The 56,118-nt window shown below is 71.2% G+C and carries 52 protein-coding genes and 3 tRNA genes; 25 read left to right on the top strand and 30 right to left on the bottom strand.

All coding sequences use genetic code 11. The features are described 5' to 3' along the window. Positions 1–1,312 (bottom strand): mechanosensitive ion channel family protein (locus ACYC1Z_RS00985; protein WP_461407693.1); only part of this gene is annotated, 1,312 nt, incomplete at its 3' end. A gap of 116 nt (positions 1,313–1,428) precedes the next feature. Next, positions 1,429–1,926, bottom strand: coding sequence for a GNAT family N-acetyltransferase (locus ACYC1Z_RS00990; RefSeq protein WP_461407694.1), 498 nt, complete (start codon positions 1,924–1,926; stop codon positions 1,429–1,431). A 350-nt stretch (positions 1,927–2,276) separates the two neighbouring features. Between ACYC1Z_RS00990 and ACYC1Z_RS00995 the strand changes: the two genes are divergently transcribed. Continuing rightward, the gene (locus tag ACYC1Z_RS00995; RefSeq protein WP_461407695.1) at positions 2,277–3,197 is read left to right on the top strand and encodes a 1-phosphofructokinase family hexose kinase; all 921 of its coding nucleotides are present in this window, start codon (positions 2,277–2,279) and stop codon (positions 3,195–3,197) included. Between the two features lie 118 nt (positions 3,198–3,315). Continuing rightward, a complete protein-coding gene (surE, locus tag ACYC1Z_RS01000; protein ID WP_461407696.1) occupies positions 3,316–4,191 on the top strand; it encodes a 5'/3'-nucleotidase SurE in 876 nt (291 codons plus the stop codon). Positions 4,192–4,264: 73 nt separating this feature from the next. Here the strand turns inward: surE and ACYC1Z_RS01005 are convergent, their stop codons facing one another. Then, complete coding sequence (locus ACYC1Z_RS01005) at positions 4,265–4,645, bottom strand: metallopeptidase family protein (protein WP_461407697.1); 381 nt, start codon at positions 4,643–4,645, stop codon at positions 4,265–4,267. 124 nt (positions 4,646–4,769) lie between these two features. On the opposite strand from ACYC1Z_RS01005, the gene ACYC1Z_RS01010 reads away from it, so the two are divergent. From ACYC1Z_RS01010 to ACYC1Z_RS01020, 3 genes are all read left to right on the top strand, one after another. Beyond that, positions 4,770–4,842 (top strand) — tRNA-Glu (locus ACYC1Z_RS01010). A 49-nt stretch (positions 4,843–4,891) separates the two neighbouring features. Continuing rightward, positions 4,892–4,965: transfer RNA gene (locus tag ACYC1Z_RS01015), tRNA-Asp, on the top strand. A 45-nt stretch (positions 4,966–5,010) separates the two neighbouring features. Then, positions 5,011–5,083 (top strand) — tRNA-Phe (locus ACYC1Z_RS01020). A 374-nt stretch (positions 5,084–5,457) separates the two neighbouring features. Here the strand turns inward: ACYC1Z_RS01020 and ACYC1Z_RS01025 are convergent. From ACYC1Z_RS01025 to ACYC1Z_RS01045, 5 genes are all read right to left on the bottom strand, one after another. Further along, positions 5,458–6,876, bottom strand: a complete 1,419-nt coding sequence (locus ACYC1Z_RS01025) for a hypothetical protein (RefSeq protein ID WP_461407698.1) — start codon at positions 6,874–6,876, stop codon at positions 5,458–5,460. Between the two features lie 658 nt (positions 6,877–7,534). Further along, positions 7,535–7,858: a helix-turn-helix domain-containing protein gene (locus tag ACYC1Z_RS01030; RefSeq protein ID WP_461407699.1), complete on the bottom strand. Its 324-nt coding sequence runs from the start codon at positions 7,856–7,858 to the stop codon at positions 7,535–7,537. 1 nt (position 7,859) lies between these two features. Continuing rightward, positions 7,860–8,969: a tyrosine-type recombinase/integrase gene (locus tag ACYC1Z_RS01035; protein ID WP_461407747.1), complete on the bottom strand. Its 1,110-nt coding sequence runs from the start codon at positions 8,967–8,969 to the stop codon at positions 7,860–7,862. Between the two features lie 216 nt (positions 8,970–9,185). Continuing rightward, complete coding sequence (locus ACYC1Z_RS01040) at positions 9,186–9,737, bottom strand: tyrosine-type recombinase/integrase (RefSeq protein ID WP_461407700.1); 552 nt, start codon at positions 9,735–9,737, stop codon at positions 9,186–9,188. 348 nt (positions 9,738–10,085) lie between these two features. Then, positions 10,086–10,652: a dihydrofolate reductase family protein gene (locus ACYC1Z_RS01045; RefSeq protein ID WP_461407748.1), complete on the bottom strand. Its 567-nt coding sequence runs from the start codon at positions 10,650–10,652 to the stop codon at positions 10,086–10,088. Positions 10,653–10,910: 258 nt separating this feature from the next. Between ACYC1Z_RS01045 and ACYC1Z_RS01050 the strand changes: the two genes are divergently transcribed. From ACYC1Z_RS01050 to ACYC1Z_RS01070, 5 genes are all read left to right on the top strand, one after another. Continuing rightward, positions 10,911–11,138 (top strand): FitA-like ribbon-helix-helix domain-containing protein, encoded by a 228-nt coding sequence (locus ACYC1Z_RS01050; protein ID WP_461407701.1) that lies wholly within the window; start codon positions 10,911–10,913, stop codon positions 11,136–11,138. Continuing rightward, positions 11,135–11,527, top strand: coding sequence for a type II toxin-antitoxin system VapC family toxin (locus ACYC1Z_RS01055; RefSeq protein ID WP_461407702.1), 393 nt, complete (start codon positions 11,135–11,137; stop codon positions 11,525–11,527). Before ACYC1Z_RS01050 ends, ACYC1Z_RS01055 begins: the two co-directional genes overlap by 4 nt. Positions 11,528–11,657: 130 nt before the next feature. Continuing rightward, a complete protein-coding gene (locus tag ACYC1Z_RS01060; RefSeq protein WP_461407703.1) occupies positions 11,658–12,365 on the top strand; it encodes a hypothetical protein in 708 nt (235 codons plus the stop codon). Further along, on the top strand, positions 12,362–14,356 hold the full coding sequence (locus ACYC1Z_RS01065) for a sensor histidine kinase (RefSeq protein ID WP_461407704.1): 1,995 nt from the start codon (positions 12,362–12,364) through the stop codon (positions 14,354–14,356). The genes ACYC1Z_RS01060 and ACYC1Z_RS01065 overlap by 4 nt, the downstream gene beginning before the upstream one ends. Continuing rightward, entirely contained in the window at positions 14,353–14,976 is a 624-nt protein-coding gene (locus ACYC1Z_RS01070) for a response regulator transcription factor (protein ID WP_461407705.1), read from the top strand. Before ACYC1Z_RS01065 ends, ACYC1Z_RS01070 begins: the two co-directional genes overlap by 4 nt. Before the next feature lie 653 nt (positions 14,977–15,629). On the opposite strand, the gene ACYC1Z_RS01075 is transcribed toward ACYC1Z_RS01070, so the two are convergent. Both ACYC1Z_RS01075 and ACYC1Z_RS01080 read right to left on the bottom strand, forming a co-directional pair. Further along, positions 15,630–16,673 (bottom strand): Gfo/Idh/MocA family protein, encoded by a 1,044-nt coding sequence (locus ACYC1Z_RS01075; protein ID WP_461407706.1) that lies wholly within the window; start codon positions 16,671–16,673, stop codon positions 15,630–15,632. After that, complete coding sequence (locus ACYC1Z_RS01080; RefSeq protein WP_461407707.1) at positions 16,670–17,767, bottom strand: Gfo/Idh/MocA family protein; 1,098 nt, start codon at positions 17,765–17,767, stop codon at positions 16,670–16,672. Before ACYC1Z_RS01080 ends, ACYC1Z_RS01075 begins: the two co-directional genes overlap by 4 nt. A 211-nt stretch (positions 17,768–17,978) precedes the next feature. On the opposite strand from ACYC1Z_RS01080, the gene ACYC1Z_RS01085 reads away from it, so the two are divergent. From ACYC1Z_RS01085 to ACYC1Z_RS01115, 7 genes are all read left to right on the top strand, one after another. Continuing rightward, positions 17,979–19,538 carry an ABC transporter substrate-binding protein gene (locus ACYC1Z_RS01085; RefSeq protein ID WP_461407708.1) on the top strand — a complete coding sequence of 520 codons (1,560 nt, stop codon included), beginning with the start codon at positions 17,979–17,981 and terminating at the stop codon, positions 19,536–19,538. Positions 19,539–19,650: 112 nt separating this feature from the next. Next, positions 19,651–20,607: an ABC transporter permease gene (locus tag ACYC1Z_RS01090; protein ID WP_461407709.1), complete on the top strand. Its 957-nt coding sequence runs from the start codon at positions 19,651–19,653 to the stop codon at positions 20,605–20,607. Between the two features lies 1 nt (position 20,608). Next, complete coding sequence (locus ACYC1Z_RS01095; RefSeq protein ID WP_461407710.1) at positions 20,609–22,648, top strand: dipeptide/oligopeptide/nickel ABC transporter permease/ATP-binding protein; 2,040 nt, start codon at positions 20,609–20,611, stop codon at positions 22,646–22,648. Continuing rightward, on the top strand, positions 22,645–23,481 hold the full coding sequence (locus tag ACYC1Z_RS01100) for an ABC transporter ATP-binding protein (protein ID WP_461407711.1): 837 nt from the start codon (positions 22,645–22,647) through the stop codon (positions 23,479–23,481). The genes ACYC1Z_RS01095 and ACYC1Z_RS01100 overlap by 4 nt, the downstream gene beginning before the upstream one ends. Before the next feature lie 23 nt (positions 23,482–23,504). After that, complete coding sequence (locus ACYC1Z_RS01105) at positions 23,505–24,431, top strand: dihydrodipicolinate synthase family protein (RefSeq protein ID WP_461407712.1); 927 nt, start codon at positions 23,505–23,507, stop codon at positions 24,429–24,431. Further along, entirely contained in the window at positions 24,424–25,425 is a 1,002-nt protein-coding gene (locus ACYC1Z_RS01110; RefSeq protein ID WP_461407713.1) for an ROK family protein, read from the top strand. Before ACYC1Z_RS01105 ends, ACYC1Z_RS01110 begins: the two co-directional genes overlap by 8 nt. A gap of 35 nt (positions 25,426–25,460) precedes the next feature. Then, complete coding sequence (locus ACYC1Z_RS01115) at positions 25,461–26,189, top strand: N-acetylmannosamine-6-phosphate 2-epimerase (RefSeq protein ID WP_461407749.1); 729 nt, start codon at positions 25,461–25,463, stop codon at positions 26,187–26,189. A 67-nt stretch (positions 26,190–26,256) separates the two neighbouring features. Here the strand turns inward: ACYC1Z_RS01115 and nagB are convergent, their stop codons facing one another. Further along, the gene (nagB, locus tag ACYC1Z_RS01120) at positions 26,257–27,042 is read right to left on the bottom strand and encodes a glucosamine-6-phosphate deaminase (protein WP_461407714.1); all 786 of its coding nucleotides are present in this window, start codon (positions 27,040–27,042) and stop codon (positions 26,257–26,259) included. 148 nt (positions 27,043–27,190) lie between these two features. On the opposite strand from nagB, the gene ACYC1Z_RS01125 reads away from it, so the two are divergent. The 4 genes from ACYC1Z_RS01125 to ACYC1Z_RS01140 all read left to right on the top strand — a co-directional run bounded on the left by ACYC1Z_RS01125 (position 27,191) and on the right by ACYC1Z_RS01140 (position 30,641). Beyond that, the gene (locus ACYC1Z_RS01125) at positions 27,191–27,943 is read left to right on the top strand and encodes a FadR/GntR family transcriptional regulator (RefSeq protein ID WP_461407715.1); all 753 of its coding nucleotides are present in this window, start codon (positions 27,191–27,193) and stop codon (positions 27,941–27,943) included. Beyond that, on the top strand, positions 27,940–28,872 hold the full coding sequence (locus ACYC1Z_RS01130) for a DUF4862 family protein (RefSeq protein ID WP_461407716.1): 933 nt from the start codon (positions 27,940–27,942) through the stop codon (positions 28,870–28,872). The genes ACYC1Z_RS01125 and ACYC1Z_RS01130 overlap by 4 nt, the downstream gene beginning before the upstream one ends. Further along, entirely contained in the window at positions 28,869–30,095 is a 1,227-nt protein-coding gene (locus ACYC1Z_RS01135; RefSeq protein ID WP_461407717.1) for an N-acetylglucosamine-6-phosphate deacetylase, read from the top strand. Before ACYC1Z_RS01130 ends, ACYC1Z_RS01135 begins: the two co-directional genes overlap by 4 nt. A 174-nt stretch (positions 30,096–30,269) precedes the next feature. Next, positions 30,270–30,641 carry a type II toxin-antitoxin system VapC family toxin gene (locus tag ACYC1Z_RS01140; RefSeq protein WP_461407718.1) on the top strand — a complete coding sequence of 124 codons (372 nt, stop codon included), beginning with the start codon at positions 30,270–30,272 and terminating at the stop codon, positions 30,639–30,641. 129 nt (positions 30,642–30,770) lie between these two features. On the opposite strand, the gene ACYC1Z_RS01145 is transcribed toward ACYC1Z_RS01140, so the two are convergent. The 4 genes from ACYC1Z_RS01145 to map form a co-directional block, all read right to left on the bottom strand. Continuing rightward, positions 30,771–31,238 (bottom strand): carboxymuconolactone decarboxylase family protein, encoded by a 468-nt coding sequence (locus ACYC1Z_RS01145; protein WP_461407719.1) that lies wholly within the window; start codon positions 31,236–31,238, stop codon positions 30,771–30,773. 68 nt (positions 31,239–31,306) lie between these two features. Continuing rightward, on the bottom strand, positions 31,307–31,519 hold the full coding sequence (locus ACYC1Z_RS01150) for a PspC domain-containing protein (protein WP_461407720.1): 213 nt from the start codon (positions 31,517–31,519) through the stop codon (positions 31,307–31,309). Positions 31,520–31,596: 77 nt separating this feature from the next. After that, positions 31,597–32,379 carry a polyphosphate--glucose phosphotransferase gene (ppgK, locus tag ACYC1Z_RS01155; protein ID WP_461407721.1) on the bottom strand — a complete coding sequence of 261 codons (783 nt, stop codon included), beginning with the start codon at positions 32,377–32,379 and terminating at the stop codon, positions 31,597–31,599. A gap of 51 nt (positions 32,380–32,430) precedes the next feature. Beyond that, entirely contained in the window at positions 32,431–33,321 is an 891-nt protein-coding gene (gene map / locus ACYC1Z_RS01160) for a type I methionyl aminopeptidase (RefSeq protein ID WP_461407722.1), read from the bottom strand. A 23-nt stretch (positions 33,322–33,344) separates the two neighbouring features. Here map and ACYC1Z_RS01165 point away from each other — a divergent pair, with 23 nt between their 5' ends. Continuing rightward, on the top strand, positions 33,345–33,533 hold the full coding sequence (locus ACYC1Z_RS01165; protein WP_461407723.1) for a hypothetical protein: 189 nt from the start codon (positions 33,345–33,347) through the stop codon (positions 33,531–33,533). A gap of 31 nt (positions 33,534–33,564) precedes the next feature. Here the strand turns inward: ACYC1Z_RS01165 and panB are convergent, their stop codons facing one another. Beyond that, on the bottom strand, positions 33,565–34,404 hold the full coding sequence (gene panB, locus ACYC1Z_RS01170) for a 3-methyl-2-oxobutanoate hydroxymethyltransferase (protein ID WP_461407724.1): 840 nt from the start codon (positions 34,402–34,404) through the stop codon (positions 33,565–33,567). Beyond that, complete coding sequence (locus tag ACYC1Z_RS01175; RefSeq protein ID WP_461407725.1) at positions 34,401–36,077, bottom strand: NAD+ synthase; 1,677 nt, start codon at positions 36,075–36,077, stop codon at positions 34,401–34,403. Before ACYC1Z_RS01175 ends, panB begins: the two co-directional genes overlap by 4 nt. 143 nt (positions 36,078–36,220) lie before the next feature. Here ACYC1Z_RS01175 and glnA point away from each other — a divergent pair, with 143 nt between their 5' ends. From glnA to ACYC1Z_RS01190, 3 genes are read left to right on the top strand one after another with little or no spacing between them, the layout of a single operon-like run. Next, positions 36,221–37,558 (top strand): type I glutamate--ammonia ligase, encoded by a 1,338-nt coding sequence (gene glnA / locus ACYC1Z_RS01180; RefSeq protein WP_461407726.1) that lies wholly within the window; start codon positions 36,221–36,223, stop codon positions 37,556–37,558. 39 nt (positions 37,559–37,597) lie between these two features. Next, complete coding sequence (locus ACYC1Z_RS01185; protein ID WP_461407727.1) at positions 37,598–40,648, top strand: bifunctional [glutamine synthetase] adenylyltransferase/[glutamine synthetase]-adenylyl-L-tyrosine phosphorylase; 3,051 nt, start codon at positions 37,598–37,600, stop codon at positions 40,646–40,648. A 48-nt stretch (positions 40,649–40,696) separates the two neighbouring features. After that, positions 40,697–41,365 carry a histidine phosphatase family protein gene (locus tag ACYC1Z_RS01190; RefSeq protein WP_461407728.1) on the top strand — a complete coding sequence of 223 codons (669 nt, stop codon included), beginning with the start codon at positions 40,697–40,699 and terminating at the stop codon, positions 41,363–41,365. 21 nt (positions 41,366–41,386) lie between these two features. On the opposite strand, the gene ACYC1Z_RS01195 is transcribed toward ACYC1Z_RS01190, so the two are convergent. From ACYC1Z_RS01195 to ACYC1Z_RS01255, 13 genes are all read right to left on the bottom strand, one after another. After that, entirely contained in the window at positions 41,387–42,151 is a 765-nt protein-coding gene (locus ACYC1Z_RS01195) for an amino acid ABC transporter ATP-binding protein (RefSeq protein WP_461407750.1), read from the bottom strand. Positions 42,152–42,159: 8 nt separating this feature from the next. Then, complete coding sequence (locus tag ACYC1Z_RS01200) at positions 42,160–43,155, bottom strand: amino acid ABC transporter permease (protein ID WP_461407729.1); 996 nt, start codon at positions 43,153–43,155, stop codon at positions 42,160–42,162. Beyond that, on the bottom strand, positions 43,155–44,060 hold the full coding sequence (locus ACYC1Z_RS01205; protein ID WP_461407730.1) for an ABC transporter substrate-binding protein: 906 nt from the start codon (positions 44,058–44,060) through the stop codon (positions 43,155–43,157). The genes ACYC1Z_RS01200 and ACYC1Z_RS01205 overlap by 1 nt, the downstream gene beginning before the upstream one ends. A 360-nt stretch (positions 44,061–44,420) precedes the next feature. Further along, positions 44,421–46,655, bottom strand: coding sequence for a M6 family metalloprotease domain-containing protein (locus ACYC1Z_RS01210; RefSeq protein ID WP_461407731.1), 2,235 nt, complete (start codon positions 46,653–46,655; stop codon positions 44,421–44,423). A 10-nt stretch (positions 46,656–46,665) separates the two neighbouring features. Then, positions 46,666–48,087, bottom strand: coding sequence for a peptidoglycan DD-metalloendopeptidase family protein (locus tag ACYC1Z_RS01215; RefSeq protein WP_461407732.1), 1,422 nt, complete (start codon positions 48,085–48,087; stop codon positions 46,666–46,668). 36 nt (positions 48,088–48,123) lie between these two features. Further along, positions 48,124–48,411, bottom strand: coding sequence for a hypothetical protein (locus tag ACYC1Z_RS01220; protein ID WP_461407733.1), 288 nt, complete (start codon positions 48,409–48,411; stop codon positions 48,124–48,126). A gap of 329 nt (positions 48,412–48,740) precedes the next feature. Next, positions 48,741–49,496: a PIG-L deacetylase family protein gene (locus ACYC1Z_RS01225; RefSeq protein ID WP_461407734.1), complete on the bottom strand. Its 756-nt coding sequence runs from the start codon at positions 49,494–49,496 to the stop codon at positions 48,741–48,743. Between the two features lie 9 nt (positions 49,497–49,505). Beyond that, complete coding sequence (locus tag ACYC1Z_RS01230) at positions 49,506–51,761, bottom strand: glycosyltransferase (protein ID WP_461407735.1); 2,256 nt, start codon at positions 51,759–51,761, stop codon at positions 49,506–49,508. After that, positions 51,758–52,507, bottom strand: a complete 750-nt coding sequence (locus tag ACYC1Z_RS01235) for a glycosyltransferase (RefSeq protein WP_461407736.1) — start codon at positions 52,505–52,507, stop codon at positions 51,758–51,760. The genes ACYC1Z_RS01230 and ACYC1Z_RS01235 overlap by 4 nt, the downstream gene beginning before the upstream one ends. A gap of 99 nt (positions 52,508–52,606) precedes the next feature. Beyond that, positions 52,607–52,777: a hypothetical protein gene (locus tag ACYC1Z_RS01240; protein ID WP_461407737.1), complete on the bottom strand. Its 171-nt coding sequence runs from the start codon at positions 52,775–52,777 to the stop codon at positions 52,607–52,609. Positions 52,778–53,024: 247 nt separating this feature from the next. Next, positions 53,025–54,497, bottom strand: a complete 1,473-nt coding sequence (locus tag ACYC1Z_RS01245; protein ID WP_461407738.1) for a sensor histidine kinase — start codon at positions 54,495–54,497, stop codon at positions 53,025–53,027. Continuing rightward, the gene (locus tag ACYC1Z_RS01250; RefSeq protein ID WP_461407739.1) at positions 54,494–55,180 is read right to left on the bottom strand and encodes a response regulator transcription factor; all 687 of its coding nucleotides are present in this window, start codon (positions 55,178–55,180) and stop codon (positions 54,494–54,496) included. The genes ACYC1Z_RS01245 and ACYC1Z_RS01250 overlap by 4 nt, the downstream gene beginning before the upstream one ends. 412 nt (positions 55,181–55,592) lie before the next feature. After that, positions 55,593–55,991 carry a hypothetical protein gene (locus ACYC1Z_RS01255; RefSeq protein ID WP_461407740.1) on the bottom strand — a complete coding sequence of 133 codons (399 nt, stop codon included), beginning with the start codon at positions 55,989–55,991 and terminating at the stop codon, positions 55,593–55,595. Positions 55,992–56,118: the final 127 nt, after the last annotated feature.

Consider the following 56,118-nt stretch of genomic DNA (forward strand, 5'->3'; position numbering starts at 1 on the left):
CCCGGGGGCGGGGCTCCTCACCGGCGCGGAAGCGGCGGCGGTCCCCCCGGGCCGCACGGCGGCGGGCCCGCCGGGCCGCGGCCTCACGTTCGCGGCGGGCATCCGGGTCCTCCGGCAGCGGCGGGGCCACGAGCGTGTCCTCGGGCTGGGCGCCGTCGCCGTCGAGCTCCGCCAGCTCGGTGATCTCCTCACGCAGCTCCTGGTACATCGGGTCGGTGCGGCGATCGGCCAGCTCCACCACCTCCTGCTGCTCGTACCGGGTACGCGGCAGCGCGTACGGCGCCACCGTCTGGAGCCAGTCCACGAGGTGCTCGCGCAGGAAGTACTTCAGGTCCGTCAGGGTGCCGGCGTCCTTGCCCGAGACGAGCACCCGCAGGCGGATGAAGCCGCCGACGGCGTCGTACACCTGGAGGAGGCCGGTGCGTCCGTCCCACAGGTCCGTGAGCTTGAGCAGCCGGGCGAGCTCGGCGCGCATCGCCGGTATGGGCACACGCCAGTCGGCGTCGATCTCGAAGGTGCCGAGCAGTGCCGGGGCCTGGCGGGTCCAGTTCTCGAACGGCGTCGTGGTGAAGTAGGTGGACGGCATGATCATGCGACGGTCGTCCCAGAGCCGGACCACCACGTACGTCAACGTGATCTCCTCGATGTAGCCGAACTCGCCCTGGACGATGACGACGTCGTCGACGCGGATCGCGTCCGTGAAGGCGAGCTGGATCCCGGCGAAGACGTTGCTGAGCGTCGTCTGCGCCGCCAGGCCGGCGACGACGGAGATGATGCCGGCCGAGGCCAGGAGGCTGGCGCCGGCCGCCCGCGCGCCGGGGAACGTCAGCAGCGCGGCGGCGATGCCCACGGTCCAGACGATCGCGACCCCGACGCGTCGCAGCACCTGGGCCTGGGTCTGGACACGGCGGCTGCGGGTGGTGACGACGTCGCGGTTCACCCGTGCCAGGGCGGTGTCCTCGACCACGCGCACCATCGCGGTGAGGAACCAGGTGAGGGCGACGATGAGCACGATCAGCAGGGCGTGCAGGGTGGGATCGCGCCACCCGGGCGCCCGGATGCCGGTGGGCACCTGCGTGGCGAGCGTGAACGCGACCATGCCCCCCGTGACCACGAGCGAGAGCTGGAACGGGCGACGGCCGCGGCGAACGATCATCCCGGCGTCGGGATGGCGCCGGTTCAGCCCGCGCACCAGCGCGGTGACGACGTAGCTCGCGACCAGCCCGGCGAGGGCGCCGAGCCCGACCCACAGGGCGACCTGGAGGATATCGAAGGTCACGTCGACGGTGGCCTCGAGCGTCGTTGTCGTCATGCGTCCAGGCTACGGGCGCCGGGTGGGCGTCCGCTGGGACGCGCCCCGGACTACGGCGCACCCCGCGAGCGCGGCGACCCGTCGCGCCCCGCCCACCCGCGTGCGGGGGCGGTCCGTCAGAGCGTCTTGACGAGGAACACCTGCGCGTAGGGGTTGTCCCCGAACGGCTTCGTCGGCTCGTAACCGGCGGAGCGGTACAGGGCGAGCGCCTCCACGAGGGACTCGTTGGCGCTCAGCACCACCCGGCGGCCGCCGAGGGCCCGGGCCCGGTTCTCCAGGGTGCGCAGCAGGAAGCGCCCCAGACCCCGACCCCGGGCGTCCGGGGCGAGCCACATCCGGCGGATCTCCACCTCGCCCGGTTCCCGCACCTTGACCCCGCCGCAGCCCAGGACCGCACCGCTGCCCAGCTCGGTGAGCAGGATGAAGTCCCCGTGGGGCGGGGTGACCTCGGCCGGGTCCGCCCCGCCGGTCAGGGCCGGGTCGAAGCCGCCCTCGAACCGGTCGGCCAGCTCGGCGAAGTAGGCACCGAGCGCCCTGGCGGCACGTTCGCTCGCGGCCTGCCCGCCGAGGATGCGCACCGGCGGCAATTCGGTGTGCGGCGAGGACTGGGTCATCTCCATATGGTGCCCCTCGGGGCGCCTCCTGCCTAGCGGGAGACGGGCGGTTACCGGGGCCGGGCCGGGCCCCCCGCCCCCCTCTCGCGTGCCGAGGTCCGCACCCCTACGCTCCCGCTCATGAGGCACAGACCGGACGCAGCGTGACCACCGCCACGCCGGGCGGGGCGAGGGGACCCGCAGGCACCGCGAGGGAACCCGCCGGCGCCCCGGGGGCACCTTCCGGCGGCACGGGAGAACCCGCCGGCGCCAGGAGCGCACCTTCCGATGGCACCGGCACACCGCACGGCGGCCCACCGGATCCGGCCCACGTCATCTCCGGCGGCACACCCGTCCGGCCGCGCGTCTGCGTGCTGGCACCGGGCCCCCTGCTCGTCGTCGAGATCACCGACCCGCACAGCGTCCCCGGTCGCTCGAACGAGCAGGCGGACGTCCACCTGCACCCGGGTGGCCAGGGCCTGTGGGTGGCGCGGATGGCCGTGTCGCTGGGTGGGGACGTCACGGTGTGCGGCCCGTTCGGCGGTGAGATCGGCCCGCTCGTCGCCCAGATGCTCACGACCGACAAACTCGTGATCCACGCCGTCACATACGGCGGCGGCAACGGCGCCTACGTGTACGACCTGCGCGGGGAGGACCGCAAGACGCTCGGGCACATGCCGCCGTTCGCGCTGAACCGACACGAGCTGGACGACCTGTACGGCACGGTGCTGGTGGACGCCCTGGAGGCGGACGTCCTCGTCGTCACGGGGGCCGAGCCGGCCGACGTCGTCCCGAGCAGCTACTTCGGGCGCATCGTGCGGGACCTGCGCTCGGCGGGCCGCCCCGTCGTCGCCGACCTCTCCGGCGATGCCGCGCTCGCCGCGGCCGCCGGGGGCCCGACCGTGCTGAAGATGAGCCACGAGGAGATCCTCGCGGCCGGTCTGGCCCCCGACGCCGAGGTGGAGTCGCTCATCACCGCCGCGCGGCGGCTGGTCGAGCGGGGGGTGGAGTCCGTGGTCGTCTCCCGCGCGCAGGAACCCGCGCTCCTCGTGACCGAGGGTGCCGTGCGCAGCGTCGAGGGGCCGGTCATGACACCCCAGGACCACCGTGGCGCCGGGGACTCGATGACCGCCGGGATCGCCGTGGGCCTGGGCCGGGGTCTCGACATCACCGACGCCGTCCGCCTCGGCGCCGCCGCCGGCGCGCTCAACGTCACCCGGCGGGGGCTCGGGACCGGCCGGCGGGACCAGATCGAGCGTTTCGCGCGACGGTTCACGATCCGCGACCACTGAGCGACCGCGCGACGGTTCACGATCCGCGACCACTGAGCGACCGCGCGACGGTTCACGATCCGCGACCGCTGAGCGAGAATGTGGGTGCGCAACCGACGTTCGAGGGAGATGGTCACGGGTGCGGGTACTTGTGACGAACGATGACGGCATCGCCTCACCTGGCCTGACGGTGCTCGCCCGGGCGGCCCTGGACGCGGGGCACGAGGTCGTGGTCGCCGCACCGCACCGGCAGTACTCCGGGGCGAGCGCGGCGCTGACGTCGCAGGAGGAGGACGGCCACCTCGTGCTGGTGGACGAGCGTCCCCCCGGCCTGCCCGACGGCGTCGAGGCGTTCGGGGTCAAGGCGGCCCCCGCCCTGATCACCTTCGTGGCCGCCTTCGGCGCCTTCGGGCCCAAACCCGACGTCGTGCTGAGCGGCATCAACCTCGGCGCGAACACCGGGCGTGCGACGCTCCACTCGGGCACGGTCGGCGCGGCCCTGTCCGCGAGCGCGCACGGGATCCGCGCGATGGCCGTCTCCATCGCCGCATCCGACCCGCAGCACTGGGCGACGGCCGGCCAGGTGTCCGCACACGGCCTGGACTGGCTGGTGAGGCAGCCCGTCCACGACCGCGTCCTGAACCTCAACGTCCCCGACGTCGCACCCGACCGGCTGCGCGGCCTGCGGTCGGCGCGGCTGGCCAGCTTCGGTGCGGTGCAGGCCCGCGTGAAGGAGGTCGGCACCGGCTACGTCCAGCTCACGTACTCCGGCGTCGAGGCGGAGGAGGAACCCGGGACCGACCACTACCTCCTGGCGCGCGGCTGGGCGACGGCGACCATGGTGCGTGCCCCCGTGGACGACGGGAGCGGGATCGAGCTGCCCACGTTCGACGGCGCCGTCGCGCGCGGCGCGGGGCCGGCGGACGACGGGCCGATGGTCCACGTCGCCACGGGCACGGTGATGTCTGCCGGGGCGGATACTCCGGCGGGGGAGATCGCGGACGGCGGCCCCTGATCCGCTCGGCCCCGGTCGGGACGCGCCGGGCCCGGTCCGCTCGGCCCCGCTCGCGGGCGGTGCGCTGCCCGGGCTACGCCCAGCCGAGCTCGTGCAGCCGCTGGTCGTCGATGCCGAAGTGGTGCGCCACCTCGTGGAGCACGGTGACCGCGACCTCCTCGGCGACCTCCCCGACGTCCTCGCACATCCGCAGCGTGGGACCCCGGAAGATCGTGATGCGGTCCGGCAGCGAGCCGGCCGCCCACCACGAGTCCCGCTCGGTCAGGGGCGTGCCCTCGTAGATGCCCAGCAGCTCCTCGCCGTCGTTGCCCTCGAGCTGCTCCGCGCTCGGTTCGTCCTCGACCAGGATCACGACGTTGTCCATCTGCGCCGTCAGCTCGTCCGGCAGGAGGTCCAGGGCGTCCGCGACAGCACCTTCGAACGCCTCTTCCGTCATCTCCACCACGGGCCCCATCCTGCCGTGCCGGTCACGTGAGCGGGACCACAGGAACCGGCTTTGCTCTCGGTCCGTCCTTCCCCGTATGCTGTCCGAGGTCTTGGGGCGCTCCGGCGTCACGGGTTGTCCACAGCAAGAACGGGCCCCCATCGTCTAGCGGCCTAGGACCCCGCCCTTTCACGGCGGTAGCACGGGTTCGAATCCCGTTGGGGGTACGCACCACCAGTAGGATCAGCAGTACCAGGCTCCATGCCTCATACACGAGGCCCCGTAGCGCAGCTGGTTAGCGCGCCGCCCTGTCACGGCGGAGGTCGCGGGTTCAAGTCCCGTCGGGGTCGCCGGTACGGACGCCCAGTCCCACCAGGACTGGGCGTCCGTGTCAGGGCTCTGTAGCTCAGTTGGTAGAGCGTTCGACTGAAAATCGAAAGGTCACCGGATCGACACCGGTCGGAGCCACCGCAGAAGGCCCCGCACGTGAGTGCGGGGCCTTCGTCGTTCCGCCAGCCGTTTGTCCTGGTCAGACGCCCTGTCCGTGGCGTGGGACGCCGCCTCGGCGCCTCGTCACTGAGGTACCCGCGGCGCTCACAGACCCGGCCCCGTGCGACGGTGTGCCATATCTGTGCCATATCCGCCGGTGGTGACGCGGTCGAACACCGCACCCGCGCGCCGGGCGACGCCCTCGCGGGCGCGGGAGTAGCGCTCGGTGACCTGGAGGCTGGAGTGCCCGAGCACCGCCTGCACGTCGGGTGCGGACGCGCCGGCGTCGATACTGGTAACCGGCAGTGTTCGGATCCGGTTGAATAGCCTCCGTGGCGTACCTGTTGTCCTGGTTATTCGTCATGGTTGGTGATCGCGTTCCGGGCTAGTTCGGCGGCGTAGCGGGACCAGTCGCCTCCGGCATCTCGAGTCCATCGGGTTGCGGTTCCTGGGGTGAGGTTTAGGAGTTCGGCCAGTACGGCTGCGGGGACCTCGGAGGCGAGTTGAAGCAGTGTGGCGCGTCGTGCGGGCAGGGCTCGGATGCCGAGTAGTCGCAGGCGTTCGCCCAGGCGTGATGCGGTGATGGGTCGTCCTGGTAGGGGCCCTGGGAACAGCCACGGGCTGGTGGCGGGTGCCCCGACACCGCGGTGGCTACGGCGACCGACGTCGATCAGGTCGGTGAGCAGGCCCGATAGTGGCTCTGGGACGGTGATGTCGTGGATTCCGAAGCGCAGCGAGACGCTGTCGGGGTGACGGTGTACTTGTTCGGTCCTCATGACCACGATCCGGGACAGTTGCTGGCCGTAGCAGAGCAGGAGGGCGCCGGCGACCCGGTCGGCGAGGTCGATGGTGTCGTCGTGCAGGAGGCGAGCGATGAGCATCCAGCGTTCGTCGGCATCGATGCTGGTTCCGGTGGTCCGTGGCACGGCAGGTACGAGCATCGGAAGGCAGTGGTGGTGTTCGGCGGCCCAGCCCAGGAAGTCTCGAACTGGGTATCCGGCAGGCCACTCGGCGAGCCAGCTGTCGACGTCGCCTTGGCTGCACTGGGCCAGCGGGACGCCACGTGGATGGAGCCAGGCCAGGAAGCGGATGGCGACGAGCAGCTGGGTGCGGGGGTAGCTGGTCGGGCTCTGGCCGGTGGTGTTGTGCGCCGCCCGTCGGCGTAGTCGGCGCAGGACCTGCCAGGTGGCGTAGGCCTGCAGCAGCCGGCGATGTTCGCCGTCCTGGACGTCGGCGAGCACGTCGGCGACCCAGGCCTCGATGCGGGCCAGGGGTTCGTCGCGGGCTGGGAGCACGTCGGCCATGACGAGCACGTGCCGCAGGTAGTCGGCGCCGCGCCGGCGGGGGTGGGCGTCGAGCGCGGCGTGGCTGATGGCTGTGGTTCCGGCGGCGAGGTCGGCCAGGACTGCGGCGCCGGCACCGCGTCGTAGCCAGTTCAGTGCGGTCCGCGGGATGCTGGTCGCCGCGATCGCGTCGCCGACCGCGACCAGCGCGTCGGGGACCTGCTCGCCGCCGGCACGGAGCAGTTCACCGGTGCGCCGAACCAGCGAACAGCGTTCGCATCGGCCGCGTTCGTAGAGTTTGTCCTCGCGGCCGCAGTCGGCGCAGACGTGGGTTGTCGCCAGCCCGGCGCAGTCGGCGCAGGTGCTTGCGTCGGGTCCGGGTGGGCTGACCAGTCGGCGTGAGGTATGGCAACCGCTGCAGGTGCCGCGGTGGCGCAGCGCCGCGGTGTAGCAGGGGCCGCAGACCGGCCCCTCGGCCCAGTTCGCCACAGGTGGCTTGTCCTGGCCGCAGTGGGCGCAGGCGGCGGTGCGGCGCGGCGCGCAACTGGTGCAGATCGGGGTGTCGGTGCTGGCGAAACTGCACGGCCGGCGACGCCCGCAGCCCGAGCACAGAGCCTGGGGTTGCTGGAAACAGCCGGTGCAGATGTCGGGCTCGTCGCCGTGGGCGCGGCGGGCGATCCGACGGGTCCGTCCGCACCGCCCGCACTCGCGCCTGGGGCGGTCCGCGCAGCGAGCACATACCGGCCGGCGCTCACTGTCTCGGCCGGCGACTGGTTTGACCACACCGCAGCGGGCGCATTCTTCGGCGAGCTGGCGGCGTCGGCACCGCGAGCACACCCCGCCGGCGCTCGAACGGGTCAACTGGTGGCCGGTCCGTGCACAGACCACGCAACTTGGCGCCGGCAGCGACGAAGCGCCGTGAGCCCGCAGCGCTTCGACCAGCCGGCCGACCACCGGTGGCGCTCCGATTGCCAACGCGGCCGGGTCAGCGGCCAACGCTTGGGCCAGGCTGCGCAACGCCGCCGGGTGCCCCGCCACCGTCGCCAACGCGGTTTCAGCCTGGGCCGTGGTCAGGGTCGGGTCAGTGGCCAGCACGGCGGCCAGGACCTGCTGGTGTCTCTGCTCACCGGTCACCGACATCAACCATCTACTCCGATGGTGCCGGGACGACCCGTGCCCGTCGTGGCCGGGCCGGCGGTGCCGAGCCGGCCGAGGTGCCCTTCGCGGCAAGGGGGTCCCCTGCATAGGGCTCGACCAAGTCGGCGGGCGAGCAGTCCAAGATGTCACACAACGCCGCCAACGCCGCCAGATTCAGCCGCTGGGGGACCCGGACCACCAGCCGGTAGACCTGCTCCCGGGACAGGCTCACCCCGCGCTCGGCCAGCAGCGGGATCAGGTCTGTGGTGGCGAACATCCCGCGCTCGGCCATCAGCCGCCGAAGGTGCCAGTGGTAGCCCACCTGCCGTGTCATCTCACCCTCCCACGGTGTCGGTCTGGAACGCCCGGGCTAACGCCGAGCGCAGCATCTGGTTCTTCGCGTCCGCACCGACCGTGGTGTAGATCGCGGTCGTCGAGGCCCACGAGTGCCCCACCTGCTGCTGCACGAACAACGGGTCAACGCCGTCCTCAATCAGGTGTGACACGTAGGAATGCCGCAGGCAGTGGACCGATAACTCAACTGGCAGCCCGGCCGCCGCCCGGTAGAGCGCGAACCGGTCATCGACCGAGCGAGTCGAGATCCGCCCCCCTCGTTCGGTTGGCCAAAGCGCGGCCGGGTCGACGCCCTCAAAGCGTGGCCGTACCTCGGCCAAGTACTCCTCAAGCGCCTCGACCGCCCACGGCATCACGCTAGCCACCGCCCGCCGACGTGGCGCAGAGCCGCGCATCGCCTTACCGAACCGGACGTGACACACCCCGAACCCGCCGAGCTGGGCCGCTGCGGGGTTGGCGGTGAAGTCGGTCAAGTCCAACATCGCCACCTCCCGGCAACGTAACCCCCAGCCGTAAGTCACCTTCAACAGCGTGGCGTCCCGAAACGCCGTCAGCCACCCCTTGCGGCCCGAGCCAGCCAGCCGCTGGGCCCGGTCATCGGCGGCGTCGAACAGCGCCTGGCACTCCACCCGCGACAGCGGCCTGCGTTCCGGACGACCCTCATAGTCCGCGACATGGACCGCGGTGTTGTCCTCGTGGCAGACCTGAGTCGGACGGGCACCGACCCGCTGCTCACACTCGGCCACCCAGCCGTAGCGCGGATCGATCGCATAGGCGCAGAACGCCGCCACCGCACCCTGATAGTTGCGCACCGTCGAATGCGCCCAACTGCTGCCGGCAACCCAGCGCTCGAGGTCCTCGGCCCGCCAGTTCCACGGCCAAGCTTCGCAGAACACCTGGAAGCGGCGCACCGTCCGCTCACGCCCATCGATCAACGACCCGCCGAGCCGACGACTGAGCTGCTGACGACGCCACCCGATAAGCATCTCCTCGAACAACACCGACTCCACCCGCAGCGGCGTCGCAGCCGCCACCAGCGCCAGCGCCGTCACACCCGGTTGCTCCATCCCGGCCCCCGTTCCCGCCGGCATCACACGCCTCATCGAGACATCCAAGGCAACTAAACCGGATGCCTCATTGTGACACCAGACATGACAAGCCCACGTCACCGCACGTCAGACGGCGCGTCGAAGACAACCAGACCTATCCAGACGACCACCGGATAAACGCCAAGCGCAGCAGGCACACGGGTCACACAATCCGTCGGGTGCCTCCCGATGTTGCATCTGCTGCAACTCTGCGAACTATCAGCAGGCTCGCGGAGTAGTGCCGCAGCGAGTGGAAGGTGACTCCGGGAGTTCCGGCTGCCGTGACGACCGCTCGCCAGGTGGTCCCGAAGGCGGACCGGCGCAACGGTCACCCAGCTCGTTGGTGAACAACAGCCCGTCCGGTCCGGTGCCGAAGGCCGCGAGGTGCACGGCCAGTGCATCGACGACGACCGTGGGCAGGGGAACCGTCCGCACGCTCGAGGCGGTCTTGGGCGGGCCGAACTCGGGCGCGCGGCCCGTGACGGTTGTCAGCTGGCGGTCGATCGTCACGCGCCGCCGCAGGAAGTCCACCCGATCCACGGTGAGGCCGAACGCCTCGCCCTGGCGCAGCCCCGTACCGGCCGCGAGCGTCGCCAGCGCCCGGTACCGCTTCGGGAGCGCGGAGGTGATGGTTCGGACGGTCTCGGTGCTGATCGGCTCCACCTTCGCCCTGCGGGGCTTGGGGAAGCGCACTCCGGTACATGGGGATGATGCGATGCGCCGGTCCAGTACGGCGGCCTTGAACACGGCGGAGACGTGCCGGTAGATCACCGACACGGTGGCGGGGGGCTGCCGGCGAGGAGTCGTCGTTCATGACGGGCGCCGAGCTCGCCGTCGACGGCGGTGCCGTGCTGGGCTCGATCGCCCCGGTGACCTGACCCAGCCCCACCAGGGCGTCCGCCGCCGTGACGTTGCGGGCGGCGGACCCACCGGTCAGACCACTTCCAGGTCGGCATGTGCCGCATCACGTCAGCACTCGGGGGACCCGCCCTGGCGACGTGCCGCGCCCTCGAGGCGCCCGCTCAGCGCCGCACTGAGGACGGCTACGCTCGCCCGGATCTGCCGCGTTGAGGGCGGCTACGCTCGCCCGGTCATGGCCGCTGTCCGGCGTCGCAGGTGTCAGGCGGGGTTTCGCACAGCGTGGCGGACGTGGATCACGCCGTTCTCGAATCGTCGGTGGTCTAGCAGCTCGAGGTCGAGTCGCACGCCCCGAGGCAGCGCCGGCTTGCCGCCGCCCACGAGGACCGGGCACAGGAGCAGCACGCACTCGTCGACCAGACCGTGCCGGAAGGCCTCCGCCGCGATCCCCGCGCCCCCGATGCTCAGGTCCGAGCCGGAGGTCTCCTTGAGCCGTCGCACCGCCTCCGGCTCGAACTGCCGCTCGATCCTCGTGCGCGCGGTCGAGACGTCGGTGAGTGAGGAGGAGTAGACGACCTTGTCGGTGTCACGCCAGATCTCGGCGTACTCACGGACCACCGCGGGCTCGTTCGTCAACCAGGCGTCGCTCTCCCAGACACGCATCGTCTCGTACATGCGTCGCCCATAGAGCGACGTGCCGATGTGCCGCTCGTGCTCGTTCCAGAACGCGTGCACGTCCTCGTCAGGCACGGACCAGTCGAACGAACCGGTCTCGTCCTCGAGGAAGCCGTCGAGCGAGATGTTGGCCGCGTAGATCAGCTTGCCCATGGAGCCCTCCGCCCGGACGAGGGCTCCAGCGTGCAGCGTCACGCCGACACCGGCAACACGTTCGAGTGTGAGCCCCCCCCGCCGAAGAGAGCCGAGGGAAGAGAGCCGAAGAGAAGGGACCAGGGCGCTGCCGCCGGCGGTGGGCGGTCCGCACCTTCGCGCGCTCATGCGCGATCCGCGCGCCTGCTGGGTTCCGTCCGTCGTCGACGGCGTCCCCCAGCCCTGCCGATCTTGCTTGCAATTCGCTAGCATGAGGTCATGTCGACGCTCTACATCCGCGACGTCTCCGACCAGGTCGCAGAGACGCTCAAGGCGCGCGCCGCGGCCGAGGGCAAGTCCCTGTCCGCCTACGTCGGCGCCGAGCTCACGAGGTTCGCCACCCGGCCCACCAACGCGCAGCTCGTCGCCCGACTCCGCGAACGCGACCTCTCCGTCGGCCCGACCTCCGAGGAGATCCTCCAGGAGCTCCAGGCCGGTCGCCGGTGATCGTGATCGACGCCTCGGCGATGGTCGAGGCGCTGGTCGCTCGGGATGTCGACCCCGCGTTCCTCGACGTGCTGGCCGGTGAGCTGGACGCTCCGCACCTGCTCGATGTGGAGGTGATGTCGGTGCTCCGCGGGCTCACCCTCGCGGGCAAGCTCGACCCGATCTCGGCGGAGCAGGCCAGGCGAAACCACTTCGCGTTCGCCATCACGCGCCACGAGGTCGAACCCTTCGCTGATCGCATCTGGGACTTGCGCCACCAGTACACGAGCTACGACGCGTGCTACCTGGCCCTGGCCGAAGCCATCGAGGCCCCGTTGTACACGTGCGACTCCAGGCTCGCCGGCAAGAGCCACGACGCCGACGTCCGCGTCGTGGCTCGCGTGCACTGACCCGCTGCGCCATACATCGCCGTACCCGTGTCCAAGACCGGAACGGTCCCGGGAGATCGGGACCGGTGCCCCTGCCGGGCGGGACATCGGGCGACGAGCATCGGAACCCCACTCCCAGAGAGGCTCCGAGATGACCACCATCGACCGTCAGACCCACTCCCAACATTCCGGACACCATCCCGCAGTCGTCACGATGGTGATTGCGGCTCCGCTGCTGTTCCTCGCCGGCCAGGCGCTCCTGCCGGTCATGCCCGAGACCCTGCACGGCGCGTACACCGTGATGCTGGCCCACACGAACCAGTCGGTGATCGCCCAGCTGCTGACCGCCGCCGGGGCGTTCCTGCTCGCCCCCGCGGCGGTCGTCTACTGCCGCAACGTCCCGGAGGGTCGCGGACGCCGTCTGCTCGTGGGCGGTGCCGTGGCCTTCGGCGTAGCGACGTTCTTCAATGCACTCAGCCAGGTGGTCGAGGCCTACACGACACAGATCACCACCGCCCCAGGAATCGATCGCGCCGTCGGGGAGCAGGTGATGGGCGAGCTGGACGGAGGGAGCCTGATCACGCTGCCGCTCGGGTTCTGGTCGATCCCGGTGTTCGCTCTCGGTGCCATCGTGATGGCGGTCGGGCTGCTGCGCTCACGTCGTGTCCCGGTCTGGCTGCCCGTGCTGCTGATCGTGGGCACCATCCTCGCCGGAGCACTCGCCGGCCTCGGCCCGATCGTGGCACTGACCCAGCTGCCGGTGACCGTGGCACTGCTGGTCCTCGGGCTGCGTCCGCTCGGGTTCCTGACGAACACTGGCGCCCGGACGGGCGAGAGGAGCAGGGTGGCCGTGAGATGAACGCCCTCGACCCGAGCCTGCGCCACCGGCCTCTCCTACCGTGGTCGGTGGCGGGGGTGTGCTTCACGCTGGTGTCGGTCGCACTGCTGCGCACCGTGACCACCGACCCGGCAGCCGGGTTGCAGGGACACGTCTACGAGGACGCGGCGGTGGCTGTCGTCTGGCTGGTCGCCGGTGCCCTTCTTGCACCGCGGCCTCGTGGCAGGCGGTTCGGTCGGCTGTTCCTGCTGATCGCCGCGAGCGGCGCGCTGAGCCTGGCCGCCGGGGCGGTCGCCTTGATGCCCGGACCCGAGCCGCGGGCCGCCACGGTGTGGGCGGCCTGGCTCGCCGGCTGGTCCTGGACGGCGAGCACGTTCCTCCCCGTGACCCTCGTACCCCTGTGGTTCCCCGACGGGGCGACGACCCGCTTCCAGCGGGGACTGGGGCGGGTCGCGGTCGCTGCCGTCGCGCTCATGACCCTGGGCCTGGCCACCGCCCCCACCATCGAGCTCACCGTCGATCGGAGCATCGAGAACCCGATCGCGCTGCCGTTCAGCGACGTCGGCTACCTCACCGGCATGCTGCTGACCGCTCTCACAGCGCTCGCCGCTGTCACCGTCCTCATCACCAGGCTGCGCGCGGCCGGCGAAGAGGCGCGGTCCCGACTCGTGCCGGTGACGGTGGCGGTGATCGTGGCATTGGGCGCGCTGACCGTAGCCGGCCTCCTCGACACCTGGGGCCCCCTCATCCAGTTGCTCGCGATGCCGTTGATCCCGATCACCGTGGTCCTGGTGGTCCTGCGACATCGGATGTACGGGCTCGAGATCTTCGTCCGTCGGGCCGTGGTGCTCGCCGGCCTGACCGTGCTGGTCGTCGGTGGCTACGTGCTCGTCGTCGAGGCCGCCGCGGCCCTGCTCCACCGCCATGCTGGGCTCGCCGAGTCGGTGCTCGCCACCGGTGTGGTCGCCCTGGCCTTCCAGCCCGCCCGGGCCTGGCTCCAACGCCTAGTCGCTCGACGCCTGTACGGCGAGCGTGATACCCCGCTGCAGGCCGTGACCGACGTGGGCCGGGCACTGGTGATCGCCGCCGACCCGCTCACGGCCCTCGGGAACGGCGTCGAGCGGTTGCGGGTGGCGTTGCGATCGCCCTGGGCTCAGATCACCGGGCCCGCCGGCCCGATGGCGTCCGCCGGGCGTGAACCCGCGTCCCCCGGTGCGTCGTACTCGGTGGAGCTGCGGCACCTGGATCAGGCATGTGGGCAGCTGACGGTTGCCCAGCGGGGGCCGCGCGAGCCGTTTGTCGGACGGGACCTGGACCTGCTGGACCGTCTGGTGGCCCCACTGGCTGCGGCCGTCGCAGCCCAGCTCACCCTCGACGAGATCCGGCTGTCACGCGAACGGGCCGTGGTGGCGCGCGAGGAGGAGCGGCGCCGCGTCCGCCGGGAGCTGCATGACGGCGTCGGACCACTGCTCGCTGCCCTGACGCTGCATCTCGATGTGCTGTCCCTGCGCGGGCCCCCCGACGGCAAGGACACCGAGCTGCTGGCCCGGGCTCGCGCCATCGGTGCGGAGACCGTGCAGGCGCTGCGGGGTGTCATCGACGATCTGGAGCCCGCGGCAGTCGATGACCTCGGCCTGACCGGTGCCCTCACCGAGCTCGCAGCCAGCTTCACGGTCGCCGACCAGGTCGTGGTCACCGTCGCCGCGGGGGAACTGGCCGGGCTGTCCGCGGCTGCCGAGCTGGCGGCGTACCGGATCTGTGCAGAAGCGATCACCAACGCCGTGCGGCACGGCTCGCCCCGCGAGGTCCGGGTGGAACTCACCTGCGACCCGTCCGGACTCCGGGTGGATGTGGTCGATGACGGCACCGGCTTCGTCGGTGCCCCCGGTTTCGGCCTCACGAGCATGCGAGAGCGGGCAGCCGAGCTGGGTGGGACCATCGAGGTGCGGTCCGGGCCAGGAGGCACCCGCGTGGCAGCACACCTGCCTCGACGCACCGGGGGGCTCAGATGAGAGTGCTGCTGTGCGACGACCACCCGGTGTTCCTGGACGGCATGCGCCTGCTGCTCACCGAGCTCGGCCACGAGGTGATCGGCGAGGCCCCCACCGGCGAGGACGCCGTCGTCGTCGCCGCCGCGCTGCATCCGGACGTCGTGGTCATGGATCTGCACCTCCCGGGGATCAGCGGTGTCGAGGCCACCCGCGCGATCACCTCCCAGGATCCGAGCGTCCGGGTACTGGTGCTGACCATGGTCGAGGACGACGCCACCTTGCTCGCTGCGCTGCGAGCCGGTGCCCGCGGCTACGTCCTCAAGGGCGCCGGCCACGAGGAGGTGGAGCGAGCCCTGCTCTCGGTGGCGCATGGTGATCTGGTGGTCTCCGTCAGGGTCGCTGACGGCCTGCGGTCCGGGCTGCGGGCGCCGTCCTCGGCGTTCCCCGAGCTGAGCCGTCGGGAGCAAGAGATACTGGAGCTCGTCAGCCGTGGTCGGTCCAACGAACAGATCGCGATGGCGCTGTTCCTGTCGGTGAAGACGGTGCGCAACAACGTCTCGGGCATCTTCAGCAAGCTCGGGGTCGCCAGCCGCGCCGAGGCTGTCGCCCGGGCACGGGACCTGGGTGTCGGATCTTCCTGACCGGGCCGTCGTCAGTTCGTGCCGCCACCCACCGCGACCGACGAGGCACCGGCGTGGCTGGCGATGGGGAGGCATCTGATGGTGGATCCGAGTCGGGGCACAGCAGGACGTCGGGGGGCATGGGTGCCGGGAGTCCTCGGCGCCGTAGCCGTCGCGATTCTGGCCCTTCTGCTGCTGCATCCTGCTTCGGGGGTCGACACACTTCCGCCGGAGTGCTACTCGATGCTCGGGTACGTGGTGCCCTGCGGTGGCGGGCTCTCCTTCGGGATCGCGTCTGCGGGCGCTGTTGTCGTTGGCGCCTTCGCCTACCTGGTCGTGCGACGCCGTGGTCGGCGGAGGTAGGCCGGCGACCCGAAGACGCTCGCCCGGGCGTGCCGCAGTCCGGCGCGGCGGCAGGCGGCGGGGGACGCGATGCCGTGTGCCGTGCACTCCGCCAGATCGTGGTTCTCGACGACGAACCGCCCGACGACCTTGACCACGAATGCCCCGGGCGCTCTACATGTGGTGTGTGGGGCAGTGCGTGGGGGCTGTTCGGTCGGGTCGGGTGTCGACGAGGCGGGGGGTGATGTGGAAGTGCGTCGCGACGACGCGGTTGGGTGGATGTGACCCTCGACGGTGAGGCTGCCGAGACATCGACGATCAGGCGTGCGAAATCAGGCCCCGTGGAGCGTCACGACCTGGCCGGTGCGTACGGAGCGGTATGCGGCGTCGATAACGGTGAGTGTGCGGCGTGCGTCGGTGATGGTGTAGTCGGGTGACTCGCCTGCCAGGACCGCTGCGACGACGTGGCGCAGGTAGGCACGGACCGCGACCTGCCCGGCGTCCTGGGTGCGCAACGTGCAGCCGGCTGGGCCGAAGTGGGACACCGCTGGCCGTTCGTCCTCGACTTCGGCGTGACCGTGGGATCCGAGGATGCGCACGGAGGACGTGGTCGGTGAGCTGCCCGGTGCGTAGGAGACGCGACCGATGGTGATGGTCACGGTCACGCCGCGTTCTAACTCCAGGGTCACCACCGCGGTGTCCTCGACTCGGGCGGCCTGGTGGGAGGGGGAGAACAGCGCGTCGCTCATCGCACTGACCTGCCGTGTCTCGAGCCCCGTCAGGACGTAGACGGCGTCGGTGCAGTACCCGAGGAAGTTGAGCATCTCGCCGCCCCCTGCCAGGGTCAGGTCGGTGACGAGCTCGGGTCGCTCGACCGAGGTCGCGAAGTGGGCGCCGGAGGCGAGGAACTCCAGGTCGAGGTGGCGGGGGAGTCCGAGATGCCCGGCGTCGACCCAGCCGCGTAGGCGCCGTAGGGCGGGGGCGTGCGTCCGGTTGACGACGGCGCAAACCAGGCCGCACTCGACGCTGAGTCGTTCGAGGGCGAACGCGTCGTCGTGGGTGGTCGTCGCGGGTTTGTCGATCAGGACGTGGTGGCCACTTCGAAGGGCGAGCGTGGCCAGCCGGGCGTGGCGCGTGGGTTCGGAGCACACGACCAACAGGTCGACGCTTCCGGTGGCGAGCAGCTCGTTGAGGGCCTCGGTGTAAGGCACACCGGCTCTTTCCGCTGCACGGCGGGAGTCGGCCCGCATCCATGCTGGGGCGGTGGCCTCTTCGGCGACCGCGACGACCTCGATCCGGTTGTCGGAGCCGAGCAGGTGGAGGTAGTCGGTTGCGTGCCGAACGCCGGAGAGGAAGGCGACCTTCAGTCGTTTCATGATCGGGCCTCTCGCTGGGTGGAAGGAGACGATGTGTGTGCTTGGGGTTGGGTGGAGCCCTCGGAATGGCTGGGCACCTCGGCCACCGTCACCCGTTTGCCCGAGACGAGCGACTGCTGTGCGGCGAGCGCAGCGGCCAGCGCCGCGCGGGCCTGGGAGGTGGTGACGATCGGGGCGACCTCCCCGCGGATGAGTGCCAGCCAGTGTTCGAGTTGCTGTTGGAGCGCGCCGTCGACCGAGGTGGGTGGTGCGTTGGCCGCGTCCGAGTGCAGCGTGGGCTCCCCTTCCGTGGTGTGCATGAGGGTCCCGTCGGTGCCGGCGATCATGATGCGCCGTAGCAGGTCCCCGCGCCGCCGCAGGGCGTAGCAGAGTTCCAGGGTTGCTAACGAGTCGTTGGCCGTGCGCAGCTGGATGTGGAACGAGTCGGGCGATTCCATGGCGGGGGAGAAGGTGCGGAAGCCTCGTGCGACGAGTTCTACGGGTGCGGAGCCGAGCAGCCAGATCGCGGCGTCCAGGATGTGGGTGCCGTTGTGGACTGGGTGGCCGCCGGACAGTTCCGGGTCGAGCTGCCAGCCGCGCCACCCGCCGGGCCATGCGTGGCCGGTGTACCAGGTGATGTGCAGCAGCCGGGGCGTGCCGATGTCGCCGCGGTGCACCGCCTCGGCGAGCGCCCGCACCGCGGGCTGAAACCGCACGGTCTGTCCGACCATGAGCGTGAGCCCGCGCCCTTCGGTGGCGGCGACGACGGCGTCGAAGTCGCCCAGGGTCAGCGCCGCGGGCTTCTCGACGTGCACGTGGCGACCCGCGTGCCCGGCGGCGATGGCGAGCGGCGCGTGCGTCGGGGTGGCGGTGGCGACGTCCACCGCGCGGACCGCGGGATCCGCCAGCGCGTCGGCGATCTCGTTCGTGGCGCGTGCGCCGGGGACCAGGGCAGCGAGCTCATTGGTGCGCGCGGCATCGTGCCCGACGATCCAGCGCACCTCGGCGCCGGGGATCTGCCGTAGAGCGAGCACGTGCTCACGGGCGAACGCACCGATGCCCACCAGCGCGAGACCGATGCGGCCTCCCGTGCGGTAGCCGACCGAGGCCCTCACCGCGGGCTCCGCGCGCGGTCGATGCGGTCGGCAGCGCAGACGACTGCGGGCGACTCGTGGATGTGGCTACCTTCTCTGGACATCTTGACCCCTTCGCTGTCTCGGCTTAATGTGAGCCTACCGACATCAGACATCTGACGTCATCTGTTCAGGAGGATCAATGAAGACGACACTGACCCGTTCCCCCTCGCCGCGTAGGCGACGGGCGGCGATGGCAACGGCGCTGGCAATGGCGTTCGGACTGGCTGCGTGCTCGGGAGGGACGTCGGACGAGGCGTCCAGCGCACCCGAGACCTCCACTGTGGCCGGGGAGATCGACCCGACGGCGACCATCAAGGCTGGGATCTCCTACAGCCTCAGCGGGGGATTCGACCCGATGATCACGACCGGCGCGGTGACCGTCGCCGCGAACTGGCACGTCTTCGAAGGCCTGACCGAGATCGACCCGGCCAGCCGCGAGGTCTATACCGCTCTCGGCGCCGATCTGCCCACCATGGTCGACGAGACCCACTACGAGGTGACGCTGCGCGACGGCGCCGTCTTCCAGGACGGCAATCCGGTCACGACCGATGACGTCGTCTACAGCTTCGACCGTGTGCTCAACCCCGAAAACGAGTCGTTGTACGCAGGCTTCATCGACTTCGTCGACACGGTCACAGCAGTGGACGACAAGACGGTGTCCATCGCCCTGAAGTACCCGTTCAGCCTCGTTTCCGAGCGGCTCTCGGTGGTCAAGATCGTCGAGAAGTCCCTCGTGGAGTCCAGCTACGACGCGTTCAACGCGCTGCCGGTCGGTACCGGTCCGTACACCATGGTCTCGGCGACGCCGGACGACAAGATCGTCTTCGAGCGATTTGACGGCTACACGGGTCAGCGCCCGGCGCTGGCCGCCGGCATGGTGTGGAACCTGCTCTCCGACTCCGCGGCCCGCGTGACCGCAATGTCCTCGGGCACGGTCCAGGCCATCGAGAGCGTTCCCTACCTGGACATCGCGACCCTGGAGTCGGTCGCCGACGTCGAGTCCGTGCAGTCCTTCGGCACACTGTTCATGATGTTCAACACCCAGAAGGCGCCCTTCGACGACGTGCGCGTGCGCCAGGCGCTCCTCTACGCGCTCGACATGGACACGATCATCAACACCGGTCTCTTCGGCTACGGCGCGGCGGCGACCAGCTTCCTGCCGGCTGACCATCCGAACTACAACGAGGCGTCGACCGTCTACACCTACGACCCCGAGAAGTCCAAGCAGCTTCTTGCGGACGCCGGCGTGTCCGACTTGTCGATCACGCTCCTGACCACCGACACCGGCTGGGTCAAGGACATCGCACCGCTGATCAAGCAGAACCTCGACGCGATCGGCGTCAGCACGACGCTGGACATCGGCCAGTCGGGGGGTCAGTACACCAAGGTCGACGCCGGTGACATGCAGGTCATGGTCGCCCCGGGTGACCCGTCGGTGTTCGGTAACGACCCCGACCTGCTGATGCGCTGGTGGTACGGCGACAACGTATGGTCGCAGAGCCGCTACCGGTGGTCGAGCGACCCGAAGTTCATCGAGCTGCAGGGCCTGCTCGACCAGGCCGTGCGGGCCACCGGGGACGCGCAGCAGCAGCTTTGGGACCAGGCTTTCGACCTGATCTCCGACGAGGTTCCGCTCTACCCGCTGCTGCACCGTCAGCTCCCCACGGCGTGGGACTCCCAGGCCCTCGTCGGCTTCAAGCCCATCCCCGTGACCGGACTGTCCTTCCTGGACGTCGGCGTCGCGAAGTGATCCCGGTGGGGCGCCGTGCCCTCGGGTGCGGTGCCCCACCCCCGGGACCCGTGTCCTGCCCACCCGATGGAGACCCTGCCATGACCACCTGTACCCACGAGGGAGTCGCATCGTGAGCGCGCTCCTTCGGTTGATCGGCCGGCGCATTCTTCAGCTCCCGGTCATGATCATCGGGATCACGCTGCTGGTGTTCGTCGTGATGTCCTTCTCGAAGGTCGACCCGGCGATCCTGGCCCTCGGTGAGGGCGCCTCGCTCGAGGCGCGGGAGGCCTACCGAGCCGAGTTCGGGCTCGACCGGCCCCTGTTCGTCCGCTATCTCTCCTTCCTCGGCGGGATGGTCCGCGGTGATCTGGGCACCTTCAGCCCCCGCCGCACCTCCGTCTCCGATGCCGTCTCGGGCGCCCTGCCGGTGACCCTCCAGCTGACGTTCATCGGCCTGATCATCGCCGTCGTGTTCGCCCTCGCCCTTGGCGTGCTGGCCGCGCTCTACCGTGACCGCTGGCTCGACAAGGTGGTGCGGGTCGTGTCGATCGCCGCACTGGCGACACCGTCCTTCTGGTTGGCGGTGCTGCTGATCCAGGCCGTGACCCTGGCCCTGGGTGTGCTGCCGGCCGGTGGCCCCCTGCCGGCGTTCTCCACCGATCCGGTCGGCTACCTCCAACGCATGGCGCTACCGGCGATCTCCTTGGCCGTCCCGGTGATCGGGGCGCTGACCCGCGTGGTCCGCACCTCGGTCGTGGAGGAGCTCGACAAGGACTACGTACGGACCGCCATCGGCGCCGGGCTGCCTCGCGGCGTGGTCGTGGGGCGCAACGTGCTCCGCAACGCACTGATCACGCCCATCACCGTGCTGGGCCTGCGGGTGGGCTACCTGATCGGTGGTGCCGTCGTCATCGAGGTGATCTTCGCGCTTCCGGGGATGGGCCAGCTGATCCTCAACGGAGTGACCAACAACGAGCCGAACCTGGTGCAGGGCGTGACCCTGACCGTGGCGCTCGCCTTCGTCGTCATCAACATCGTGGTCGACATGCTCTATGTACTCGTGAACCCCCGGATCAGGACGGTGTGACGTGCGACGGAAACTGACCGAGCGGCTCTCCGTGCCCGGGGCGCGACTGAGCGCCCTGTCGCTCGGAACCAAGCTCTGCCTGGCCTTCGTACTGCTGGTCGCGCTCGCCGCGGTCTTTGCCCCGCTCGTGGCCACGCACGACCCGCTCGTCACGGGAGTCCCGGTCCAGGAGCCCTCCGGAGACCACTGGTTCGGTACCGACCGGCAGGGACGCGACATCTTTTCCCGCCTGGTGTTCGGGGCGCGGTACTCCCTGGTCATCGGCCTGGGAGCGACGGCGATCGCGCTGGCCGCAGCCGCCGTGCTCGGCTCGATCGCCGCGACCGCCCGCAGGGAGATCGCCGAACCGTTGATGCGCGCCCTCGACGTGGTCATGTCGTTCCCGGGCATCGCGTTGGCGGCCGTATTCGTCTCGATCTTCGGCCGATCCCTGCCCGTCCTGGTGCTGACGATCGCGTTCTTGTACACGCCACAGCTGACCCGTGTCGTGCGAGCGAACGTGCTGGACCAGTACGGCGAGGACTACGTCGAGGCGACGCGCGTGATGGGCGCTCGGACCTGGTGGATCCTGGCCAAGCACGTGGCGCGCAACTGCGCCGCGCCGGTGCTCGTGTTCGCCACGATCCTGGTCGCCGACGCCATCGTCTTCGAGGCCTCGCTCTCCTTCATCCAGGCCGGCGTTCCTGACCCGGAACCGTCCTGGGGCAACGTGATCGCTGCCGGCCGTGACCTCGTCATGGCGGGCTACTGGTGGGCGACCTTCTTCCCCGGTGCGCTCATCATGCTCACGGTGCTTTGCCTGAACATCATGTCCGAAGGGATGACCGACGCGATGGTTGCAGCTCCGCGGGCTCGCCGGTCCTCGGTCGCGGCTACGGCCACGCCGGTCGCCCCGGTGGTCGCTGCTGATGCTGACGAGGTCGCCGCCGGCGGCGCCCCGGGGCCGGGCGGCATCGTCCCCGACCTCGACCCCGACGTCGTGCCCTCGACCCCGGTCATCCCGCTCGCAGACCGGCTCAGTGCCCTGGCCGTGGCAGAGTCCGCCCGTTCGGACCGTCACGTCTACCCGGCCGGCGCTGAGCCGCTGCTGGAGGTCAAGAACTTGTCGATCAGGTTCCCGGCTCGACACGGCGATGTCGCCGTCGTGGACAACGTCTCCTTCTCGGTGCGCCCCGGGGAGACGATGGCACTGGTCGGGGAGTCGGGCTGCGGCAAGTCGATCACCTCATTGGCGATCATGGGCCTCCTCGACACCACGGTCGAGGTGAGCGGCCAGGTTCTGCACAAGGGCCGCGACCTGCTCACCATGAGTCCGCGTGAGCGCGCCTCGCTGCGCGGCACCGAGACGGCGATGATCTACCAGGACGCCCTGAGTTCGCTCAACCCGTCGATGCTGATCCGGGCGCAGTTGCGCCAGCTGACTCGTCGCGGCGGGACTCGCACGGCGCACGAACTCCTCGAGCTCGTCGGTCTGGACCCCGCGCGGACCTTGAAGAGCTACCCCCACGAGCTATCCGGCGGACAGCGTCAACGCGTCCTGATCGCCATGGCTCTGACCCGCGACCCCAGCCTGGTCATCGCGGACGAGCCGACGACGGCGCTCGACGTCACCGTGCAGGCGCAGGTCGTCGCCCTGCTCAACGACCTGCGCGAGAAGCTCGGCTTCGCGATGGTCTTCGTCAGTCACGACCTGGCGCTCGTGGCGCAGATCGCCCACCGGATCACGGTGATGTACGCCGGTCAGGTCGTCGAGCAGGCACCGACGCGCGAGCTCCTGATGGATCCGCGCCACGAGTACACCCAGGGGCTGCTCGGCGCGGTGCTCTCCATCGAGAGCCGCTCGACCCGGCTGCACCAGATCCGCGGCACGGTCCCGTCCCCCAATGACTTCCCCAAGGGTGACCGGTTCGCGCCTCGATCGACCAGACCCGAGGAGGGTCTGGACGTGACCCCGGTCCTGACCCCCGTGCCGGGCGTCCCCGAGCACCGCTACGCGGCTCCGCCCCAGTCCGTGCCTCTCGCCCCCGGAGGTGCACGATGAGTGCGACAACGACCACCGACCCGATCGACCAGGCACCGGAGCAGGTCGACGAACCGGTCATCGAGCTCCGTGGCGTGCACGTGGTGTTCAAGTCCCGCACCGGGTCGTTGTTCAACGCGAATACGGTGCACGCCGTCGACGATGTGAGCCTGCAGGTCCACCGCGGTCGCACCCTCGGCATCGTCGGGGAGTCCGGCAGCGGCAAGTCGACCATAGCCAGGGTCCTCGTCGGTCTGCAGGCACCTACCAGCGGCGAGGTGCGCTTCCGCGGCAAGGTCGTCCACCGGTACACCCCCTCCGTGCGACGGGCAGTGGGCCGAGTCGTCTCGGTCGTCTTCCAGGACCCCGCGACCGCCCTGAACGCGCGCATGCGGATCGGCGACGCCCTGCGCGATCCGCTGGACGTCCACCACGTCGGCACGCCTGAGCAGCGCGCCGCGCGAGTGCGGGACCTGCTGCACCTGGTCGGTCTGCCGAGTTCGGCGATCGATGCGCTGCCCGGCCAGCTCTCGGGAGGTCAACGTCAGCGGGTTGCCATCGCCCGGGCGCTGGCCCTGGCGCCGGACGTGATCGTGGCCGACGAACCGACGTCGGCCCTGGACGTGTCGGTCCGTGCCCAGATCCTCAACCTGCTCGCCGACCTCAAGTCCGAGTTGGGTCTGGGGATGGTCTTCATCTCCCACGACATCCAGACCGTCCGACACATCGCCGACGAGATCGTCGTGATGCGCAACGGACGCGTCGTCGAGGCCGGTACGGCCGGACGCGTGTTCGGCGACCCCCAGGACGACTACACCCGGACGCTGCTCGCTGCGGCGCCCGCCCTGCTGTGACCACCACCGAAACGGAGCACCTCATGAGCACCCCCGCCTTCCACGGCATCGTCCCTCCGATCCTGACGCCGTTCACCGCCGAGGGGGAGGTCGATGTCGCCTCCCTGGAGCGGCTCACCGAGCACCTCGTGGCGGCCGGCGTGCACGGTCTGTTCGTCCTGGGTTCGACCGGTGAGGTCGCCTACCTCGACGACCGCCGACGTGACCTCGTGGTCACCACCGTGGTGCGGGTCGTGGCGGGTCGCGTCCCGGTGATGGTCGGAGCGATCGACCTGACCCTGGCGCGGGTCGTCCACCAGGCTCGTGCGGCCGTCGCCGCCGGCGCTGACGCGGTCGTTGCTACGGCGCCGGTGTATGCGATCAACGACGTCACGGAGATCGAGGAGCACTTCCGGGCAATCCACGCCGCGATCCCGGTCCCGTTGTTCGCCTACGACATCCCGGCCCGGGTCCACAGCAAGCTCCCCGGAGACATGCTGGTGCGCCTGGGGGTCGACGGTGTCCTGGCCGGGGTCAAGGACTCCTCGGCCGACGACGTGGGCTTCCGCCGCCTCGTCGCGGCGAACGCGGCTGCGGGCTCCCCGTTGGCCCTGTTCACGGGTCACGAGGTCGTCGTTGACGGGATGCTCTTGCTCGGGGCCGACGGTGTGGTCCCGGGGCTCGGGAACGTCGATGCAGCCGGGTACGTGCGGCTGTGGGACCTGGCCAAGGAGGCGCGGTGGGATGAGGTACGCGCCGAGCAGGACCGGTTGGCGGCGCTCTTCGAGATCGTCTTCCAGGCGACGGGCCGCTCGGGTGACGCCGCGGGTGTGGGCGCGTTCAAGGCTGCCGTCGAGCAGCTGGGCCTGATCGACACCCGTGTCATGGCCTTCCCGGTGCAGGCACTCGAGGGCGAGGTCGTCGACCGGATCGAGAAGATCGTCCGCGAGGCCGGCCTGCTCGATGCCTGAGTCGAGCGCCGAGCCACAGCTGGGTGGCCACGTCGCCGGGAACCTGGTGATCGGCGTCGACGTGGGCGGGACGAAGATCGCGGCCGCCGCCGTCGACGCCGACGGGCGGTGCGGAAGGGTCTTGACGATCCCGACTCCCGCGTCGGCCGGCGCGAACGCCGTGCTCGACGCGATCGCCGAGGCCGTACGTCGGGTCGCGGCCTCGGTCGGAGACGTGCCTCGTGCGATCGGCATCGGGACCGCCGGTGTCGTCGACTCGGACCGCGGTGTGATCATCTCGGCGACCTCTGTCTTCCCTGGCTGGGTCGGGACCGCGGTCGGCCAGCAGACGAGCCGACGCCTGGCGGACCTCCTGCCCGGGGGGCCGGCGGTGTTCGTCGAGAACGACGTGGACGCCCACGCCGCTGGCGAGGCCTGGCGGGGGGCCGCTCGAGGTGCGCGATCGGCTCTGCTGGTCGCCGTGGGCACCGGTGTCGGGGCGGCAGTGGTCCTGGACGGTCGCACGTGGCGTGGTGCACATCACCTGGCCGGGGAGATCGGACACATGCCGATCCCCGGGGCGCAGGATTTGCCGTGCCCGTGTGGCCGGCAGGGTCACCTCGAGGCGATCGGAGCAGGACCGGCCCTGCACCGCCTCTACCTGGGGCGCGGCGGGGACTGCGGGTGCGTCGACACCCGAGAGGTGCTGACCCGCGCGGACGAGGGCGACGAGATCGCCGTGCGGGCAGTCCGTGACTCGGCGGCGGCCGTGGGCAGGGCCATCGCCGGTGTGGCGACCGTTCTCGACCCCGAGGTCGTGGTCGTCGGCGGTGGGATGGCGACCGCCGGCGGGCTGTGGTGGTCGGCGATGGACGCGGCGGTCCGTGCCGAGGTCGTCGACGCCCTGCAGGTGCTGCCGGTCCGCCCGGCCGAGCTCGGTGGCGCCGCCCCGCTGATCGGCGCCGCGCGCCGGGCTTGGGCGTCGATTCATGAACTGGACGGCGCGCGTCGCTAGGGCGTGCCCAGTGAGGAGGGACGGCGATGGTCGCAATGAGTGAGGTTGACGGAGACGAGGCTGTGCGGGTGGCCCGGGACGGTGTCATCGCCCGCCTGCGTGGCGGGCTGGTGGTCTCCTGCCAGGCGTATCCCGGCGAACCGATGCGTGACCCGCGCACGATGGCCCAGGTGGCCCGGTCGGCAGTGACCGGCGGTGCGGTCGCGATCCGGGTCCAGGGGCTCGAGGACATCGCGGCGACGGTCGCGGCGGTCGACGTCCCCGTCGTGGGGCTCTGGAAGGACGGTGACGACCCCGTCTTCATCACCCCGACGCTGCGCCACGCGCTGGCGGTCGCCGGCGCCGGCGCCCAGATCGTCGCGATCGACGGCACCCGGCGGCCGCGGCCCGATGGGCTGAGCCTCGCCGAGACCGTCAACGGACTCCGCGAGGCATTTCCTGGCGTGGCCGTGATGGCCGACTGCGGTTCGCTCGAGGATGCACTCGCGGCCCAGGCCGCGGGCGTCGACTGCGTCGGCACCACCTTGGGCGGCTACACCGGGGAACGTCCCATGACCGAGGGACCCGATGTCGAGCTGATCGACCAGATGGTCGCCCGTTGCACCCTGCCGGTGGTCGTCGAAGGGCGCGTGCACAGCACCGCCCAGGCCGCGGACGCGATGGCCAGGGGAGCGTTCGCGGTCTGCGTCGGCACGGCGATCACCCACCCTGCCACGATCACGTCCTGGTTCGTCCAGGCCGTCACTGCGGCGGGGGCCGCCTGAGCCCCGGTCCTGCCGCTCCGCCGAGACGGGTGACTTCCGGGTCGGGGGGCCTCGCCCCCCGGGAGGGCTAGAGGCCCTGCCAGTCGGGCTTACCGGCGAAGACCTCGCGGTAGTAGTTGGCGAGCTGCAGGCGCGAAGCGGCTGCGGGGTCCAGAAGCACGGTGGCGTGGGGATGGTGTTGGAGGATCGTACCCGGCCACATGGCGCTGACCGGGCCCTCGACCATCTGGTGCACGGCCTCGGCCTTGGCGGAGCCGGTCGCGAGGAGGACGACGTGGCGGGCGCGCATGATGGTGCCCAGCCCCTGGGTCAGGCAGTGCCGTGGGACGGCGGCGACATCGTCGCCGAAGAACCGTGCGTTGTCCGCCCGGGTCTGGGCGGTGAGGGTCTTGATACGCGTGCGGGAGGCGAAGGAGGAGCCCGGCTCGTTGAAGGCGATGTGCCCGTCCGTGCCGATGCCAAGGATCTGCAGGTCGACCCCGCCCGCAGCGTGGATGGCATGCTCGTAGGCCGCGCACGCGGCACGGAGGTCGGCCGCGTTCCCGTCGGGGCCGTGCACGGCGTCGGGGCCCAGGTCGACGTGTCCGGTGAACTCGCGCTCGATGACGTGTCGGTACCGCTCGGGATGCGCCTCGTCCAGTCCGACGTACTCGTCGAGTGTGAACGCACTCGCTTCCTCGAAGGACAGCCGCCCGGCGTCGTGGCGCCGGATGAGCTCGCGGTAGACGGGCAGCGGGCTCGATCCCGTGGCGAGGCCAAGGACCGTTCGCCGGGTGGCCCTGAGCAGCGCCTCGAGGTGATCGGCGACGAGGGCGACCCGTTCGTCCTCGTCGTTGGTGATGATGATCTCCATCCCACTCCTTGTCGTTGCTGCCGGGCCCGATCTCCGCATCCGCGACACTGCGCGATGGCGACCTGAGCCACGCGACCCGAACGGCAGACATCAGACATCTGATGTACTACCCTGAACCCTAGGTCGAGCTGAGAGTGGGGTCAAGCAGATGGCGGACACGACGTCGAAGGAGGTCGAGGGGCGGAAGAGCGTTGCCGTCCCTCGCGTGGTCGCTTCTCGAAGCGCCGAGACTGCTGCCCAGATCAAGGAGTACATCCTGATCAACCGGCTCCACCCCGGCGATCCCTTGCCGACCGAGACCGAGTTGGGCGATCTGCTCTCCGTCTCACGATCGAGCGTCCGGGAAGCGGTGCGCACGTTGTCGACCTTGGGCATCGTGGACGTCCGGCACGGGCACGGGACCTTCGTCGGCGAGATGTCACTCGCCGGGCTCGTGGAGACGCTCGTGTTTCGCGGGGTACTGGAACCTGGCGACGACCTGCGGGCTCTGCGCGAGATCATCGAGATCCGTCAGGCGCTCGACCTCGCGATGGCCGACCGCGTCACCCAGGCGGTCGCCGGCACCCACGACCCCCAGCTGTGGGAGCTGGTCGGCCAGATGAAGGAGGCCAGTGATCGGGGCGAGACGTTCGCGGGGCAGGATCGCGTCTTTCACACGACCCTGCTCGCCGCGACGGCGAACTCGATCATCGGCCCCCTGGTCGGGGCGTTCTGGGACGTACACACCGCTGTCATGCCCAAGCTCGGCGTCTCCCTGCCCGACGACCTGGAAGTGACCGCGAACGCGCACGGCGAGATGCTGCTCGCCGCCGAGGCCGGCGATGTCGCCGGCTACCAGGAGGCCGTCTGCCGTCACTACGCCCCGCTGATGCGCGCACTCGACAGGAGCTCCCGCGCGTGAGGTCCTCGCCTAGCTCCGGGCCGTTCCTCGGTGCCTACGCACTGGCAGCCGGGCTCGAGCCAGAGGCTGTGGCCGCCTTGTATCGGTTGCTGGCCGAGCTGCCCATCGCGGGCCTCGAGCTTCCGCTCTCGGCCGCCGACGGCCGCTCATCGTGGTTTCACACCCACGTTCGAGACGACTGGGACCTGGTGGTGACGTGCATCCCCACGACGATGCAGCGCCTCGGGATCGATCCGAGGTACGGCCTGGCGTCCCGCGACGACGAAGGACGCCGCGCGGCGCTGGCCGACGTCGCGGCCGCCCTCGTGTTCGCCGCCGAGCTCGCCGAGGCCTCCGGTAGGGCGCGGGTGCGCGCTGTCCAGGTCCACAGCGCACCCCGCCGGGAGAACGCCTCGGTGGAGGCGCTTGCCCGTTCGTTCGACGCGCTCGGCGAGGCCGAGCTGTCTGGGGCCCGCCTCGTCCTGGAGCACTGCGACGCCGCTCGCCCCGGTCGGCTGTTTCACAAGGGCTTCCTCGAGATCGACGAGGAGATCGCGATGCTCGCCGACCACGACATCGCGATGGCGATCAACTGGGGACGTTCGGCCATCGAAGGCCGATCGCCCGAGACGCCCGTGGAGCACGTGCGCGCCGCAGCGGAGGCGGGCGTCCTCGGTGGAGTCATGTTCTCCGGCGTCGCCGACCACGTCACGGCCTGGGGGTCGGCCTGGGACGACAGCCACATGGCACCGCGGGGAGCCGATCCCGCGCTCGAGGAATCGGCGGAGAGCCTCCTCGGCTCGCAACAGATTGCCGAGACGCTGGACGCCGCCGGTCCCAACCTCGACTACGTCGGGGTGAAGGTGACGGTCCGTCCCGAGGATGCCGGCGCGACGGCGCGCGTCGCCGTGGCTCTGGCCGCACTCGAACTCCTGGAGACGCGACGATGAGCATCCGCGACGCCACCGCACCGGAGTACCTCCGCGGCCGCGTCGTGACCCCGACGGAGGTCATCGCCGACGGCGTCGTCGTCATCCGCGGCGAGGTGATCGCATGGGTGGGTGAGGCGCGGGACGCAGAAACCGCGGGCTGGTCCGGTGTACCCGACCCGGTCGCGGCGCCACCCACCGTGCTCCCCGGCCTCGTGGACATCCACACCCACGGAGGAGGCGGCGCGAGCTACCCCGACGCCACCACCCCGCGGCAGGCACTGGTCGCGGTGCACGAGCACCTCGCCCACGGGACCACGACACTCGTGGCCTCCCTGGTGACCGCCGCACCGGACACGCTGCGCGAGCGGGTCACGATGCTTGCCGCACTCGCGGATGCCGGGGAAATTGCCGGCATCCACCTTGAGGGCCCCTTCGTCTCGATCGTGCGCTGCGGCGCGCAGGACCCGGACCTGATCCAGAAACCAGACCCGGATCTGACCCGTGAGCTCGCCGCGCTGGCACGCGGTCACCTGGTGACCATGACGCTCGCTCCCGAGCTCGCCGGGGTCGCCGGTGACGGTGGGGTCCTCGACGTGCTGATCGGCGCGGGTGCGCTGCCGAGCTTCGGGCACACCGACGCGAGCTGGCAGCAGACCTCGGCAGCCCTGACTGAGGCGCGCACCCGGCTTGCCGCGTCGCCCGAACCGCGCCCGGGCCGGGCGACCGTGACGCATCTGTTCAACGGCATGCGCCCACTGATACATCGGGACCCCGGTCCGATCCCGGTCTTCCTCGCCGCCGCCGCCCACGGCGAGGCGGTCATCGAGCTCATCGCGGACGGCACCCACGTCGCACCGGAGCTCGTGCAGAGCATCTTCACTCTGGTCGGTGCGGCAAACATCGCCCTGGTCACCGACGCCATGGCAGCCGCAGGAATGCCCGACGGCGCCTACCGGCTCGGTTCGCAGGACGTCACCGTCGACCACGGCGTGGCCCGCCTCACCCGCGGCGGCGCGATCGCCGGTGGCACGGCGCACCTTCTCGACATCGTCCGGACCACGGTCGCGGGCGGAGTACCGCTCGTGGACGTCGTGCTCGCCGCGGCGACCACCCCCGCCACAGTGCTGGCCGACAACCACGTGGGCGCGCTCGAGGCCGGTCGCCGGGCCGACATCCTGCTCACCGACGACGACTTCCGGGTACTGAACGTCCTGCGTGCCGGCCAAGTTGTCGCACCCTGAACGGCGCCCGGCCGCATGCACGACCGGCATCGAGCGAATGGTGCCCGTGAGTTTCGAAGCAGGGGGAGTCGAGCCTTCGCATGGGCAGCAGCGAAGCCTTGCCCTTGTCCGCCGGAATGGCCGGTTTGCCCGGGGCGACGCACAGATCCTCCAGGATCGTCAGGCTGGTCGTCGGTGATCGTGATCGACGCCTCGGCAATGGTCGAGGCACTGGTCGGTCGGGACGTCGACCCCGCGTTCCTCGACGTGCTGGCCGGTGAGCTGGACGCCCCGCACCTGCTCGATGTGGACGTGATGTCGGTGCTCCGCAGGCTCACCCTCGTGGGCATGCTCGACCCGATCGAGGCGGAGGAGGCCAGGCGAAACCACTTCGCGTTCGCCATCACGCGCCATGAGGTCGAACCCTTTGCTGATCGCATCTGGGACTTTGCGCCACCGGTACACGAACTACGACGCGGGTTACCTGGCGGTGCTACCTGGCCCTGGCCGAGGCGCTCGACGCACCCTGTACACCTGCGACATCACGCTCGTCGGCAACTGCCATGATGCCGACGTCCGCGTCGTCCCCCGCACGCACGGATACGCCGCTGATGGCACGCCCGCGCCGGTCATGCCCGTCTGCTGGGAGTCCGCACAGAGCCCGTGGTGACGCGCGGGACGGGACAGCCGGCGTGGCTACTCGCCGACGGGGTACCGGCTGGCGATCGCGATCCGGTTCCAGGAGTTGATGGCCACGGCTAGCCAGAGCACCGCCGTCAGGCGCTCGGCGCCGAGCACGTCGCGGGCGGTATCATAGACGGCGTCGGGCACGTGAGCGCCCGCCACGAGGGTGACCTCCTCGGCCAGCGCGAGCGCGGCGCGTTCCTGCTCGGTGAAGAAGCTCGTCTCGCGCCAGGCCGGCAGCACCGCCAGCCGCTCGGGCGTCTCGCCCGCCTCGCGCGCGTCCCGCGTGTGCATGTCCAGGCAGAACGCGCAGCCGTTGATCTGGGAGGCGCGGATCTTCACGAGCTCGACCAGACGCGGCTCGAGCCCGGCCTCCGTGGCGATCTCGCGTGCCTCACGATCGAGGGCCACCATGGCGCGGTAGACGGCTGGGGACGCCGTGCCGAGGTGGATCCGTCCGCTCGTTCGTGTCGTGGTCATGCTCGACACGCTAGTCCCGTCACCCCGATCGGGACGTGGGGCCTGGTTCGACGAACGGGCGGCGGGGCTCAGTACTCGTTGGGCATGAGGATCCACAGGATCGGGTAGATGATGAGTTGGCTGCCCGGGATCACCATGAGCAGCAGCACGAAGAGCAGCCGCGCCGCCCACGGCCCCAGGCCGAAGCGCTGCCCCAGCCCGGCGCACACGCCGCCGAGCACGCGCGTGTCACGGGGCCGGACCAGGCCCCGGTTGCGGAAGTTGGTGCGGACGTCGGTCATCGGTCAGGCCTCTCGGTTCGGGGTGGTGCGCTGAGGTCTCGAGCATCGACCGCGAGCGCCGTGCGCGCATCGGGGAACTACCCCTGATCCACCCCGAAAGGACCCTGAGCCGCGCGGGCGGCGAGCAGCGCGGCCCCGACGATCCCCGCACTGTTGCGCAGCTCCGCCGGCACGATCGGGGCGCTCGTGCGCAGCAGCGGGAGGAACTTCTCGTGCTTCTTGCTCACCCCGCCGCCGACGACGAGCAGGTCGGGGGAGAAGAGCAGCTCGACGGTCTCGTAGAACCGCTGGAGGCGCTCCGCCCAGTCCTTCCAGCTCAGGTCGTCCCGCTCCTTGACGGCTGAGGCGGCCCGGTGCTCCGCCTCGTGCCCGTCGATCTCGAGGTGGCCGAGCTCGGTGTTCGGCACCAGGACGCCGTCGACGAGGAGGGCCGAGCCGATCCCGGTGCCGAGCGTCGTCATGAGCACCACGCCCGCGACGCCGGCCGCAGCGCCGTGCACGGCCTCGGCCACGCCCGCGGCGTCGGCGTCGTTGACGGCGACGACGGTGCGGCCGGTCGCCGCGCTCATCAGCTCGGGGACGTTCACGCCCTTCCAGCTCCGGTGCAGGTTCGCGATGAACGGCACCACGCCGTGCTTGATGGGGGCCGGGAACGTCAGCCCGAGCGGGACGTCCGGCGCCAGGTCGAAGGCCGCCACGAGTTCCACGACGGTGTCGGCGACGGCGTGCGGCTTGGACGGGTCGGGCGTGGGGATGCGGACCCGGTCGGCGAGGAGCGCCCCGGTGGTCAGGTCCACCGGGGCGCCCTTGATGCCGGAGCCGCCGATGTCGATGCCGAACGCGATGGACAGGTCGGTCACAGTGTTCCCCAGGTGTGCGGCCCTCGCGGGCGATGGTCGGTCGGGCCGAGGTTAGCGCGGCAAGGTGAGGATCTCCGCGCCGTCCTCCGTCACCACCAGCGTGTGCTCCCACTGGGCGGTGCGCGACCGGTCCTTGGTCAGCACGGTCCAGCCGTCGTCCCACTGGTCCCACTCGATGCCGCCGAGGGTGAGCATGGGCTCGATGGTGAACACCATGCCGGGTTCGATGACGTCGTCGTAGCGGGGCGCCGAGTCGTAGTGGGGGATGATCAGACCCGAGTGGAACGCCTCGCCGACGCCGTGGCCGGTGAAGTCGCGCACCACGCCGTAGTCGAACCGGCGGGCGTACGCCTCGATGACGCGGCCGATGACGTTGACCTCGCGGCCGGGCCGGACCGCCTTGATGCCGCGTTCCATGGCGGTCCTCGTGCGCTCGACCAGCAGGTGCGACTCCTCGTCGACCTCGCCCACCTCGAACATCGCGTTGAGGTCGCCGTGCACGCCGTCGACGTACGCGGTGATGTCGATGTTGAGGATGTCGCCCTCGGCCAGCACGGTGGAATCCGGGATGCCGTGACAGATGACCTCGTTGAGCGAGGTGCACAGCGACTTGGTGAAGCCCTGGTACCCCAGCGTGGACGGGTAGGCGCCGTGGTCGACCAGGAACTCGTGGCCGATGCGGTCGAGCTCGTCGGTGGTCACCCCGGGAACCACGTGCGTGCCCACCTCCTCGAGCGCGAGGGCGGCGATGCGTGAGGCCTTGCGGATCCGCTCGATCGTCTCCGGGGCCTTGACCTCCGACGCCGTGACAAGCTCCGGGCCGGTGCGGCCGACGTACTCCGGCCGGGCGATGGCGGCGGGGACGTCGCGCATCGGCGTCACATCGCCCTTGGTCAGGGTGCCCCGGGGGGCGCGGTCGGCGAGGATACTGAGATCGGGCATGATCCGATCCTAATGAGGCCGAGATGAGCGAGTTCTACTACAACCTCTCGACGAGGCAGGTCGAGGAGGGCAAGGTCGCCGGGGCCACCGACCGCATGGGCCCCTACCCGAGCGCCGAGGAGGCCGCCCACGCGCTCACCGAGGCCAAGGAACGCAACGAGGCGTGGGACGCCGCCGACGCGGCGTGGACCGACGACGACGAGGGCGACTGACGGACCGATCGCACCCGTCGGACCGATCGCATCAGTCCGACGTGTGCTCCCCGCCCGGGAACGTGCGCTCCCGCACGGCGCGGGCGTAGTTGCGAGCCGTCGTCGACAGCGCGGCGGCGACATCGCCGAACTGCTGCGCGTACGCCGGTGGGTGCGCGGAGAAGCCCGCCATGTCGGTCCACACCAGCACCTGGCCGTCGCAGCCGGGACCGGCGCCCAGGCCGATCGTCGGCACGGGCAGCACCTCGGTGATGCGGTCGGCCACCTCGGGCGGTACCTGGTCGAGGAGCACCGCGACGGCGCCGGCCTCCGCCAGGGCGAGTGCGTCCGAGACGATCCGTTCGGCGGCGTCGTGCCCACCACCGTGCACCCGCGCGCCGGCGAGCATGTTCTCCAGCTGCGGCATGTTGCCCAGGTGGCCCAGCACGGGGATGCCGGAGAGCGTGAGCAGCCGGACGTGCTCGCTCAGGTGTGCCCCGCCCTCGATCTTGACCCCGTGCGCGCCGCCCTCCTTGACCATCCGGACGGCGGTGGCGTGGCACTGCTGGGGCGAGGCCTCGTAGGAGCCGAACGGCAGGTCCGCGATGACCATCGCCCGCCGGGTCGCCCGGGCCACCGCACGCACGGAGGGGACGATCTCCTCGACGGTCACCGGGATCGTGCTCGTGTAGCCGAGCACCGCGATGCCCACCGAGTCCCCGACGAGGAGCAGGTCGATCCCGGCCTCGTCGAAGACGCGCGCGGTGATGCCGTCGTAGGCGGTGAGCATGGTCAACGGCTCGCCGCGCTCCTTGGCGGCGCGCAGGTGCGGCGCCTCGACCCGGTGCGGGACGGGCGTGGCGCCGGGCCCGGTCGGTCGGTCCGTGTTCATCGGTGCGCCTCCTCGCGCTCGGGGTCCTGGACGAGCTGTTCGCGCCACCGGCTCGTCACCGGTAGGCGCCGGTCGCGGCCGAACGCCATGGCGGTGACCTTCGGTCCCAGCGGGTACTGCCGCCGCTTCCACTCCGCCCGGTCGACCAGGCTGAGCACCAGCTCGACCGTGCCGGCGTCGAACCCGGCCGCGAGGAGCTCGCCGCGGCCGAGGCCGCGGTCGACGTACCCCTCCAGGACGGCGTCGAGCAGGGCGTACTCCGGCAGTGAGTCGGTGTCCTGCTGATCGGGCCGCAGCTCGGCCGAGGGCGGCTTCTCGATGGAGGACACCGGGATCGGTTCGGTCTGCCCGGCGGCCCGGGCGGTCTCGTTGCGCCACCGGGCGAGCTCCCACACGCGCGTCTTGAGCACGTCCTTCAGGGGTGCGAAGCCGCCGACGGCGTCGCCGTAGATCGTCGAGTAGCCCACCGCGAGCTCGCTCTTGTTCCCCGTCGCGAGCACCAACGGACCCTCGCTGTTCGAGACCGCCATGAGGATCACGCCGCGCATCCGGGCCTGGAGGTTCTCCGCCGCGACGCCGGTCAGGCCCAGGGGCTCCTCGAACTCGGCGACCATGCCGGCGATCTCCTGGACCCGGTAGTCCACGCCGAGGCGGGCGGCGAGATCGGCGGCGTCGTCCCGGGAGTGGCCGGAGGAGTACCGCGACGGCATCGAGATCCCGACGACGTTCTCCGCCCCGACGGCGTCGGCCGCGATCGCGGCCACCAGGGCGGAGTCGATCCCGCCGGAGAGCCCGAGCACCACCTTCGTGAAGCCGTTCTTGACGACGTAGTCCCGCAGCCCGAGCGTGACCGCCCGGTACATCTGCTCGACGTCGCCGCGCTCGGCGACCGGCGCGCTCCCGGTCACGGGGGCGGCGCCGGCGCCCGGGAGGTCGATGAGGAGGAGCTCCTCGGCGAAGCCCGCCGCGGCCGCGACGAGCGCCCCGGCGGCGTCGAGCACGAACGAGTGTCCGTCGAAGACGAGGTCGTCCTGCCCGCCCACGAGGTTGACGTAGAGCACCGGGCAGCCGAGCTCGCGGGCCCGGTCGCGGGCGAGGCGGCGCCGCACGGCCCCCTTGCCGTCCTCGAACGGGGAGCCGTTCGCCACGAGCAGGGCGTCCAGGCCCTGGCCGGCCAGCTGCGTCACCGGGCCGCCGACCTGCCAGATGTCCTCGCAGATCGCCAGGCCGAGCCGGAACCCGTCGACCTCGAGCACGACCGGCTCCTGGCCGGGTGCGAAGATTCGGTACTCGTCGAAGACGCCGTAGTTGGGCAGGTGGTGCTTGACGTAGACCGCACCGACGGCGCCGTCGTGCAGGTCCGCGAGCACATTGGTCGGCCGGCCGTCGGTCGCGGTGCCCAACGAGCCGAGCACCACGTGCACGCCGCCGAGCCCGTCCGCGGCGAGCTCGGCCGCCAGGCGGGACAGGCGGGCGGCGGCCGCCCGCTGGAAGGAGCCCCGCACCGCGAGATCCTCGACCGGGTAGCCGGTGAGCATCATCTCCGGGGCGAGCACGACGGCGGCCCCCGCCTCGGCCGCGGCGGTGGCGGCCCGGCGGACGGCGTCGGCGTTGCCGTCGAGGTTGCCCACGGTCGTGTCGAGCTGGGCCAGAGCGATGCGCAGCGGTGCCATGACCTCACCCTATGGCGCGCGGCGCCCGTGAGCCGTGTCACCACGACCGCCCACCGTGCACCATGATGGACAGGTGCGGCGCGCGGGCGTCGGTAGCGCGGCCGGACGAGCCGCCGGTCCGCCAGGGCAGTCAGGAGATGTCGATGGACAAGCAGCAGGAGTACGTGCTCCGGGCGATCGAGGAGCGCAACGTCCGCTTCATCCGGCTCTGGTTCACGGACGTGCTGGGCGTGCTGAAGTCGGTCGCCGTCGCCCCCGCGGAGCTCGAGGGCGCGTTCGGGGAGGGCATCGGGTTCGACGGCTCCTCCGTCGAGGGCCTCACCCGTGTGTACGAGGCGGACATGATCGCCCGCCCGGACGCCGCCACGTTCCAGGTGCTGCCCTGGCGCGGCGGGGAGAACTCGGTCGCCCGCATCTTCTGCGACATCGTCACCCCGCTGGGGGAACCGGCCCGTTCCGACCCGCGCAACGTCCTCAAGCGGTCTCTCGCGAAGGCCGCCGACGCCGGGTTCACCTTCTACACCCACCCGGAGATCGAGTTCTACCTCTTCGAGCAGCCGGCGACGCCGGAGAGCCCGCTCGTGCCCGTCGACAGGGCCGGCTACTTCGACCACGTGGCACAGGGCACCACCAACGACTTCCGCCGGGACGCCATCACCACCCTGGAGGCGATGGGCATCTCCGTGGAGTTCTCCCACCACGAGGCCGGCCCGGGCCAGAACGAGATCGACCTGCGCTACGCCGACGCGCTGAGCACGGCCGACAACATCCAGACCTTCCGGGCCGTGGTGAAGGAGGTCGCCCTCAGCCAGGGCGTCCTGGCGACCTTCATGCCCAAGCCGCTCATGGAGGCGCCCGGTTCGGGGATGCACACCCACATGTCCCTCTTCGAGGGCGACCGCAACGCCTTCCACGACCCGGCCGGGGAGTACCAGCTCTCGGACACCGGGCGGGCGTTCATCGCGGGCCTGCTCCACCACGCCGGCGAGATCACCGCCATCACCAGCCAGTACGTCAACTCCTACAAGCGGCTCTGGGGCGGCGCCGAGGCACCCAGCTACGTGTGCTGGGGGCACAACAACCGTTCCGCACTGGTCCGGGTGCCGATGTACAAGCCCGGCAAGGGCCAGTCCGCCCGGGTGGAGTACCGCGCCCTGGACTCCGCCGCCAACCCCTACCTCGCTTACGCCGTCCTGCTCGCCGCGGGCCTCAAGGGTATCGAGGAGGGCTACGAGCTGCCCGAGGGCGCGGGGGACGACGTCTGGGCCATGAGCTCCGCCGAACGTCGGGCCCTGGGCATCCAGGAGCTGCCGGGCTCGCTCAGCGAGGCGGTGGGGCTCATGGAGGGCTCCGAGCTCGTCGCGGAGACGCTGGGGGAGGACGCCTTCGAATACTTCCTGCGTAACAAGCGCACGGAGTGGGAGGAGTACCGCAACCAGGTGACCGACTTCGAACGGCGCCGCTTCATCCCCGGCAACTGACCATCGATCGCGCAGCGGTCACGCGAAGGAGGAAGCGGCGTGGCGCGACCCGTCTCGTCCACGAGCGTCCTGCGCCGCCTGGGTTTCACCGACCCGGCCCGCGCCGAGCGGCTCCTCGCCGAGCCCGCCCTCACGCGTTTCGTCGAGGCGACGGCGGCCGCCGGGGCGCCGCTGCCGGAGGCCCTCGGCGCGACGGCCGATCCCGACCTGGCGCTCCTCGCGCTGCTGCGGATGGCGGAGTCCGCGACCGGGGAGACGGCCGACCTGCTGAGCGAGGTCCTTGCCGGGGCGGGCAGCCCGCGCCGCCGGCTCCTCGCGGTGCTCGGCGCCTCATCGGCGTTCGGGGACGCCCTGGTGGCCCGGCCGGAGTCGGTCGCCCTCCTGCTCGACCGGCCCGGGGAGGCCGGGGTCCTCGACCTCGGCGCCGCGGACGAACGGGACCGGGCGCTGCGCGCCGTCGGTGCGGACCCGGCCACCGACGTGCCGGTGGCCACCGTGACCGGCGCCGACGGGGTCGCGATGCTGCGGCGGACCTACCGACGCCGCCTCCTGGAGATCATGGCCGCGGACCTCACCAGCGCCGACCCCCTCGAGGATCTGCCCAAGGTGGCCGCGGCGATCGCCGACATCGTCGACGGCGCCCTCGACGCCGCCCTGGCCGTGGCCCGGGCCGATCAGCCTGACGGCGCCCGGGGCGTCCGCCTCGCCATCCTCGGCATGGGCAAGACGGGTGGGCGCGAGCTCAACTACATCTCCGACGTCGACGTCGTCTACGTGTGCGAGCCGGCACCCGGCTCGGGCCTCGACGAGCACGAGGCGCTCGACGTCGGCGCGCGCCTCGCCGGGACCCTCGCCCAGGCGTGCTCCGCCCCGGGGCCGGAGCCGGCGCTGTGGCCGCTGGACGCCAACCTGCGGCCCGAGGGACGCGACGGGCCGCTGGTGCGCACCCTGGCCTCCCACGTCGCCTACTACGAGCGCTGGGCCAAGGGGTGGGAGTTCCAGGCTCTGCTCAAGGCGCGGCCGATCGCGGGCGATCGCCGCCTCGGCGAGGCCTACCTGACGGCGCTGACGCCCCTGATCTGGACCGCGAGCGAGCGCGAGCACTTCGTCGAGGACGCCCAGGCGATGCGCCGGCGGGTGGAGAACCACGTCCCGCCCGCCGAGGCCGAGCGTCAGCTCAAGCTCGGGCGCGGCGGCCTGCGCGATGTCGAGTTCACCGTCCAGCTCCTGCAGATGGTGCACGGCCGCACCGACGACTCGATCCGGTCCCCCACCACGCTCACAGGGCTCGCCCAGCTCGCCACCGCCGGGTACGTCTCCCGGGACGACGCCACCGAGCTCGACCGCCACTACCGGTTCCTGCGGGTGCTCGAGCACCGCATCCAGCTCTACCGGATGCGCCGCTCCCACGTGGTGCCCAGCGCGGAGGCGGACCTGCGCCGGCTCGGCCGGGCCATGCGGACCGACGGGGTGGACTCGGCGGCGTCGCTGGAGGCACGGTGGCAGGAGGTGCGCCGCGAGGTGCGGCACCTGCACGAGTCGATCTTCTACCGGCCGCTGCTGCCGCTGACGGCCCAGCTCAGCGCGGCGGACGTGGCCCTGGCGCCGGCGGCCGCGCACGCCCGGCTGGCCGCGATCGGCTTCCACGCCCCCGACGCCGCGTTGCAGCATCTCGCGGCGCTGACGCACGGCATCTCCCGCCGGGCGGCGATCCAGCGCCAGCTGCTGCCGGTGATGCTCGGCTGGTTCGCCCAGGGTCCCGAGCCGGACGAGGGGCTGCTGGCGTTCCGCCGCATCTCCGAGGTCATGGGTACGACGCACTGGTACCTGAAGCTCCTGCGTGACTCCGGCGCGGCCGCCGAGCGGCTCGCGCGCCTGCTCTCCTCGAGCCGGTACGTCGCGGACGCCCTCGGGCGCCTCCCCGAGGCCGTGCGCTGGCTCGACGACGACACCGAGATGGCCCCGCGCGACGAGGGGGCGCTGGCCGCCGAACTGGGCTCGCTCCAGGGCCGACGCTCCGACCCCGGCGAGAGCGTGATGGCGGCCCGGTACCTGCGCCGGCGGGAGCTGCTGCGCGCCGGCATCGGGGACGTGCTCACCGGCCTGCCCGCCATCCGGGCCGACGAGGCGATCACGACGGCGACCGACGTCGTCCTCGCCGGCGCCCTGCGGGCCGCGGTGACGCAGGCGTGTGCGGAGGCGGGCCTCGACGCACCACCGTCGCGCTACCTGATGGTGGCGATGGGGCGGCTCGGCGGCCGGGAGATGACGTACGGCTCGGACGCCGACGTGTTGTTCGTGCACGACCCGCTGCCCGGCGCCGACCCCGAGACCGCGACCCGGACGGCGGTAGCCGTCGCGGCCGGGGTGCGCGCGCTGCTCGGCGAGACCGGTGCCGAGCCGCCGCTGGAGGTGGACACGGGCCTGCGTCCCGAGGGGCGCAACGGCCCCATCACCCGCACGCTCGCCTCCTACGGGGAGTACTACGAGCGCTGGCTCGAGCCATGGGAGCGGCAGGCGCTGCTGCGGGCCCGCCCGGCCGCGGGCGACGCGGACCTCGCCGAGCGGTTCCGTGCGCTCATCGACCCCCTCCGCTACCCCGACGGCGGCCTCGTCGACGGCGACCTGCGCGAGCTCCGGCGCATCAAGGCACGCGTGGAGTCCGAACGGATCCCGCGCGGCGTGCCGCCGTCGCGGCACCTCAAGCTCGGCCCCGGCGGGCTCAGCGACGTCGAGTGGACGGTCCAGCTGCTCCAGCTCCGCCACGCCGGTGCCGTGCCGGAGGCCCGGACCACCTCCACCGCCCAGGCGCTGCACGCCCTGCACGAGGCCGGCGTCGTCACCGTGGAGGAGGCCGAACGGATGACGGAGGCATGGCAGCTGGCCGCGCGGATCCGCTCCGCCGTCGTGCTGGGCAGCGGCCGGGCCACCGGCACCCGGATGGACGCGCTGCCCCACGACCCGCACCGGCTCGAGGTGGTCGCCCGGCTGCTGGGCTACGAGCCCGGGGGTCGGCTCGACCTCGAGGAGGACTACCTCCGGGCGGCCCGGCGGGCCCGCGCCGTCGTCGAGGAGCTGTTCTACGGCTGAGGGCCGCGCGCGGCAGGCACCGGCAGGGGCATGAGGCAGGATGGATGGATGCGTCTCATCCTCGTCCGTCACGGTCAGACCCCGTCCAACGTCGGCGGACTGCTGGACACCGGCGCCCCGGGACCGGGCCTGACGGAGCTCGGCCGGGAGCAGGCGGCCGCAGCCGTGCACACCCTGCGCGGCGAGCGCGTCGAGGCGATCTTCGCGTCCGTCCTGGTGCGGACACAGGAGACGGCGGCACCCCTGGCCGGTGCGCTGGGGCAGGGGATCGAGGTGCGCGAGGGCATCCGGGAGATCGCGGCCGGCGACCTCGAGATGCGCGGCGACCGCACGTCCGTGGAGCGCTATCTCAGGACGATCCTCGGCTGGACCGAGGGCGACCTGCACGCTCGCCTGCCCGGTGGGGAGACCGGCGCGGAGGTGTTCGACCGGTTCGACGCCGTCGTCGAGGAGATCGCCGGGCTCGACGTCGGTACCGCCGTGGCCTTCAGCCACGGTGCGGCCATCCGCGCCTGGACCGCCGTCCGCGCGGCCAACGTCTCGACCGCCCACATCGCCGCGAACCCGATCGGCAACACCGGTGCGGTGGTGCTCGAGGGGCACCCGCGCACCGGCTGGCACGCCGTGGCTTGGGAGGGTCGCGCGGTGGGCGGGCCCAGCGTCGACGCCCCGACGTCGGCCGGCCCCGTGGGCGAGCCCGTCGAGCCGCGCGGGTAGCTCACAACACCTTGGGGTAGCTCACAACACCTTGGAGAGGAACTCCCGGGTGCGCTGCTGCTGCGGGTCGTCGAGGACGGTCCGCGGCTCGCCCTGCTCGACGATGACGCCGTCGTCCATGAACACGAGGTGGTCGCCCACCTCGCGGGCGAAGCCGATCTCGTGCGTCACCACCACCATCGTCATGCCCGAGGCGGCGAGATCCTGCATGACCGTGAGCACCTCACCCACCAGCTCCGGGTCCAGGGCGGAGGTGGGCTCGTCGAAGAGCATGAGCTCGGGCTCCATCGCGAGCGCCCGGGCGATGGCGACGCGCTGCTGCTGCCCGCCGGAGAGCTGGGCGGGGTAGTGGTCGGCGCGGTCGGCCAGGCCCACCCGGTCCAGCAGCTCGCGGGCGGCGGCGCGGGCGCCGGCCCTGGACCTGCGACGGACCTGGACGGGTGCCTCCATGACGTTCTCCAGCGCCGTCATGTGCGGGAAGAGGTTGAAGCGTTGAAAGACCATGCCGATCCGGGCCCGCTGCATCGCGATCTTCTTCGGGTGCAGGCGGTACAGCTCGGTGCGCCCGCCCCGGTCCTCCTCGCGGTAGCCGGCGAGGACGCCGTCGACACGCAGCCGGCCGGCGTCGATCTCCTCGAGCTGGTTGACGCAACGCAGCAGCGTGGACTTGCCGGACCCCGAGGGCCCGACGACGACGCAGACCTCCCCGGCGGCGACGGTCAGGTCCACGCCGCGCAGGACGTGGAGCTCACCGAAGAACTTGTGCAGGCCGGTGATCTCGACCATGGGTGTGGTCACGGTGTGTACTCCAGGAACGGGTCGTCCTTGGCGGTGCCGGCGGCCAGGATGGCCTGCTGACGGCGGCCGAGCGCGCGCCCCTTGCCGCCGCGCGGGCCCTGGCCGGGCGTGGAGCCGGCGAAGCCGCGGCCGTAGTACCGCTCGAGGTGGTGCTGGCCGACCATGAGGACCGACGTGATCGCGAGGTACCAGATGGCGGCGACGACCAGGAGCGGGATCGGCAGGAACAGGCGGTTGCCGATCGAGTTCGTCGCGAAGGTCAGGTCGAGCGTGAACGGGACGGCGAGCACGAGCGAGGTGGTCTTGAGCATGGAGATCGTCTCGTTGCCGGTGGGGGGCACGATGACCCGCATGGCCTGCGGCAGGATGATCCGCCGCAGGATCTTCCCCTCGTTCATGCCGAGCGCCCGGGCGGCCTCGGACTGCCCGGCGTCGACGCTGGCGATGCCCGAGCGGAAGATCTCCGCCAGGTAGGCGGCCTCGTTGAGCGCCAGGCCGAGGATCGCGGCGTAGGCGGCGTTGAAGATGTCCCGGGTGTCGAAGACGACGAACTCCGGGCCGAACGGGATCCCCAGGCTCAGCCGCGGGTACAGCACGGCGAGCAGACCCCAGAACGTGAGCTGGGTGTAGATCGGCGTGCCGCGGAAGAACCAGATGTAGAACCACGCCACGGAGCGGGTCACCGGGTTGCCCGAGCGGCGGACGACCGCCAGGGTCATCGCGAGGACGATCGCGATCGCCATCGACGCCGCGGTCAGCAGCAGGGTCCAGCCCACGCCCCGGACCAACGTCACGTCTCGCAGGTACAGCCAGACGATGTCCCAGCGGAAGTTCGGGTTGGTGGCCAGGGTGTTGCCCCCCATCGCGGCCAGCACAGCCACGACGGCGGCCGAGAACCACCGGCCGGGCCGGGGGACCGGGTGCGCGTGGAGGAGGTCCGGCGCACCGTCAGGCACGGAGCCCTCGTGCGGGGCGCCGGCGTGCCGGCTCATCAGAGGGCGGGGTTGAGCTCGGCGGTGGTGAGCCCGCCGGTGACGCCCCACGTGTCGAGGATGTCGGACCAGATGCCCTTGTCCATGAGGTGCTGCATGGCGGCCTGGAGCGCGGCGCTCATCTCGGGGTCGTCCTTGGACACGGCGATGCCCTGCGGGGCGGCCGCGAGGACGTCGCCGAGCTGCTCGACCTGGCCGTCGGTCTGGACGGCGGCGTACTGGCCCACGGGGGAGTCGGCGTACATGACGTCGAGCTTGCCCCCCACGAGGTTCGTGGTGACGTCGGCCTGGGAGTCGTAGCGCAGGATCTCGATGGCATCCTCGCCAGCCGCCTCACAGGCGGCGGAGAGGACGTCGGAGGCCTCGTCCTGGATCGTGCCGGTCTGCACGCCCATCGTCGTCCCGCACAGGTTCTCCGGGTCGAGGCCGGCGGGGTTGCCGGTCTGCACGGAGAAGGTGGAGCCGGAGGCGATGTAGGCGATCATGGCGACCTCGGCCAGGCGTTCGGGCGTGATGGAGAACGAGGCGATACCGGCGTCGTACTGGGTGCCGATGGCGGGGATGATCGAGGCGAACTCGGCATGGTCGACCTCGACCTCGACGCCGAGCACGCGGCCCAGCGCCAGGGCGAGGTCGACGTCGTAGCCCATGGGCGTCTGACCGTCGGTGCCGCCGAAGAACTCCGCGGGAGCGTACTGGAGATTGTCGCCGATCGAGAGCGTGCCGTCGACGTCAGCGGGCAGGAGCGCGGCGATGTCGTCGACCTTCTCGATGGCGGCGAGGTCGAACGCGGCGGGGCTGGTGGCGTCGTCGGCCGGCGGGGTGTCCGCGCGGGGATCCGAGGCGTTGGTGCAACCGGTGAGGGCACCGAGCGTGATGATGGACACGGCGGCAAGACGACGCATGAGGGGACTCCGGGGACGTGCGGGCGGGATGCCTCAGCATATCCACCCGGGTGCATGAACATGCAAGTCAATGCATATGTGGTGGGTCACACGCCTGATGCGGCCCGATCCGTTGCCGGTGGCGGCACCTCCTCGGGCGGGTCGTCGTCGATGAGCTGGGAGCGGCACCACTGCGAGGCCGGCATCGCGCCCGTTGGTGCTCGGGCGGGCGGTGGTGGAGGTGCCGGAGCGGGAGACGGTGGTGCGTCGTCGGTGCGACGTCCCGTCGGGCAGGTGGACTGCGCGTCCGATCCAGTCGTCGTGTGTCGCGATGGTCGCCTCCGGGTCTTCGGGGGCAGGGGGATCGGTCAACGGGATCGGTCAACGACCGATGCTCAGGGCCCAACGTTCGAGCACGCCGGTGTCGTGGCGGGCGGTGTCGCGCACGCGCAGCACCCAGGCCCCGCGCACCGGCGTGCCGGCCAGGGTGGCGAGCCCCGGTGTCGTCGTCATGTCGAAGGTCGCACGCAGGTCGTCGGCGGCGCCGCCGGTGCGCTCGCGCAGCACCACCACCGGTCCGGCCGGGGGCACGAGGTCGACGGTGAGGTCACCGACGAAGGTGTGGCGGATCTCGACCTCGACCCGGACCGTGCGCACCGTGCCGCCCTCCGCGACGTCGATGCGGTCCTCGATGCCGGCGGGGGAGGCGTCCGGGATGGCGGTGCCCGGAAGGGACCGCACCTCCACCGGTCCGTCGGCGGGCGCTGTGCGGGCCTCGATGCGCCACCGGTCCAGGCGCCCGGTGTCCCGGCGGACGTGGTCGACCACGTGGAGCATCCACGCGCCGGCCGCGGGGCGCCCCACCAGCGTCGCGAGCGGCGAACCGGGCGCGTCCGAGTCGTACCGGGCGTGCAGGTCGTCGGCGGAGCCACCGGTCCGGGTGCGCAGCACCGCCTCGGTGCCGCCCGGGTCGATCAGGGTGGCGGTGAGGTCGCCGATCCATGGGTGGATCAGGTCCACCTCCACGGTCAGCCCGGTGAGTACGCCGGGCGCGGCGAGCTCCAGGATGCTGCGGGCGCCGTCGGGGTCGTCGTCGGGGATGAGCAGGTCCGCCACCGTCTCCGCGGTGGACGCGGGCGCCGTCGGAAGCAGGCCGGTGCGGAAGGAGATGGTGGCCCCGGGGCCGGTGACCGCCGAGATCACCAGCCCCGACCCCGTCCCGTCCCACATGCGTGAGCTCGGCGTCGTGGAGTCGGCGAGCGCGACGCCGGGGTCGGCACCGTACAGGTCGGTGGCGTCACCGAGGTTGCTGCCGTGCTCGAGGTCGAGGTGCCCGTCGCTCTGCAGCAGCGCGACCTGGTAGTGGCGCTCGCGCGTGCCGTCCTCCCACTCGTTCGACCCGAGCGTGTCGCAGTGGTACACCGCCAGCCCACTGGCGGGAAGGGCGGCATCCTGCCCGGTGGCGGTGCGGTTCTCGACGAGGAAGTACTCGTTCGGGCGGGGCGTGTCGTACTTGTGCACCCGTCTGGACTCCCCGGCGGCGACCGTGTACTGCGCGGGCGACGCGAGGGACACGTGCTCGTCGTACCAGGCGACCAGGTCGCGCAGGTACGCGCACACGGCGGACGGCTGGCGCCCGCCCCCGAGGTGGTTGCCCGCCCCCATGAGGCAGTAGTAGCCGATCCCCGAGCTCTCCTCGAGGTCGCCGTCGCGCTCGCCGTAGTCGTACAGGTCCGGGAACCGGCACAGCAGGTGCCCGCTCTCGTGGCAGATGGTGCCGATGCTCAGGTCGACGGGGGAGCGGCCCATGCTGGTGAGCATGTAGAAGTTCGTCCGGACGTTGCCGAACGTGAGGCGGCGCTCGGCATTGTGGGGCCACAGTTCCCCCTGATACAGGGTGCGGCCGGCGTAGAGGAAGTTCACGGCGTCGACCACGCCCTCCCCGCGCGAGTCGAAGTCGGCCAGGTTCACGCCGAGGTCGTTCACCGCCGCCGTCAGGGCGGGCTGGACGAGACTGTTCGCCACGTAGTGCGCCTGCGGCATCGGCAGCGTGACCGGGCCGACGACGACGTTGCGGTAGTCGAGCTTCCCGGCCGACATGGCCAGGAAATAGTCCCGCACCGACCCGGAGTTGCCATTGCGCCGGTAGCCCTCGTCGTTGAGCATGGCGGCGACGTCGGCGCTGGTCACGGTCGAGGCCAGGTCCGCGAACTGCACCAGCACGGTCAGGCCCCGGACCTGGCCCGCGCTGACCCGGCGCCCGGGCAGCAGGCCTCGGTTGGCGCCGAAGGTCCTGGTCAGGCCGGGCACCTCGGGCGGGCGGGGGCGCAGCGTGTCGTGGCGGGCACGGATGGCCGCCGCGCGCACACCCGGGGACTCCTTCAGGTGCATGCGGACCCCGGGCGGGACCGGCTTGGTCACCGGCACCCCGGAGGAGACCAGGTGGCCCACGGCGAGCAACGCGTAGCACCACAGCGCACGGTCGGCGTCGAACACCGCCGTGCACCCGGCGGGCGTCTCGTACCGCGCCCGCATCTCGTCGCCGTACACCACCAGCTCCACGGTGGTGCCGTCTCCCTGGGGGAACGTCAGCCGCTCCCCGAAGATCGCGCTCATGGTCAACTCCTCACATGCCAGGCAGGTTGTCGACCCCGGGGGTGACCCCGAAGCGCCGGAAGGTGATGCGGGGGTTCTCGTGGGAGCTCCCGCCGGCGGTGCGCCACGTCTCGAAGTGCAGGTGAGGGCCGGTGACGTTGCCGGTGGCGCCCATCTCGCCGATGTGCTGTCCGCGGACGACGTGCTGGCCGGGAGCGACGAGGATCCTGGACAGGTGCCCGTAGAACGTCGCACCACCGCGGTCGCTGCGGATGCTGATGGCGTTGCCGGACCGGCCGGGCTCGATGTTCGCCCCCACCTCGACGACCGTGCCGTCGAACGCGGCGAGGATGTCCGTCCCGGTCGCGTTCGCGATGTCGATCCCCGAGTGGAACACATTGCCGAGGAGCTTGCGCGGACCGTACTCCGACGTGATCCGGCCGACGGCGGGGTTGACCATCGTGGGCGGCTCGAGGGCCTTGTTGGCGCCCACGCGCACCGCCACCCGGTTGAGCGCCCCCTGCAGGGCCTTGATCGTCATCTTGCCGCGGTCGCCGTCGTTGCTCCCCCGGTACAGGTTCAGGCTCGCGAGGAAGCGTTGCTCGGCCTTGGTGGAGACCTTGCCGAAGTCGCCGTCGATACGGCCGGAGTAGAAGCCCAGCTGCGCCAGGAAGCTCTGGTAGGCCTTGAACAGCACGGGCCCGGCGACGGCCCGCCTGCCCTGGTTCTCCTCGATCGCGCCGCGGTAGTGACCGGTTGCGGCGAGCGCGCGTTCCTGCTCGGTGATGGTGCGGTGGGCGTAGTCGCCGTCGACGAACAGGGCGAGGAAGGATGCGACCCTGCCGCGCTCGACCGCCGTCCGCTCGCCGGCGCCGGGGACCTCGATGCCGTGCGCGTCCATGGCCGCCCGGTAGGCGGTCAGGAAGCGTTGCCAGTCGAAGTCGGCGCCGGGCTCGGGGCGCCCGTCCGGGTCGGCGTCGCCGTGGCCGATGAAGCCTGGCCGGCGGGCCTCGGCCTCGTCCAGGGTCAGCCGCCGCGCCGGGACGACGATGCCGAGCTCGTCGAAGCACCACCGTGCGGCGTCGGCGGCGGCCGCCGCCAGGTTGTCCACGATGTCTTCCCGGTGCTGCTGGGGCAGCCCGTTCCACTCGGCCGCGGTGCTCGCCGCCGCGATGTGGATCGCCCAGTTGTTCAGCGATCCGATGCCCCACGTCTCGGCGTCGTACCGGGCGAGCTGGAGGCGGGACTCGGCGTCGCAGACCGCGTGGTAGGACCCGAAGTCCTCGCGGGTGAGGAGGAACCGGGCGACGCCGTCGACGCCGGCACCGACGCCGACGGGCCGGTTCTCGGCGGTGTGCAGACCGATGGTGCCGGACGCCGTCGCGAAGTTTCGGCGGGGAAAGCCGTACTGCGGTACGGCCTGGGGGTTGAGCTCGAATACGGTGAGCGGCATGGGGATCGCCTCCTGGTACGGGATGGGGGTCGCCTGTCAGGCACGGATGGTCTCGATGACGAGCTCCTCGGTCCCCCGGTGATCGGCCGAGAGGCCCGGCGGTGCGCCGAGCGAGATGCCCCGTTCGCCTCGGGTGACCGCCGGCGGGCAGCGACGAGGAGACGCCGAAGCCCTGCGGCAGTCCCAGCAGCGCGCAGCACAGCCGGGTCGCGGACGCATGCCGGCCCCGACGGCGGCGCAGCCGTTCCGGCAGCCGGCCAGGGCGGACACCGGCGGGAAGTACTCGTCGATGGCGACGAGGAACGCGAAGATCGTGCGGGCCATCGCACTCGCCTCCCACCGCACTGCACCACGCCGCACAGCCGGTGTGGCCAGTGTGGCGCAGATCGGGGCGCTGCGGAATACCCGTAGCGGAGCAGGAACAACTGCTGGGCATCGCGGAGATCGGTGCGGTCCGCGCCACCAATCCTGCCCCGCACCGTCGCCGACATCTTGCCCGCGATCGTGGCCGGCACGTGCACGTGCTCTGCGACTTCGGTCACCTCATCGGGTACCTATGGCAGGCCACCTGGTCCCTCCACTCCGAAGGCGACCCGGCCACCGAGGCGCCCGTTGGGGACGCGCACCCAAACCATGTCGCCTCACCACGTGCTTCAGTACACCTCGTGGAACCACTCGGTGCCGAGCACCCGTCTGGCCAGCGGTCGAGGTAGGGCGAGGAGGACCGCGAGAGTGCGCACGCCTCCCCGGGTCTGGGAGGCGTGCGCTGCCAGTGCCGCGCGCTTGGCCGCAAGCTGATCCCGGACGTCGACACTCATCGTCAGGTCCGTTGGGGAGGAGAAGATGTCATCGCCGGGAAGCGTGAGGCCAGGCAGCAGCCTCGCGAAGGGCCGACCCACCCGCAGCAGCCGCACCAGCCAGGTGTGGTCGAGTGTTGCCTCCAGCAGTCGCGGCCGACGTCGGGCGAGAGTCTGCGCGGCTCGTGCGACCAGGTGGAGGTGTACGTGATCGGGGTGCCCGTATCCGCCGTTGGCGTCGTACCCGGTGAGGGTGTCGGCGTCTTCCTCGTCGATGATCGCGGCGACGGTCTGGGCTGCCTGCTCGACGGGGGTGTCGATGAAGCGACCGGGCCCCTGGGTCGGGGCGTCTGCCATGCCGGAGTCGACGTAACCGAGCCAGGCAACTCGCGCCGCGCCGAGTGCCCGGGCCGAGGCTGTCGCTTCGCCGCGGCGACGCTGCCCGAGCGAGGTGGACGGGGAGCGGTCGGCGGCCGAGGTGAGCCCGGCGTCACCGTCGGTCGCGAACACCAGGACGACGCGGTCGCCGGCGGCGGAGCGTTGGGCGAGCCAGCCGCCCGCGAGGAGGGCTTCGTCGTCGGGGTGGGCGTGCAGGGAGATGATGGTCGCCACGATTCGTCCTCAGGCTCGTGCCGCAATGGGCGCTGCGGGTTCCGCCACCGGCGTGGCGCCCGCGACACAGCGGGCGGCTTGCCGGTAGAGCGCCTCGGTGTGCGTGAGGACGTCGCTCCAGTCGTGTCGCGGTGCGACTCGATGGTTGTGCATGCTGATGCTGTTCAGCAACGCGTGATCGGTGATCAGGTCGACGATCGCGACGACCATCTCGGTGTCGTTGGCCACGAGCATCCCGTCGACGCGGTCGCGGATGAACTCGCTGACGCCGCTGCGGCCGTTCCCGATGACGGGCAGGCCGGCGCAACGTGCCTCGAGTGCGGCGATTCCGAACGATTCCCTGGGGGATGGGGCGATGTAGATCGACGAAGCCCGCAGCTCGTCGAGCACCTCTCGTCGCGGAATCCGGCCGGTGATGCGCACATCCTGGGAGAGTCCGTGGCGTTGCACGTAGCGTTCGATTCGCTGGCGCAGCGGCCCGTCGCCGACGATGACGAGCTTCAGGTCATGATCGGGAAGGAGGCGGCGGACCTCGGCGAACATCTTGAGCAGTGCCAGCGGGCGTTTGCGGGGCATGAGACGCATGACGCTCACCAAGATGGTCGGCCTCTCGTCGGCTGTCGCCGGTGCCTCGCACTGCCGGTCTCGCTGGGAGGGCCGCCAGGTGGCGACGTCGATCGCGTTGGGTAAGACGGCGACGTCGGCGTCGCCCAGCGACCGGCGGAAGGTCTCGGCCGCGGCAGTGCTGACCGCGGACCAGGCGACGGGCCAGCGGTGGAGGGAGGCGAGTGCGACCAGCCGGAGGAGTCCGCCGGCACCTGCCCACATCGAGTGCACGGTGATCAGGGTGGGGATGCCGGCGGCCGTCGCGGCGCGGGCGACGGCAACGCCGTAGGGCGACCACATGGAGATGTGGATGTGGACGACGTCGTACTCGGTGACGGCGCTGCGCGCCCCAGCGGCGGGTATGCGACGCACCCATGCCGGGTCGGGGCCGCTGCCTGCGGTGGGGGTGAGCACGTGCGCATCGAGGCCGGCTGCGCGCTGGTGGCGGACGAGGTCGTCGACGTGGGTCTCGATCCCACCCAAGCGCGGCAGGAAGACGTCGGTGACGTGGGCGATCCGGCGGATCGACCACACCGAATCATTCGCCGGCTTGGGAACTCGGCGCTGCGCGAGGAACCAGATCCCGAGGACCCCACCGCCGACGGGGATCTCGACGGCGAAGATGAACAGGCGATACAGCACCGCCGCAGCGGTGACTCCGGCCGGGTCGCCGCCCAGGGCCACCAGCACGCCGACCAGGCCGAGATCCGCGACACCGACACCGCCCGGGGTGAGGGGGACGATCGTGAACAGCCGTTCCACGGCGAACCCGGCAAGCACTTCGGACCATGTGCTTCCAGCCCCAGTCAACTGGAGGCAGAACCCGAGCAAGAGCCCTTGCAGCGCGACGTACCCGCAGATGCCGGCCGTCATCCGAACCCATCCGGCGGAGACCAGCCCTGCGCATTCACGGCGGACATCATCGAGCAGATCCGGGATTCCCAGGGTGCGGTCGCGGCCGATCAACCGCAGCGCGAGGCGCAGCGCCCGTTCGATCCCGTGCCCGAGCAGTCCGGTTCCTCTCGGGCTGAGGAGCAGCACGGCAGCGAAGCTCGCGAGCCCAGCGAAGCCGGCACCGGCGAGCAGCGACGTGGTCTTGAGCTGCGGCGTGACTGTCTCACCTGCGCGAGCGAGCACGATGACACCGACGATGGGCAGGATCAGCTTGGAGCCGACGTCCCACAGGTTGGTCAGGACGGTGTAGCCGGTGAACGAGCGGATGTCGATGCCCCAGGCCCTCATCATCCGGCGGTTGAGCTCGACCCCGGCGGCTCCGCCCAAGGGCACCACGTTGGCGACGGCGCTGCCGGTCACGTTGAGGGTCAGGGCACGCCGGTGGGTGAGGGCGGGCGCTGCCGCGGTCAGGACGAAGGAGTGGACCACGAGCCCGAGAAACCACAGGCCCACGAGGGCGAGGAGGGCTGGCCAATGCACGGCTCGCAGCACCGGGAGCACGCCGTGCCTGGGGACGTCGACGGCCCGGGGCAGGGCAACCGCGACCAGGGCGAGCGCCAGGAGCCAGGACGCGAGGAACCGCAAGCGTCCCCACACCGGCGAACGGCGCGAGACGGGACGCGCCGGTGCGCCGAGCGCGTCGGCCGAGTGCTCGGCGCTGCCCGTCACGGTCATCGGTGTCGCCCGCTGGTCGACTGTGCTCACGGGATCCTCACCGGGGCGTTGGTGCGGTGCGTGATCTCGCGGATCCGCCACCGCAGCACGTGGGCGGCCGCCTCGGGACTCATCGTGGACGCCCCGGCGGTGCGCTCGGGGAACGTGATCGGATGCTCGGCGACCGGCAAGCCGAGGCGTTCGCTGCGCCAGGTGTTCTGCACCTGGAATCCATCGCCGTTGGATGCGGTGTGCAGGACCCCGACCGCGACCAGTGCCTCGGAATGCAGGGCCCGGAACCCCGAGGTGGTGTCTCGCGTGGATAGACCGAGCAGGCAGCGTGCATGGAAGGTGGCGCACGACGGCAGGACCTGCTGGAGAAGCGGCCGGCGAAGCGGCCAGGTCTCGGTGGCGCCGCCACGGACATCCCAGGAGCCGAGCACGAGATCGTGCATGAGCAGCAGCGCGAGCATGGCCGAAACCGCGGCGACCGGGTGGGGGCCGTCGGCGCCGATCTGGACGGCAGCGTCGTAGCCGTGCGCGATGGCTGCGACGACACCGGCACGATACGCAGTCCCGAGGCCGTCCTCGGACGTGCGGGTGAGCAGGGTGAGCCAGTCCCCGAAGCCCTGGGAAGCGCGCACCAGGGCCGCGGTGCGGTCGGACCTGTTGTCGTCGACGACGAGGACGGCGATCGCGGTGTGCTGAGCGGTGGCACTGGGCACCTCGAGGGCCGCCAGCAGTCCGGGGAGGGAGGTGGCCTCGTCATAGGTCGGACTGACGATCACGCAACGCATGGCCGAACAGTAGGCGGGGCCCGATGAAGCAAGCATGAAGCCGCAACCCACCTGGATCGGTCAGGCCTCCCGGCACCGGGCCGAGGACGGTCGACGACGTCAGCCGATGGTCCGCGGGGCCAGCCGCCAGGCCAGGCCACGGATTGTGGCGGTCACGCCGACGTGGAGGCTGGCGGACGCCTCGACCCGCGCGAACGCCGCGCCGGCATGCGGGTGCGCGTGCAGAAGGTTGGGTTGGGTCATGTAGGGGGCCCGGGTGTCCTGGATCATCGTGTACGGCAGTCCGGCGACGTCACCCGGCGCGGCGGGGAACCGCCCTAGCCAGCGGCCACCGCCGGCGGACGGCCGCTCACACCCGCGCCGCGCGAAACCACGCCGCTCGCGGTGAATCGCCGTCCGTCCTGGGCGGTTGGACGCTCGCTTGCTGGAGGGCGCTCACGTGCTCATCTCCATCACCTCGGGAACGTAGGGGCCCGGGCATGAAGACCGGAAGTGCTGCCGCACCCCAGGTCCGTGGCTACGCCACAGGTGCCGCCACGGAGGCATCGGCCGGTTCGCGTGCGGTCGGTAGCAGCACTGTGACCGTCATCGCCGACCCGTGGGTACACGGCACCGGGATGGGGCGGCCTTTCGTGGAGTGCTGCCCCTGGTGACACAGCCGTAGCTCACCGTTCGCCCCGGTGACCAGCGCGACGACAAGCGAGAGCCCAAGGCCTGAACCGGGTCGAGGCCGCGCGTCATCGGCTCGTGCGAAGCGTTGGGTCGCCGTCGTCAGCAGCGCAGGTGGCATGCCGGCGCCGGAGTCTGCGACCACCAGACGGGCCCATCCCGGCGCCGGCTCGTCGATGCTCACCTCGACCGGCGGCGCCCCGTGGACGGCGGCGTTGTCGAGGAGATTGGTGACCACCCGCTCCAGCTCGAAGTCGGCCACCAGCACCGGCAGGGGGTGCTCGGGAAGCGTGACGGTGAGGTTGCCGGCGTGCTCGGGATCGGCGCGGCGCCGATGGTTGATCGTGCGGCTGGCAATGGTCACGAGGTCGCTGTGCGCGGACGTGTGGCTCCCGTCCACCCGGCCGAGTTGCAGGAGCTGGTCTGAGAGCGCGGCGAGCCGATCGAGGTCGACCTTGAGTTCGGTGAGGATTCGTTCGTGCTCGGCCGGGCTGCGGGGCCGGCGAAGGGCCAGTTGGATCCGGCTGGTGAGCAGCGTGATAGGGGTGCGAAGCTCGTGGCTGGCCTCGGTGACGAACTGGCGCTCCCGGTCAAGAGCGCCCTCGAGGGTGGTGAGCATGTCGTTGAAGGTGTGCCCGAGACGGGTGATCTCGTCATCGCGCAGGGGCGGAACGTCGAGCCGCAGACTGGTGTTACCGGCCGCGATCACCTCGGCGCGGCGCCGATACCGTTCGACCGGGCGCAGCGCGGCCCGGGCCAGCCGCTCGCCAACCAGGGCAGTGATGACCAGTGCGCCGAACCCGGCGAGGGTGAGTTGGACGAGGAGTTCCCGCAGGGCCTCGTCGCGGTAATCGCGACGGACCCCGACCAGCAGATAGCGCTGTGGATTCTGCGACAGTTGGACCACCTGCACGCGATACGGCTCGGCCGAGACGGGCAGGAACTTCCCGACGTCGAAGGGGCGAGGCGTCGTGGTCACTCGGTCCAGCTGCCGCACGCTCAGGAGGGCGGTCGCAGCCGCCGGACCTCCATGGTCGAGGATGGCACCGTCCGTGTCCAGCACCTGCCATGCCACGCCGGTGGCATCTGCCGCCGATCGGCTGCGCACATGTCCGTCGGACTGAACCAGCGGATCGAGTGTCTGACTGGCTTGAGTGAGCTCGGTGTCGATCCCGCGGTCCAAGGCATCCTCGACGCGCAAGTACACGAAGACCCCTGCCGCGATGAGTACCACGAGGCTCGCCGCGGAGAAGCCGGCGACGAGGCGGACCCGCAGCGGTAGCCGCGAGAGCCGTGAGGGTCGTGAGGGCAGCTTGCTCATCGTTTCGCGACCGGGTTTTCGAGCCGGTAGCCAATTCCTCGCAGGGTGGCGATGGTGTCGGTGCCGAACGGCTTGTCGATCTTGCCGCGAATGGCGGCGAGGTGGACGTCGATGACGTTGCTGCGCAGGTCCGTCTCGCCGTCCCAGACCTCGTCGAGGATCGTTCGCCTGGTCACCACCTGTCCGGCGTGCGAGGCCAGCAGGTAGAGGATGTCGAACTCGCGCGTGGACAAGCTGATGTCAACGCCGCCTCGGGAGACCCGGCGAGCTACCGGGTCCACCACCAGAGCACCGATCTGCACCGGTGCCTCACCGCTGAAGCCGCCACGGCGGTACAGCGCGCGTAGCCGGGCCAGGAGCTCGTCGAGGTCGAAGGGCTTGGGTAGGTAGTCGTCGACACCCGCATCGAGACCGTCGATGCGGTCGCGCACGTCACCACGGGCGGTGAGCATCAGGATCGGCGTCGCCATCCCGATCCCTCGCAGGCGTCGTGCCACCGTGACGCCGTCCATGCCGGGCAGCATCCAGTCCATGAGCGCCACGTCGAAGCCCGTATCGGTCAGGAGCCGGTCGTAGGCGACGCGGCCGTTGTGCACGACGTCGACCTGCCACCCGGCCTCGGCCAGCGACTCCTCGAGCAGGCCGGCCAGGCGGATGTCGTCCTCGGCAACCAGGATCCTCATCGCGTCGTCTCGTCTTGGCGTTGCCCGATGTGCCAGTCGCCCTCACTCACCTGCTCAACGTAGTGCCGCTCCAGGTGCTGCTGCGCCTTGTCGGCATCCAGCCCCACGTGTCGAGGCTGTCGCCAGCCACTACGGCTGCGGGCGACGATGTCGGGATGCCACAACCCGACCACCACCCCGCCGGAGGCTTCATCGATCTCGCTCGCCCCACCGGCGAGGGCGCCGCACGCCGCGCACCTGCGAGCACCGCGACACCTGGTGGGGTCACCCCAGCCGCCGTCCCGCTGGTCGATCCGAGGTGGGCTGCCACACGGAGAACAACCAGAGCAGCAGCGGAGGCCGGCCGTCCCACCAGTCGCCGTCCAGTGACTGGCCCTGGCTCCAGTGCTGGGCAAGTAGCCAGAACCCGCTCTCATCCGAGGTCAACGGGCTGTCCAGGAACGGCACCCACGTAGCCGTCGTGAGCAGTGCCGCGAACAGCAATCCCGAGGTTGCCCAGCCCCCGTTTGCTGACGCGTGCGCCCGGTTCGGCGGCGGGCATCGCCCGAGCCGGTCGGGACGCGTGGTCGCTGACGAGTGTCGAGGGAACAGCCTCAGCCATACTTCCAGATGCGTCGTCGCCGTCCGCGTCACCGACCGTGACCGGACCAGCAGGAGAGGTGTGGTCGCCGGCGCGCGCCCGGCGACGGTGGATCGCTCGTGCGCTGTAGCGCATCGCACTCACCCCGAGTGGGACGCCGATGCCCACGACCGAGATGTCGTGCTCGACGGTGTGTCCGCTGTTCCTGGCGAGGTATCCGGTGAGGACCATCGTCGCGGCCCCACAGGGCGCCGCCCGCGCCAGTGACGCCGGCAGTCCATCACTGCGGCCAGGGGGACGTGGCTTTGGCTGGCCCCCACGCCGCCCAGGAGCACCGCCATCTCGCCGGGGAAGATCA

This window comes from Georgenia sp. (assembly GCF_054605595.1).

Bases quoted from the DNA above. Each gene is read 5' to 3' on its own strand.
- ACYC1Z_RS00990 (WP_461407694.1), bottom strand. From the start codon at position 1,926: ATGACCCAGTCCTCGCCGCACACCGAATTGCCGCCGGTGCGCATCCTC.
- ACYC1Z_RS01210 (WP_461407731.1), bottom strand. From the start codon at position 46,655: ATGAGCGCGATCTTCGGGGAGCGGCTGACGTTCCCCCAGGGAGACGGC.
- ACYC1Z_RS01150 (WP_461407720.1), bottom strand. From the start codon at position 31,519: ATGACCGACGTCCGCACCAACTTCCGCAACCGGGGCCTGGTCCGGCCC.
- ACYC1Z_RS01205 (WP_461407730.1), bottom strand. From the start codon at position 44,060: ATGCGTCGTCTTGCCGCCGTGTCCATCATCACGCTCGGTGCCCTCACC.
- ACYC1Z_RS01145 (WP_461407719.1), bottom strand. From the start codon at position 31,238: ATGACCACGACACGAACGAGCGGACGGATCCACCTCGGCACGGCGTCC.
- ACYC1Z_RS01135 (WP_461407717.1), top strand. From the start codon at position 28,869: ATGAGCATCCGCGACGCCACCGCACCGGAGTACCTCCGCGGCCGCGTC.
- ACYC1Z_RS01195 (WP_461407750.1), bottom strand. From the start codon at position 42,151: ATGGTCGAGATCACCGGCCTGCACAAGTTCTTCGGTGAGCTCCACGTC.
- ACYC1Z_RS01190 (WP_461407728.1), top strand. From the start codon at position 40,697: ATGCGTCTCATCCTCGTCCGTCACGGTCAGACCCCGTCCAACGTCGGC.
- ACYC1Z_RS01100 (WP_461407711.1), top strand. From the start codon at position 22,645: ATGAGTGCGACAACGACCACCGACCCGATCGACCAGGCACCGGAGCAG.
- ACYC1Z_RS01070 (WP_461407705.1), top strand. From the start codon at position 14,353: ATGAGAGTGCTGCTGTGCGACGACCACCCGGTGTTCCTGGACGGCATG.
- ACYC1Z_RS01125 (WP_461407715.1), top strand. From the start codon at position 27,191: ATGGCGGACACGACGTCGAAGGAGGTCGAGGGGCGGAAGAGCGTTGCC.
- ACYC1Z_RS01200 (WP_461407729.1), bottom strand. From the start codon at position 43,155: ATGAGCCGGCACGCCGGCGCCCCGCACGAGGGCTCCGTGCCTGACGGT.
- ACYC1Z_RS01245 (WP_461407738.1), bottom strand. From the start codon at position 54,497: ATGAGCAAGCTGCCCTCACGACCCTCACGGCTCTCGCGGCTACCGCTG.
- ACYC1Z_RS01085 (WP_461407708.1), top strand. From the start codon at position 17,979: ATGGCAACGGCGCTGGCAATGGCGTTCGGACTGGCTGCGTGCTCGGGA.
- ACYC1Z_RS01105 (WP_461407712.1), top strand. From the start codon at position 23,505: ATGAGCACCCCCGCCTTCCACGGCATCGTCCCTCCGATCCTGACGCCG.
- map (WP_461407722.1), bottom strand. From the start codon at position 33,321: ATGCCCGATCTCAGTATCCTCGCCGACCGCGCCCCCCGGGGCACCCTG.
- panB (WP_461407724.1), bottom strand. From the start codon at position 34,404: ATGAACACGGACCGACCGACCGGGCCCGGCGCCACGCCCGTCCCGCAC.
- ACYC1Z_RS01220 (WP_461407733.1), bottom strand. From the start codon at position 48,411: ATGGCCCGCACGATCTTCGCGTTCCTCGTCGCCATCGACGAGTACTTC.
- ACYC1Z_RS01060 (WP_461407703.1), top strand. From the start codon at position 11,658: ATGACCACCATCGACCGTCAGACCCACTCCCAACATTCCGGACACCAT.
- ACYC1Z_RS01235 (WP_461407736.1), bottom strand. From the start codon at position 52,507: ATGCGTTGCGTGATCGTCAGTCCGACCTATGACGAGGCCACCTCCCTC.
- ACYC1Z_RS01250 (WP_461407739.1), bottom strand. From the start codon at position 55,180: ATGAGGATCCTGGTTGCCGAGGACGACATCCGCCTGGCCGGCCTGCTC.
- ACYC1Z_RS01050 (WP_461407701.1), top strand. From the start codon at position 10,911: ATGTCGACGCTCTACATCCGCGACGTCTCCGACCAGGTCGCAGAGACG.
- ACYC1Z_RS01030 (WP_461407699.1), bottom strand. From the start codon at position 7,858: ATGACACGGCAGGTGGGCTACCACTGGCACCTTCGGCGGCTGATGGCC.
- ACYC1Z_RS01215 (WP_461407732.1), bottom strand. From the start codon at position 48,087: ATGCCGCTCACCGTATTCGAGCTCAACCCCCAGGCCGTACCGCAGTAC.
- ACYC1Z_RS01065 (WP_461407704.1), top strand. From the start codon at position 12,362: ATGAACGCCCTCGACCCGAGCCTGCGCCACCGGCCTCTCCTACCGTGG.
- glnA (WP_461407726.1), top strand. From the start codon at position 36,221: ATGGACAAGCAGCAGGAGTACGTGCTCCGGGCGATCGAGGAGCGCAAC.
- ACYC1Z_RS01115 (WP_461407749.1), top strand. From the start codon at position 25,461: ATGAGTGAGGTTGACGGAGACGAGGCTGTGCGGGTGGCCCGGGACGGT.
- ACYC1Z_RS01255 (WP_461407740.1), bottom strand. From the start codon at position 55,991: ATGGTCCTCACCGGATACCTCGCCAGGAACAGCGGACACACCGTCGAG.
- ACYC1Z_RS01075 (WP_461407706.1), bottom strand. From the start codon at position 16,673: ATGAAACGACTGAAGGTCGCCTTCCTCTCCGGCGTTCGGCACGCAACC.
- ACYC1Z_RS01005 (WP_461407697.1), bottom strand. From the start codon at position 4,645: ATGGGGCCCGTGGTGGAGATGACGGAAGAGGCGTTCGAAGGTGCTGTC.
- ACYC1Z_RS01240 (WP_461407737.1), bottom strand. From the start codon at position 52,777: ATGATCCAGGACACCCGGGCCCCCTACATGACCCAACCCAACCTTCTG.
- ACYC1Z_RS01165 (WP_461407723.1), top strand. From the start codon at position 33,345: ATGAGCGAGTTCTACTACAACCTCTCGACGAGGCAGGTCGAGGAGGGC.
- ACYC1Z_RS01110 (WP_461407713.1), top strand. From the start codon at position 24,424: ATGCCTGAGTCGAGCGCCGAGCCACAGCTGGGTGGCCACGTCGCCGGG.
- nagB (WP_461407714.1), bottom strand. From the start codon at position 27,042: ATGGAGATCATCATCACCAACGACGAGGACGAACGGGTCGCCCTCGTC.
- ACYC1Z_RS01175 (WP_461407725.1), bottom strand. From the start codon at position 36,077: ATGGCACCGCTGCGCATCGCTCTGGCCCAGCTCGACACGACCGTGGGC.
- ACYC1Z_RS01045 (WP_461407748.1), bottom strand. From the start codon at position 10,652: ATGGGCAAGCTGATCTACGCGGCCAACATCTCGCTCGACGGCTTCCTC.
- ACYC1Z_RS01035 (WP_461407747.1), bottom strand. From the start codon at position 8,969: ATGCCGGCGGGAACGGGGGCCGGGATGGAGCAACCGGGTGTGACGGCG.